This window comes from Thermincola ferriacetica (assembly GCF_001263415.1).
Taxonomy (GTDB): domain Bacteria; phylum Bacillota; class Thermincolia; order Thermincolales; family Thermincolaceae; genus Thermincola; species Thermincola ferriacetica.
In genome coordinates, this window is the sequence record NZ_LGTE01000007.1 from 57,672 (window position 1) to 115,342 (window position 57,671).

Here is a 57,671-nt window from a genome sequence, read left to right on the forward strand (position 1 = left end):
GGTGTACTGTGCTATTTTGTCCCCGGTATAGGGCTGGCCGTCGTAATTAAGCAGTTTCCCTGTATACGCATCAATATTTACCGGTTTACCGGGTTTGAGAGCATATACAAGTTTGATGTCCGGCTTTCTGTTTTCAATAGGCGTGGGCCACAGTTTTTCTCTATTCTCCGGTGAGTAAACAGAAATGTACTGCAGTTGAAGGCCGACGCTGTTGAACAGGAGCTCATGGGCCTTTTCGGCAGAAAGTACATCTTCACCAACGGAAAGTTCTTTTTTATACCAGTTAAAGCTGTAATTGATCACTTCTCCCGTGGTGACATCTACCGTCACGTTAAAACCGTTTCCGATAAAAAATGCCTCCTGTACCTTCCTGGTGAAGGAAAAATCATACTGCCTCGGCGGTTCACTTCCACTTACCGGCTCAACAAAAGGTTCACCCCAGGTAGTCCGTTCAACTCCTTTCGCCTTTGCCGGCTGCATGGACTTAATGAAATCTTCCGCAATTTTAAGCGCCTGTTCTCCGGTGTACCTCACAGGCTTATCTGTCTCAGGTGAAAACTTATAAAACTGGGTTATATCACCGGTTTTAGCATCAACAGAAACACTGATGCCCGTGTATTGTCCGGCTCCATTGGCCTCTCTACCAAAATCCATAGTCCATATGTATTCTTCTCTATTCTGCCAATCATTGTACAGGCTGATGTGATTCAGCTTGAACGAACCATCAATCTGTAAAAGCCTTCTTGCCGTCTCCTCGGCTTTACTCTGGTCCATCAGGTTGGCAGCATTTTTCACAGCTTCCTGTTCCTGAGGGGTAAGGGATACAGGTTTCCCCTCCGCGTAGCTGGCCATCCCTCCGACCATTTTTTCTTTTTCCATGCCCCGATAATAGTTAAAGTAGTTATTCCCCATTATCAAGCCGCCTGTTTTGGCGTCAATAAACCGGTCGTTATATACAGTGGTATACACCAGGTAAGGTTTTCTTTCCCCGGGGCCAAAAGTTAACTTATAAACCAATTTCAAACCCAGCCTGTTGGCAAACTCCTCCTGGGCTTTTTGTAAAGGTATAACGTCCCCGGCATCCGGGAACGCCAAATCGTCATGCCAGTTACAATAGTAATTCTGTATTTCCCCCGTCATGCCGTCCACTTGAATATTTATATTATCTTCGGGAAAAGGCACGCCGTTTTCCACCCTCTGGTACAAAAACCGGTAACTTCCTTCGTTAATGTTCATGGGCTCATTATTATCCACATATATGACCTTGTTCCCCGCAAAAGGAGCCACCTTGCGGATAAAGTCACCGGCAATCCGCAAAGCATTGCTCTTACTGATCTTGGGCAGTTTTTGCCTGTTTCTTCCCATGAAAGGCTTAAAGGAATAGTAATTGGTAATTTTTCCGTTGGAATCAATAGTTACGTTGACCTCGCCCAACCTGTTTTTACTGTCGCTCCAGTGCAGGTTAAACACAGTCCTGTCATTTTGCTTGTTAATGTTGTAATTGAAGGTATCATATCCCTTGGCAATATTAAAAACAGATTTGGCAGTACTGATTGCCTGTTCCAGTTCCTTGTCGTAGGCCGCTTCCGCCTGCAGAGGAAACAATAAGGTCACCAACATTACAAGCATCATACTAAACGCTAAACTCCTTTTCATCACAATCCCCCTTTCAAATTCTTCCCTAATTTATGACGTAATTAACGGAAAAATGTTCCACTATAAATTATATTTTTTACTGCGTAAATCCTCTTCGGTCCGGAAATTTGACCCGGGTGTAACCATTTACCCTTACGCATCATAGTTTAGATTAGTTAAAAAACTTAGGGGCAGCTAAAAATTAAAACCTGAATACTGCCTGCAAGCCCAAAGGGGGTGTAAAATTATTGTCGTCCGGGCAAGCAAACGTAGAAACGGCGGTTACACATGACCTGACTTCCCGTTCAGGTCAACTGACAGAACATACCACGCCTCATGAGTCTTATCAAATTATCAACCGCATTAAACAACTGCTTAAGTTCCTGGGACCGGCTTTTGTCGTCAGTGTTGCTTATATCGACCCGGGAAACTTTGCCACTAATATAAGCGGTGGCTCCAAATTTAATTACAACCTTTTATGGGTCATCCTTTGGAGCAACCTTATGGCTATCTTCCTGCAAACCATCTCGGCAAAATTAGGGATCGCTACAGGAAAAAACCTTCCTGCAATGTGTGCCCGGGTATTTTCCAGGAAAACTAACTGGTTTCTCTGGGTAGTTGCAGAATTGGCGGCGATGGCCACCGATTTAGCGGAATTCCTGGGTGGAGCTTTGGGATTATTTCTGTTACTTAAAATACCTCTCGTGTATGCGGGCATGCTGACCGGTGTATTTACCTTTATTATCACAAGTCTTGAAAAATACGGCCAGCGGGTAATTGAAGCTGTTATTGCAAGCCTTGTAGCAGTTATCTGCACTGCTTACGGCATAGAACTTTTTTTGGCCAAACCTAATTGGCCGGCCGTAGGAGTACATATGATTTTGCCTTCACTGCCGAACAGTGAGGCAGTGCTGGTAGCCACAGGTATGCTGGGCGCAACGGTAATGCCGCATGTTATTTATCTCCATTCCCAACTGGTCCAGTGCCGCAGAACCCCCGATACTGACGAGCAAAAGCTTGAGCACTTCAGATTGGAATGCACCGACATCATGCTGGCCATGAATATCGTTTTTCTTGTGAATGCGGCTATGGTGGTAGTCTCTGCCGCCGTTTTTCATACCAAGGGCATACAAGTGGTCACGATTCAGCAAGCTCACCGGTCACTGGCGCCATTGCTTGGGTCGTTATCCGCGGGAGCTTTTGGCATTGCCCTGTTGGCGTCAGGCCTTTCATCATCGGCAGTAGGAACTCTGGCCGGCCAGACTATTATGAACGGCTTTGTCGGGCTGCGTATACCACTGTTTATTCGCCGGTTTATAACTATGTTCCCGGCCATGGTTATTATCGGACTGGGTATTAACCCCATGAAAGCGCTGGTGATCAGTCAGGTTATATTAAGCTTTGCCTTACCGGCCGCAATCATACCCCTCATGTTGATGACAAGTCGCCGGGATATTATGGGCGCTTTGGTCAATAAACCGCTGACCAATATTGTCGGGTGGATTATAACGGCCATAATTGTAGTCCTTAACGTCATCCTGCTTTACCTTACTTTCTCCGGCAACATATAAAAAAAAGCTCCTTCCTGTTAAAGGAGCTTTTTGGGATGACTGCTATTTTCCACTCCACTGCATATAATGGTAAAAACCTTTTATTCTTTAAGTAGGTGGTTTAGTTGGACAACGAGTTTTATACCTTCCGGGAGTATATGAAACAGGCAGACTCCCAATTAACGGCTTCCATGGAAGACTACCTGGAGATGATCTGCCGACTGTCCCGGGACAAAGGATATACACGGGTTAACGCCTTGGCAACGGCCCTTAACGTCCAGCCCCCTTCCGCTACCAAGATGGTACAAAAACTGGCCGACATAGGACTGATAAATTACGAAAAATACGGTATCATTACCCCTACCAAACAAGGGCAGCAAATCGGCAATACGTTATTGGAACGCCACAAGACGATAGAAAATTTTCTAAGGCTGCTGGGCCTAAAAAAGGGCGTCCTTGAAGAAACCGAAAAGATTGAACACACTGTTAGCTCACAGACATTGGAACACCTGGCTACTTTTGTTAACTTTCTAAAAACCAGGCCGGAAATAATAGAAAATTACAATACATTCCAAAAACGCCTAAAAATAAACAAAGAAAATGAATAACAGCAAATTATCACTTTTTCACGCTCTGGCCCAGATAAGCTTTCTTAATCTCGTCATTGGCCAGCAGTTCTTTACCCGTTCCTTGCATGGTTATTCGTCCCGTCTCAATAACATATCCGACGTCTGCAATATGCAGGGCCGCGTTGGCATTTTGTTCAATTAACAAAATGGTAACTCCCTGCCTGTGAATTTCCCTGATTATGTTAAAGATGTCTTTAACCACCAGAGGCGCAAGCCCTAAGGACGGTTCGTCCATCATCAGGACCTTGGGCCGGGACATAAGGGCCCGCCCCACAGCTAACATTTGCTGTTCCCCACCGGACAAAGTGCCGGCTGACTGCCACAGTCGTTCCTTAAGCCTGGGGAACAGACTATATATCCAATCCAGGTCTTTTTCAATTTCCCTGTGATCTTTTCTTGAGTAAGCGCCCAACTTTAAGTTTTCCAAAACAGACAGGTTCGGAAATACCCGCCGTCCTTCCGGCACCAACGTTATGCCGTAATTAACCATTTCATAGGGTTTCTTAGCAAGAAGGTCTACTCCGTTATAGGTAATAGTTCCGCTCTTCGGTTTTACATGCCCTATTATAGTCCTGAGCAGCGTGCTTTTTCCGGCGCCATTAGCCCCTACCAGGGTAACAATTCTGCCTTCCTCAACCTCCAGGGTGACTCCTTTTAATGCTTCAATTCCACCGTACGCAACAACCAGGTTCTCTATTTTAAGCATTCTCAGCCACCCCCAGGTATGCTTCTATAACTTTCCGGTTATTCTGAATTTCACTTGGCGCCCCCTCAGCTATGGTAACACCATAATCTAAAACGTAAATGCGGTCCGAAATTCCCATCACTACTTCCATGTGATGCTCAATCATAAATATGGTTAAGCCAAATTCCTTCTGAATTTCCCTGATGAAATGGGTTAAATCCTCAGTTTCCCTTGGGTTCATACCGGCCGCCGGTTCATCCAACAAAAGTATCTCCGGATCAGTGGCCAGAGCCCGCGCTATCTCCAGCTTTCTTTGCATGCCGTAAGGAAGGGAACTGGCTTTTTCATTTTGCACATTTACAAGTCCGGTCTTTTCCAGTAAGGCAATAGATTTTTTCCGCATTTCTTTCTCTTCCCGTCTATACCGCGGAAATCTAAAAACAGCCTCTAGAAAGTTCGACCTGATATGCAGGTGATTGGCTATAAGGACATTATCCATTACACTCAGATCTTTAAAAAGTCTTATGTTCTGAAAAGTCCGGGCAATGCCCAATTTTGTTATCTGGTCGGGCCGCATACCTGTAATGTTTTCATCTTTAAAAAATATTGCGCCCTGCGTGGGTTTATAGACACCCGTAATCATGTTGAAGGCAGTTGTTTTTCCGGCGCCGTTGGGGCCAATGAGAGCAACTATTTCACCCTGGTTCAGGCACAGGTTGAAATCATTCACGGCCGTCAAACCGCCAAACTGCATAGTCGCATGTTCTGTCCGCAGCACTTCCATCTAATTGCTCCCTCCCCCGGCCGCCGGTTTCTTTTGCAGCCTGTCGAAAAGTTTATCCCAGGTAAACTCATTGGTGCCCATAATTCCCTGCCGGAAGAACAACACTACGACCATTAACAGGGCTGAAAAAACTACCATCCGTAGACCAGGAATTCCCGGGACGTAAAGGCTGCCTATAGTAATCGATTCATCGAGAAACCGCAAAGCTTCACCGGCAATGGTAATAATAAAAGCGGAAATTATGCTACCGGTTATACTGCCCATACCTCCAAGAATGATAATCAGGAGTATGTTAAAGGTGAGAAAAAACCTGAACATCAGCGGGTCAACCGTTCCCAGCAAATTGCCTAACAAACCGCCGCCAATGCCGGCAAAGAAAGCTCCTATGGTAAAAGATAAAACTTTATGCCTGAAGATGTTAATACCCATACTTTCCGCGGCAATTTCATCTTCTCTGATGGCTTTCAACGCTCTTCCGAAACTGCTGTTAATCAGGGAGCCGATAAGGATAACGGTGATAACGGCAATACCGAAACTCCACCAAAGGTTAGTGGTTACCGGAATGCCTTTTAAGCCCAACGCACCGTTAGTGAGGCTTTGGGTATTGGTAAATATAACCCTGATTATTTCAGCAAATCCAAGCGTAGCTATAGCCAAATAATCCCCTTTCAGCCTCAGCGCCGGAGCGCCAATTAAAAAACCGACCAGTGCCGATAAAACGCCGGCAATTAAAAGCGCCGGTAAAAACGGCAAGGTAATGGAATCCAAAGGCTTAATTAAAGGCGCCATAAAAAAATTCTGCGCTTTTACCAATGGCGGCATAGTCAAAAGGGCAGTAGTATATGCACCCACAGCCATGAAGCCGGCGTGACCCAGAGAAAACAAGCCGGTAAACCCGTTAACCAAGTTCATGCTCAGGGCAAGAATGACATAAATGGCACAGAGATTCAGGATACGAACTTTATAGGAGTCGAGGTAAGCATCAGCAAAATAAACAAAGACAAATAACAATATTAACGATACAAGGGTCAATATCAAATCCCGCTTTTTCAAAGTTCTACACCTTCTCCGCTATTTTTTCGCCCAGAATACCGGTAGGCCTGAACAGAAGTATTAGAATAAGCAAAACAAAGGCAAAGGCATCCCTGTACCCGGTAAGTTCGGGAAGAAAAGCTACCAGCATGATTTCACCAATTCCTAATACAAAGCCGCCTATCACAGCTCCCTTTATGTCCCCTATGCCCCCTATAACCGCTGCAATAAAGGCCTTTAGGCCGGGCATTACTCCTAAAAGGGGAATAATTTGGGGAAACTTCAACCCCCACATGATACCGCCGACAGCAGCCAACATGGAACCAATACAGAAAGTAAGAGATATTACCTTGTTCACGTTGACCCCCATAATGGCTGCGGTCTCATAATCCTTTGCCACAGCCCTCATGGCCATACCGGCTTTAGTGTTGTGAACCAAATACAGAAGAGCAATCAAGAGCCCAATGGTGACAACAGGGATAACAAAAGTCAGGTTTTGTATTGAAATGCTTCCTATGTGGACAACATCAGTAAGAACCCGGGGAGTTGGAAAAGCCTTTGGCCTGCCGCCAAAAATCACCACGGCCAGGTTCTCAAGCAAGAAGGAGGCACCGATAGCCGATATAAGTATTGATATCTTAGGGGCATCCCGCAGGGGCCTGTATGCCCCTGCCTCCAGCATCATACCCAGAATCCCTGTCAGGACAATGGCCAGGAGGAACGAAAGGTACCAGGGAAGAGTAAATACGGCAATTCCGTAAAAGGCAAAATAAGTCCCCATCATAAAAATATCGCCATGGGCAAAATTTATTAGCCTTAAGATACCGTAAACCATTGTATAACCAATTGCTACCAGAGCATATAAACTGCCAAGGGAAATTCCGTTGGCCAGGTGCTGCAAGAATGTGCCCAAGCTCATTTAATAACCACCTCAAAGTATTCATTAAGAACAAAGGTCTTTATCAAAGCCACAAGGAAACTTTTGTTGATATATTCCCTGAACATTAAGATACGCTTCCCAACGAAGCGTATCATTTTTTGCTTTATTTAATTTGCTCCAACAACATTGAGGTAAGTAAATTTACCGCCTTTGACTTCTTTGATAACCGCATCCTTAATTGCGTTCCTGTTTTCGTCCAGGGTGATTACTCCTGCAGCGCCAGGGAAATCTTTTGTCTTGGCCAGTTCATCCCTGATCTTTACAGGATCAGGTGACCCTGCCTTCTTAATAGCATCTAGAATCAGGATGTAAGCATCGTAACCCAGGGCGGCAGCAGCAGACGGTTCTTTATCCCCATATTCTTTTTTGTATTCGGCCAGGAATTTTTCAGATTCCTTGGTAATTGGTTTTTCGGAAGTGAAGAAGGTTGAGAAGGTAGCGCCTTCTACCGCTTCCTTACCAATATCAATAAACTCTGGAGTTTCCCAGGTATCGCCACCGATAAACGGAGCTTTGATACCCAATTGTCTGGCCTGCTTGATAATCAGGGCAGACTCGGTAAAGTTACCGGGCGCAAAAATTACATCGGGGTTCTTTGCCTTGATATTGGTCAGTTGAGCGGTAAAATCCTGGTCCCCTGTGTTATAATTGGACACAGCAACAATGGCATTTTCGTCACCGGTCAGTTCCTTGAAGGCATCTGTGAAAAATTTAGCCAGGCCCACGGAGTAATCGTTGGAAACCTCCTGAATGATGGCCACTTTTTTGGCCTTTAGCTTATTATAAGCATAGTTAGCCATAACTTTACCCTGGAACGGGTCGATAAAACAAACCCGGAAGTAATAGTCATTACCCTGCGTAACCAGCGGGTTGGTAGCAGTAGCAGCCACAGCGGGAACCTGAGCATTCTTTACTACGTCCCCGGCAGCCATACTTAACGAACTTCCCCAACTACCGATGATTGCTGATACTTTTTCATTTTCCACCAACCTGGAAGCAGCGCTGGCAGACTCTACTTTGTCCGACTTGTTGTCTACAATTACCAGTTCCACTTTTTTGCCCAAGACAGTGGGATACAGCTTGTTAGCCAGTTTGATACCCTCTACCTCTAACGCTCCGCCGGCAGCATTAGCCCCGGTCATCGGTTCCAGAACACCGATTTTGATAACACTAGAATCATTGGAGCCATTCCCACTGCTAGCCTTATTGCCGCTGCAACCGGTAAAAACGAAAGAAACCAATAGGATTAAAGATAATACGGTCGCAAGTTTTTTCTTCAACTTTTGCTTCCCCCTTATTGTGATTTGTTGGTAAAATGTTGGTTCACCCCACTGTATATGTATAATCTAAGTATATTTTAGGCTGCGCGGGCTTGTCAACAAAAATCTGCCCTACATCGACGTTTTTCGACTTTTTACCTTATTGTTAAGTTTTGGACACTATAGCCACGCTATTGCTTGCGCCTATGCGGTTGGCCCCGGCTTTGACCATGGCTGCGGCATCTTCGTAAGTTTTTATCCCGCCGGAAGCTTTTACTCCCAACTCCGGACCCACTATTTCCCGCATCAGCCTGACATGCTCAACCGTTGCGCCTCCAGCACCAAAACCTGTGGATGTTTTTACAAAATCCAGACCTGTCAGACGGGCCAGTTGACAAACCCGGATAATCTGCTCATTAGTCAAGTAACAGGTTTCCAGGATAACTTTAATAACGATTTGCCCTTCATGCCTGGAACGTAGCTCCACAAACCGTTCCATTTCCTCCCTTACCGAAGTGTATCTTCCATTCAAAACATCACTGATATTTAAAACATAATCAAGCTCATTGGCGCCAAGACCTACCGCCTTTTCAGCCTCATATATTTTTGTTTCGGTCGTGTTGGCTCCCAACGGGAAACCAATTACTGTACATGCTTTTATCCCACTGCCCCGCAAAAGCTCACTGACCATAGGGAGATAACACGGGTTTACACATACAGAAGCAAAACCAAATTTTTTAGCTTCGTCGCAAACCTGCCTCACCCGGTCATCAGTAATATTTGGTTTTAATATGGTATGGTCAATCATTTTAGCCAGATCAATTTGCATGGCCCAAATCTCCCTTCATTTTTGAATTTATGCATAAGGCTTAAAAACATTTTACCACAGAGGGCGCAGAGAGCACAGAGGGACCACAGAGGGAAAAGCAAACAGGCAAACTAAGGGCGCAAGTCCAGATATAATATAAAGTCCAAATTACCGCTAGGCGATAAGGCCCGGAACGATTGAAACAACGCAGACAGTCATATCAATCGTTCCGGGCCTGAGCCGTTAACCGGTAATTTGGACTTAATTTAGCCTACCTTTAATCTGTTATCCAGAATACCCATGATTTCTTTTTCAATAACGGAACCAAATTCAGGGTGATTTAACCCCAGTTGGATGTTGGCCCGGACAAAGCCGGCAATATTGCCAACATCATACCGGTTCCCGAAAAATTTATAGGCATACAATTCATCTTTTTCTAACAGCATTCTCAAGGCATCGGTCAACTGTATCTCACCGCCGGCCCCCGGTTCGACTTTATCAAGGCATGCAAAAACCTCTGGCTCAATTATGTACCGCCCTACAATAGCCAGGTTTGACGGTGCTTTGTTTACAGCCGGCTTTTCCACCAGGTCCCTAATGACAAAGACATTGGCCGTCAGGCGTACCGGTTTGATAATACCGTAATTTTTTACTTCTTCACGGGGAACTTCCATTACTGCAACGGTTGTGCCGGGCCGCCTTTCATACATATCAACCATCTGCTTCAAACAGGGCACCTTGGTATCAATTAAATCATCGGGTAGCAGGACGGCAAAGGGTTCGCGTCCCACAAATTCCCTGGCTAAAGACACCGCATGGCCCAGACCCTTTGGTTCCTTCTGCCGGGTATAATAAATATTTACCAGGCCAGCGGGGTGCCGGACTTTCTGTAGCAATTCGTTTTTCCCCTTAATTTCCAGGAAGGTTTCCAATTCCAAATTGCGGTCAAAATAATCCGCAATACAATCTTTATTCCGTCCCGTTATAATCAGGATATCGGTTATGCCAGCCGCAACGGCTTCTTCAACAACGTAATGAATAGCCGGTTTATCCACAATGGGCAGCATTTCTTTCGGGATGGCCTTGGAAGCCGGAAGGCACCTGGTACCCCACCCCCCTGCAGGAATAACCGCTTTCCGGATCTTTTTCATTCTATCCATCAGCTCCTTTCCCACAAAGAATTTAAACTGCCAAAAATAACACAGAAAGTTATTTATGATAACTCATTCAACACGACAAGCCAATCATACAGGTATACAGGAGTAATAAAGTTCTGGCGTACATGTTCCTTTCCCTGCCTGCCCAGCCGCATAGACAAATTACAGTCCTGCAGCAGTCTTTTCAGGCAGACCACAAGCTCGTCAGTGTCAGCGGCCAAAAGACCGGTCTGTTCATGAATGACCTGTTTCCGGATACCCCCTACAGGGGTAGCAACCACCGGCCTGGCTTTCCACAGAGCTTCGGTCACTGTAAGACCAAAACCTTCCCGTAAAGAATTCTGGACAACAACATCTGCCCTCCTCTGCAGAACATTGATTTCCAGGTGGCTGTCCGGCGGCAGGTTTAATATTTTAACCCTTGGGTGCCAGCCTGCCTTTTGTACCAATTCTTCAAGTACTTCCTGTCCCTCAGGGTCGTCATCAGCAGCGCCCCCGGCCAATATCAGACTGCAGGGGAATTCCTTTTCAACCCTCAGATATGCTTCAACCCAAATGGATTCTTCAACCGGTCAAACCGGGATACCTGCAAAATGACCCGTTCGTCTGCGGAAATGCCCAGTTTTTTCAATATTTGCTGCTGTTCTTCCCCACTGACTTCCCGGTTTTTGTCGCTCAAAGGATTAATGGCAGGCGGCAGAAAAAACTGTTTGTTTCCAAGGTCTTTACCGTACTCAGGCAAGTGATAAATAGCCGCATCGCATTGCCCGGCGTAAGCTTTTAAAAAATCCCACAACCGCGGGTCCACATCGACCGGATCAATGTGACAGTACCACAACCATTTCCCTCTGTGACCAAGCCTGCGCTCAACCAACCCTAAAGGCTGCTGGTCGTGGAATTTATATGCTGCACAACTGCACCTTTCAGCCGTGCTGCCAATGTATTAATCTTATCCAACAGTTCCGCATCGGTAAATGGTGCATAATCCTTTAAAGAAACCACTTTTAACACCTCGCTGCGATTATTTGCATGAACCTGAGTACATCCTGCGATCCCCGCAACCATTGTTCGGCAGCAGTAAATTTCTTTTCTCCGGCAACCAATATTCCTAAACCGTTGTTCCTGACAGCTTTAAATGCATCCTCGTCAGTAGTGTCATCCCCAAGGTACACAGGGTAGAAGTCAGGGTAAAGGTTCATCAGGCAACTTACCGCCTCCCCTTTATTGACTGCTTTTGGCCTGACCTCTATTACCTTTTTACCGGCCAGAAATTCCAGTTCCTTTTCATTAACCAACGGCCTGACCGCCGCCACAAAGTCTCCAACTACCTTTAAGGCTATTGCCGGGTCGGCCAGTCGATAATGCAAAGCTACGGCTGTTTTTTTCCTTTCTGCCAAAAAACCTTGTTTGCCCGCGGTAAAACTTAATAACCGGCTATAAATCTCATCTAAAACCCGGTCCAGTTCCGTATCATCGAAGGTTTTTATTTTTTCATCGCCTGGTCCCACTATTTCCGCTCCGTGGCAACCGGCCAAATAAATCCCGGCAACAGGCAGCATCATGTTCAACTCTTCCAAATCCCGACCGCTAATAATCGCAACTTTTACCCTTGATTTTTGGACCAATCGTTTTAGTACCTTCAACAGACCCGGTCCGGGCAGCGCAATTTCCGGCCTTTCTCTGATGGGTACCAAAGTACCGTCGTAATCCGTCATAAGTAATAACTTAGGATGAGATAAAACCAGAGCTGCCAAAAACTCCGGTGTCCCTTCCCGCCAAGCCGATAACTGATTCATGCCGCAACACCTCCGGAACCTTATCCGACGGGGAAACATATCGGCTCTGCAAAACATCGCCCAACCAATTTAACCGTAACTGTTCCCACCACCAATCAATATCCTGGTTCCTGACAATATTGTTTAGGGCCTTTAACCTCCGTTTTTTCTCGGCATCGGGCATCTCCAGCCCGGCTATTATTTGCTCTGCTGTTTCCCGCGGGCTGAAGGGGTTCGCCTGTAGGGCCTCCTTCAACTGTTGGGCCGCCCCGGCGAAAGGGCTTAACAGCAGCACACCCGTATTATTCGCATTGGTTACAACATATTCTTTAGCTACCAGGTTAAGGCCATCTTTAACCGGTGTAACCAGGGCCATGTCCGCCGCCAGATAATGGGCAACCAACTCTTCTTTGCTCAAAGATTTAAAAAGATACCTGACCGGCACATGATAATTTTCGGTAAAATCACCGTTAATCCGGCCCACGGTTTCTTCTATTTTCCGTCTCAGTTCCTGGTAGGCGTATGTATCGGTTCTGCTGGGTACAGCAATCTGGACAAAGGTTAGTTTATCCCGATATTGGGGATAATTTTTATAAAGCCAGGCCAGGGCCTGCAGCCGCTCCAGGATGCCCTTAGTATAATCCAGACGGTCAACGCCGACCAGCATGTAGTCCCCGCCAACCGACCGCCTGATTTGGGCAGCCCTTTGCATTACTTCCGCCGAACCCGCCAGACTTTCAAATTCCCGCCAGTTGATACCGATAGGCAAAGCAACTACTTTTGTCCTTTTCCTTTCGCGGTAAATTGTTCCCGATACATAATCGACTTTTGCTCCGGCAATTTCTTCGGCGGCCTGGAGGAAGTTCTGCGCGTAATTTTGGGTATGAAAACCGACTAATTCAGCATCCAGCATATCGCTGATGTATTCCTTCGCCCAGGGCATAACAGCAAATATCTCCGCAGGTGGAAAAGGAATATGCCAAAATAGGGATATTCTGGCCCGGGTCCGGAACCGGCGGATATAACTCGGGACCTTGGCCAGGTGGTAATCATGAATCCATATAAAATCCTGGGGCTTGGTGGTCTTTAAAATAACCCGGGCATATTTTTCGTTGACCTGGCAATATGCTTGCCAGTATTGTTCTTCAAACACCGATTTTTCAATAAAGTTATGGCACAAGGGCCACAAACAACTGTTGGCAAATCCGTTATAATACAAATCCACTTCCCGGGGTGCCAGCATTACTTCCTGAAACACATATTTTGGATCACCTTCAGGCAGCGGGCAGGAAATACCTGTTTCGTCGCCCTCATTGCCGAACCTGCCGCCCCAGGCTACCCAGACGCCGCCTTCCCTGGCCACAACAGGTTCCAAAGCGGAGACCAGACCACTGACCGAAGGTATGCCTTTAACTCCCTGGGAAGTTTCCCTAAAGGTACAGGCTCCCCGATTAGAGACAACCACCAGTTGCCCATTGAATTTCACAGCAAGAGGTTTTATAAAACCCATTTCTTCACCTCCTACTCAAAAACTACCTTCACATCTCCCTTCGTGCCAAGAACACTACAGTATGTCTTATCCTGCCTTTTTGTAAATTCCAATGCCGCATTACCGTCTCCCGCCCTGATATTTTCCATGCGGAGAGTCTGTAAGAAGCCCGGCAGTTGTGGATTGCGCACGTATATATAGTTGCCGCGACATTCTATACCCAACAGGGCCCGCAGCAGTAGAAATATACTACCGATTGACCACGCCTGTGGATCGCAGGCGATGGGGTATTTAACCGGGCTAAGGTTCTTTTCGCGGGTAAACCCGCAGAAAAGTTCAGGCAGCCGCATGTGGTCAAAATACTGAGCCGCTTCAAAAAGGGTTTCTACCAGGCGCAACAGCGGCGCCACCTCTCCGGCTAATTTCATTCCCAAACCAATAATGGCATTATCATGGGGCCAAATAGATCCGTTGTGGTAACTCATCGGGTTGTAAGCGGTTTCCTGATTGCTCATAGTACGGATGCCCCAGCCGGAAAAAAGGTCCGGACCCATCAACCTGCTCACAACCAGGCGGGCTTTGTCCGCTGGCAATATTCCCGTAAAAAGGCATTGGCCGGGATTAGAAACTATTGTTTCCACAGTCCTTTTTTGACCGTCAAGAGCATAAGCCAAAAATCCTTTACTCTCTAACCAGAAGTCACGCAAAAAATTACTTCTCAATGCCCTGGCTTTGTCTTTCAATTCCCGCGCCTTTGCCTGATTTCCCGTCAGTTCATATAATTCAGCCGCATCTTGCAATGCTTTATAGTAATACCCCTGCACCTCTACCAGGGCTATGGGGCCGTCGGGTATCTCCCCTTGGGGGTCAATGACGCCATCCCAGGAATCCTTCCATCCCTGATTGACAAGACCTTTGTCCGACCTGCACCGGTATTCTATATAGCCATCGCCGTCCAGATCACCAAACTTCTCACACCACTCCAGCGCTTTAGCCAATGACCCGGACATTTTAACGAAAAATTCTGTATCCCCGGCCCATTTAACATACTCTGCCAGTAAAATGATAAACCACAGGGTAGAATCAACGGAACCGTAATAAGGGGTATGGGGTACCTCTCCTGCCCGGGCCATTTCCCCAAAGCGCATTTCGTGCATAATCTTGCCCGGTTGCTCATCTCTCCAACTGTTCACCTCTTGCCCCTGGAACCTGGCCATAAAGCAGAGTGTTTCTCTGGCTAATACAGGATTCACCAGCAGGGTTTGCCAGCCGGTAATCAGCGCATCCCGGCCGAAAGGCGCAGCATACCAGGGAATACCCGCCTCAAGAACAGTTCCTTCCGGATATTTGGCGCTTAAAGCCCGCAGGTCTGTAATGGCTACCCGCAGCATATGGTCAAACCTTTCATTGTCTGACATGACCTTAATACATTCATCTTTCCAGGTCCGGTATGCATCGGCCAGGTATTCGGCAGCCCTGGCAAAACCCAAATCACTCTGGGTTGTTAAACCTGCAGCGCTGGAGCCTATGATCGGTGTAACTTTCAAATAAATGTAATATTTTTTCTTCGGCTCCAGGACGAGGTGGTAACTGACATGAACAAGGTTATTTTCCCCGGTTATAACCGTGGGTTGAGGAGAAAAACTTATTCTTGTCGTACGCCGTAGATTGTCCTGACCAAGATAGCCAATTAAAACACTTTTTTTGAAAATTACCGGTTTGGCGATAATGCCCCTGGAAGAACGGGGCATTCCCCTCACTTCGAAAATATCCGCAAAATCGGCGCCCAGTTTAAACTGCAGCGTCAGCTCCACCGGGTATTGATTAAAGTTTATTACCCGCAGACGCTGGTAGAACCCGTCTTTAACCAGCCGCAAAAGCCGGATATGAATAGTCTGCAAGGGGACGACCCGGCCACAACTGGTAAATTCTTTATTGGTCATCTCTACCTGGGCAAAATGGCTGTCCCTTAAAGTCCTTGATAAAAAAACAGGTTTTGTCCCGTTGACCGTTAATTCGAGACAATTTAAAAATCGGGTGTCCGCATAATAAAACCCTAATCCCCCCATGTCCCGGAAGGGTATTTCTCCACCGGGCAAGGTATTTATAAACATGCGGCCTTCCTTCAGAACTTCCACACTACCCCGGATATCACCCGGCACTATCCTGAATTCATCTTGCACATTATTAATCTGCATCGACAAATTGTCTCCCTACGCAGTTCTAGTATTTTTGACAGATTCACCTGTATATGTCCGGACCGCCTTTTTGTAAATTTCTAAAGTAGCTCTGGTCATAATCTCTTTAGTCCAGCGTTCCTCGACCATCCTCCTGCCCTGCTTGCCCATCTGCCGGCACAAGCCGGGGTTGCGGAGAAGTTCACAGCACCTGTCCGCCAGTTCCTTTGCATTGGCCATTTCTACCACAAAGCCGTTAACCCGGCTTTGGATTACCTCGGGCATTCCCCCTGCCCGGCTAACAACAATTGGTTTTTCACTGGCCATACTTTCGAGCATCACCAGGCCAAAAGGTTCTTCAAAACAGGATGGATAAACACAAAACTCGGCCGCCTTATAGACCAGGGGCATGTCATCCCAGGCAAAGAACCTGATGAAAACATTGTTACCAAGACCAAGTTCTTCTACTTGATTCATTATTTTCTGCACATGTCTTTGCTGGTGTGCTCCCCAGTCCACGGTTTTTCCGGTTCCCGCCAATACAAGCAATACATTGGGGAATTCTTTTCTTATAATATTCAGGGCTTCTACGCTTATATGGCACCCCTTATCCAGACTCATCCGCGCCGGGTGAAAAATTACCCGCCGTCCTTCAAACTCGGGATAGATCTCTTTTATTTTCTCCAGGTCTTCTTCTGTAACCGGCTTAAACCTTGCTAAATCTATACCATGATGAACAGTTGTAATTTTACTGCTGTCGTAACCCACGCGAGTCAACTCACGTTTTATGTAGTCGCTTACCGCAATAACGGTATCCCAGTAATGGGCTCTTTTATTCATTTCCTGCCAGGTTTTGTCTTCGTCAGCCCAGACGTTATGCGCTGTCAAAACCAGAGGTATGCCCCGTTCCTGCTTTATTTCATAGAGGATATCGGCGTGTTCGGGGCTAAAATAGTGCATGTTGTGAGCATGAATAATATCAGGTTGAACCCGGTCAATAAACCCCTCTATTTCCTGCCTGATCTCGTGTCTTTGCCTGCTTATTTTTTCCGGCGACAAACTATTAAGGTCCATTAAAGGAGTTCTTTTTATGTACATTCCCTCGTACCATTCTTCATCCTTGCCCCCTGGGACCGAGCCGGTCAATAAACAGACCTGGCAGCTGCTGTTTATCAACGCCGGTCCCAACATGGCCAAATGGCTTTCAACCCCGCCTATGATGGGCGGAAAGGCCCAGTGCAGTTGAGCAATACGCATTAAAACCCCTCCTTATATGAAAACATAATGGCCTAAAAAAGAAAAACGGGAGACATTGTCTCCCGTTAAAAAAGTCATCTGCTGAAGTTTTTGCAAAAGTACCCAAAATAATTTCCTGCTCAGAAATTAATTTAGGGAGACTTTTCCAAAACACGCAAAGTACTTTTTTATCATGGCCAATTTATTCTTTATTTATTTATTGCCCTGTACTTGCCTTCTGTTATTTCACTGAACCGGTGATATCTCTGCCGTATTTATCCTCCAACTGGATAATTAATTTAACTCCCGGTAAGTTAACACCCTTTTCTTCCACCAAGAATTTGATTCTTTTAATTATATCAATATCATCAGATGAATAAAGCCTCGTGTTACCCTGTGTTCTGCTTGGCTTAATGAGACCGGCTTCTTCCCACTGCCTTAACGTTCTCATGTTGACACCGGCGAGGTGAGCCGCAATACTGATCTGGTATACCCCTTCGTTCGAAGAAACGTGAGCAACCAATTAGCACACCTCCTTTATGTCGCGTATATTTTCTGTCAATTCAAAATTATATTATATAACATATATTATGTCAATATTATTACACAATCACGGCATTTTTTATTACCTTAATTATGCAATATTTATTATATAGTTTAGACATATTATATGCATTAATGCATGTAGATTTTTAGGTAAATAAATTCATAATTTTGCAGAAAAAAGAACAAATTAATTAAAAAATATAAAAAAAGGAGGCTACTTTATGCTGCTGAACCTGTTTAAAGCAATCAACAACATGCAGCCCAAAGTCAGGGAACTTGACCCGACCACCACGCAAAGAATAAAAGAAGGCGCCTATCTTACCAAAATAATCAGTGAAACTGAGGTTGCTGCCCGCAAATGTGAATTTTATGCAGGAAATTGCTCTGATCAGCAAATAGCGCAATTTTTCCAGGATGAAGCAGATATGTTATACAAAGCAAAACACACCCTGCAAAAATATTATGAAAGTATGACCGAGGAGTGATTGAACCATGAATTTTTCCGATATGGATATGCTGCAGGATTACGAAAAGGATACCAGAATGGCAGTGCTAGCTTATTCTTTAATGGAAACGGAGATAATGGATTCCACCTTACGCAAACTGATACACCAAGCCGCGGAATCCGCTGCCAAATCGCAGGAAAAAGCGGCTCATCTGATCATGGCCAGAGGTGATCGCCCATAGTGGAAAAAACAGCTAAATTACCGGAAGAACCAAAAGGCCAGCGGGGTTCCACCAAACCGGTAATTTGGCTGTTTATAATTTAACTGATACGGCAGTGGGTCTTTCTTTTCATTTCGTATAACCTTTTATCTACAATAGATATAATTTTGTTGATATGATTTTGGCTGCGGCAGCGGGTTGTTATGGCACCCCAGGATACGGAAATTTTGATATGGCGCCTACCATAAACAAAGGTATGTTGGGCCACCGCCTGTTCAATTCTTGCCGCGATTCTTTTTGTTTCTTCCTCATCAGCTCCAGGCAGAATAATGGCAAACTCATCGCCGCCGTTACGGAAGACAATATCATTGTTGCGAACATTTCTTTTAAAAAGAGAGGCAATTTCCTTTAATATGTAATCTCCGGCAAGATGACCATAAGTATCATTCACTTGTTTAAAACAATTCAGGTCAAGCATTATCAATGAAAGAGGCTTGTCCGCCTGGTCTTTAACGAGGCATTCCAATTCGCTCCTGAAAAAGCGGTAATTATAAGCGCCTGTTAAAGGATCTAAAATCGCTGCTTCCTCCAAACTCCTAATCAAACTTGCTTTCTCTACCGCCAAACCCAGATGATTGCCCAGCATCATTAAAAATTCTCCATCACGGTAAGTATACTGGCTTGGATACTGGCTGTATACCAACAATACCCCTATGACCCGTTCCCTTACCAATATAGGCACCGAAATCAGGGATTTGGGACCGAAATGCTGCTGCATTTTTTTAGTAACCCTGGAGTCCTGCTCGGCATTGGTTACTATAATTATTTGCTTTGTTTTAAATGTTAATCCGCTGATACCCTTGGTCTCATCTACTCCGACAGGAAAAGGTTTTTTATCACAATGTATTGCTGTCTCCAATTTAAATTTTTCCCCGTCCTGCTTTGTCAAAAGGATATGACAGCCGTCAGAACCCATAATCTCCTGAATCTTCTCCGCGCCGTAACGCAGCAGCCGCCTTATGTCATGGTTGGAGTAGAGCAGTAACGCAAATTCATGTAAGTAAAACAATTTAGGGTCAGACTTAATTTCCTTTCCGTCATTCGAAGGCGCTAATGTGAACATTGTAGACATCTCCATTAAAAAGAAATTTCCGTAAAAAGGTCTTTCACTTGACTTTTAGTTTAGTATAACAAGAACAAATAACTCTGAATCAGTTTTTGCTTCAAAAGGAAATTTTTTTGTTTTAAATTCACCTAAACCATAACTAAGCCAAATTACCCCAGGCGGGTATAAATTGCTCTGCTCTTCTTCCCTAAAGATTGTTTTTAAAATGGCGTAAATATCGGCAAATAATTGGTGTAATACTATAAGAGCATAGATTTAAATCTGAGTGGGGATTTTAAATGGAACAATGCCAATTACAAACCAATTTACGGAAAGATCTCCGGAAAAAATTAGAGGAAATCCGGCAGCGGGTAGAAGAGGTTATGAAAATAATGAATGGACAGCAGGGCTGTATGCTTTGTGAAATAAAGAGTATTAGGGAGGCAGCCGGTAAACTGGAAGGCCTGATTTCTTATTACCACTTTCAGTCATCGTTAATGCCCTACGTGGAAGAACTGGACGAGATAGCCAAAGCCGTGGCCTCCTTATCTGAGAAGGGCCACGGAGCATTAATAGTAGTGGAAAAAAATGACATGCTCGATTCCCTGATCGGTACCTGCAGCATGACCGGAATTCTCATCGGGGCCAAGATTTCCGCACCCCTGCTGCAGTCAATTTTCTATCCCGGCAACCCTTTACACGACGGCGCGGTAATCATTAGAAAAGGGCAGATTGTTGCGGCGGGATGTGTCCTGCCGTTATCTGCCCAAAAATATACCAGTGAAAGGCATAAAATTGGAACCCGCCACCGTGCTGCTCTGGGCCTCAGCGAGCGAACCGATGCCCTGGTAATAGTTGTTTCCGAAGAAACGGGGCAAATTTCCTTTGCCAAAGACGGCGTTCTTCATCCGATTGATGTTCAATTGTGTACCAAATTACAGCAATCGGAAGTAAACCATGCTGATTCAAAGCAAGGTTAATAAACTCGTCCATCAGCGGTTTTATTTTCCGTTCCTCTTCCCATGGCCTCGCCGGTCTCTTTTTTCTCTATTTTTTCATTACCCACCAACAGGCTCATCACTATTCCCGCAAGGGCTATACCCATAGCCACCAGGAAAACCGTATGGAGAGATTGGGCCAACGCAGTTTTAAGAGTTGGGAGCAAAACCTGCTGCAGTTGCCCGGGAATTCTTTGCAGGGTCTCCGGACTCAACAATACATTAAATAAGCCCTGAGGATTAGACCGGGCCCTGGCCAATATGCTTCCCACAGGTCCCGCCTGTAATCCCGGAATGCTCCGAATTATAGGAAAGAAATCTTTTTGGAGCAGAGCGATGGATCGGTTATTCATAACAACTCCCAATATTGTCACCCCAAGGGTACCGCCAATGCTGCGGAAAAACTGGCTTGAAGAAGTAACTACACCACGCTGCTCCGGTGGAAAGGCATTTTGTACCGCAATGGTCAGAGTCGGCATAATCAGGCCAATCCCAACACCCAGCACAACAATATATGAAATTGCCACCAGTTGAGTTGTGTGCACTGTCATCGTGCTTAGCAGGTAAAAAGCAGCAGCCATGAAACACATCCCGGCGACAAACATGGAACGAAAAGGTACTTTAGTTATCAGTTGCCCGCCCAGAATACTGGTCAACATCATGGAGAACATCATGGGAATCATTGTGTTACCGGAACTTGTGGCGCTAACCCCGATTACCCCCTGCAGGAACAACGGCAGGAACATAATCGACCCGAACATTCCTAACCCCATTAAAAAGCCAATAATATTGGTTACCGTAAAAACCCTGTTTCTGAACAAATCCAAACTCAGAATAGGTTCTTCCGCTTTTCTTTCCACCCGTATAAAGGCCAGCAAAAACACAAAGGAGATACCGAACAAACCGATAATCTGCCATGAACCCCAGGGAAAGTCTTTTCCGCCAAGGCTTAAAGCCAGTAGAAGACTGACAACACCTATTACAAGGGTTGCTGCCCCCGCGTAATCGATAACCACATTGTCTTTCAGGCGTTTTTCGCCAACCAGTCCAATAAATATAGTAATGGCGGCAAGTATACCCACGGGCAGGTTGATGTAAAATACCCACTGCCAGGAACTGTTATCAACTATCCAGCCGCCGATTGTCGGCCCCACTATAGATGAAAGCCCAAATATAGCTCCCATGACACCCTGCCATTTGCCACGCTTGTCAGGCGGGAAGACGTCCCCGACAATAGTCATGGCCATGGGCATCATAATACCCCCGCCGATACCCTGCAGTCCCCGGAAAATTATAAGCTGGGTCATGTTCTGGCTGGTTCCGCATAGGGCGGAACCCAGCATAAATATGGAGAGCCCGGAAACATACACCCACCGGCGGCCAAACAGGTCAGCCAGCTTGCCGGCAATGGGCACAATAGTTGTAGAACTTAACATATATGCGGTAGTCACCCAGGTCATAATGCTCAAGCCGCCCAATTCACCGATAATCCTGGGCATAGCCGTTCCGACAATGGTTTGGTCCAGGGAAGAAAAAAACATACCCAAAAACAATCCGATAAGTAAAATCTTGCGTTTAGAATTATTCTGCATTTCGTTCTCGCCTTTCTTTAAAATAAGTTAGCGCCAAAGACAGAAGCCTGATCAGTTCCTTGCTGTCCTGCTCGCCCAAAAAACCGACCAGGCCTTTTAAATCCTCAAGAAATTTCGCGTTCATATCTTCGATAAACTGTTTTGCCCTGGCTGTCGGTTTCACCAAAACAACCCGCCTATCGGTGGGGTCCGCCAGGCGCTCCACATATCCACCATCCTCCAAAGCATTAATCATGTGCGTAACACCGGCCGGAGTAATCTGCATCCGTGCACTTAGATCAGATACCTTGAGCCCTTCGGAATCAGCGCCCGGGCACTGTGTCAGAGTAACCAGTAACATGAACTCACTTGGCCTGATTCCATGCGAAGAACCAGGCGGGCGGCCCAGCCGCTTAAATTGGGCAATGGTACGGGCCAATTCCTGGGCGAGATAGTTTTTTTCATCCATTATATTTTTTGCCACCTCATTTTTTACTAACTAAATGTTTTATATACTAAATTATTTATTAAATAAAATAAAATGTCAACTGTTAAAATATGCATTATGGTTTTGGGCAACGTAAAACCGGGCAGTTTTATTGAAGCGGCATGGTAATAATGACTTTGGTTCCCTTACCAACGGCACTTTCCACATCAATGGCACCATTATGCTTTTCTATGATCCATTTAGCTATGGATAATCCTAAACCGGCGCCTCCGCTTTCCCTGGTTCTTGATTTGTCACATTTATAAAAACGGTCAAATATATAAGGTAAATCCTCTTCTGGAATACCTATACCGTTATCTTCTATAACAAGTTTTACTCTTTTATCTTTTAAATAACTATTGACACTGATTGTTCCGTTAGGCGGGGTAAATTTAAGGCTGTTGTCCAAAAATATTCTCAAGGCCTGTTTAATAAGACCCCTGTCGGCAATAACATTGACAACTTCATTGGTAGCACAGGTAATTGTGTGTTCGGTATCAATTAATCTGGTTTCCTTAAGCACTTCTTCCACCAATTCGTTTAAAAAGAAAGATGTCTTGACAACGTTTTGCGTATTTTTATCAGCCCGGGCCAAAAACAGTAGTTTTTCCACCAAGTCCTTCATATTATCCGCTTCATTTTTGATGGCGCTTATAGATTCTTCCAGTACTGCTTTATCGTCTTTGCCCCAACGGTTTAACAGGTTTGCATAGCCTTGTATAACTGAAATAGGGGTCCGCAATTCATGGGAAGCGTCAGAAACAAACCGGTTTTGCTGCTCATAAGAAGCCTGAATCCTGTCCAGCATTTCATTAAAGGTTTCGGCCAGTTCCTTAAGTTCGTCATGGGAGTTTACCACATTTAGGCGGGTGTCCAGGTCCTGGGCAGAAATAGATCTGGCGGTGTTTATCATATTATCAATAGGCCTTAGCATTCTTCGAAGGGTCCTTGACCCTACGATTACTGTCAACAGGATAGCCAACATAAAACTCGCCAATATACAAGCCAGTAGTATGGTCATATAAAATACTTCCCTGGCTATAGAGCGCGAAACCTGAAGAAAATAGGGGTTACCCCCTATTTTAACCTCTTTGTTTAAGCTGATTTGATCAAAGTTAACCGTTATTCCGGAAAGATCCCTGGCTTCATTAAAAGTCACATTATCAGGGTCCTGCTCAGTGGTATAAATAACATCCCGTTGACTGTTAAAAATAGTAATACTTACGCCTTCAACATCAGCGTACCGTTTAATCTGTTCTTCAGGTATATCCAGGTTATCATTAATAGAAGCCTTTGTGAACCTGGCGCTTTTATCAAGGGAGCTCTTGGACTCGTGAAAAAGAAATCCGGTAAATGCAGAGACAATTATTAAACTGAAAACGAAAAGTACTGTAGAAAATATTAAGGTGTAGATAGTAGCAGTTTTAAATGTAATAGAGAACTTCAGCCGTTTTCCAATACCCTTAAAAATTTTGCCTAACAAGTAAAAACCAAAGGTGGTAGTTATTTTCAGGCTGTGGACAACTAGGGAGGTTATTAATTTAATGAGCTTTCCAAAGCGTCTTCTATTATTCATCTTTAATTATATAACCTACTCCCCTTACAGTATGGATAAGCTTAGTATTAAACCTGTCATCTATTTTGCTTCGTAAGTACCTTATATACACATCCACCACATTGGTATCACCGTAATAATCGTAACCCCATACCGTTTCCAGAATTTTATCCCTTGTGAGGACCATATTTTTATTTTGAACCAGATAACATAACAGGTCGTATTCTTTTTTCGTAAGGTCCACCGGTTCTTTATTAAAACACACTGAATGCTGTTCCAGGTTTACTTTTAAGTCTCCCGCGGTAATTATATCTCTTTTGTGATTGGCCGGTTTCCTTCTTTTAAGGACCGCCCTGATCCGGGCCAGCAACTCTTCAATAGCAAAAGGTTTGGTCATATAGTCATCGGCGCCGATGTCAAGCCCCATGACCTTATCCGTTACCTCGTCCTTAGCAGTGAGCATTATGACCGGCGTTTCGGAAACCTGCCGTAAACGTCTCAACACCTCCATACCATTGAGAGAGGGAAGCATTACATCCAGAATTATTAAATCAAATTTACCCCCAGTAGCTCTTTCCAGGCCGCTTCTGCCGTCATTCTCCTGTTCAACCATATACCCCTCGTATTTCAGTTCCAATTCCAGAAAACGGGCTATCTTTACTTCGTCCTCAATTATTAATATTTTTTCACCGGCCATGTCCTTCAGTAACTCCTTTAAATCAAGGTAACTTCCTTGTTCAATTATATTTTACATTGCAAAGGGTCAGGTAGCAATGTAAATTAAAATGAGAGCAAAACAACATCTTGCCCTCATTGATAGACAACATATTCAGATTTAATTAATAACCCTTTTAAAAAACTATTTTTCTGTTCCTATTGTAAATTAACTGTTAATGGTTTCAGCCACCTGATTACCCACATTGGTTACGGCTTTTGAAATTTTGTCAATGGTCTTATTGATGCTCGCATCTTCTCCATCAGGTTTAATAAACTTAATCTTGTGATTAGTGACTAATGCGCCTGCAACGCCGAGAACCGCAATAGGCGGCGCAATCACCGTGGTCAAAACAACAGCGTTCACAGGCAGGTCAACCACTGTTTTTTCGGCTTTTTTAACCACAAACTTAGTTTCATTGCCCTTTTTAATGAGTTTACCCGTTGCCTTCAAAAGCTTTTTCGCCGCAGTCCAGTATTTGGATTCGCTTTCCACTGTCTCTACCTTATAAGCCTTTACCTTGTTTTCTTTTTCGAGAGCAATCAGAGCCTCCACAATATCGTTATTGCATTTTTCCAATGCTTCCTTGGCCTCTGCATAGCTAATATTGGCCCTTTCTTTTAACATATCGATTTGTTCCAGACTGACTGACATTTTTTATCCCCTCCAAAAATAAATCATTTACTACGGTTTAAGTATAGATGCGAACAATTATAGAAGGTTTAGAGGAAGATTAAAATTTGATTAGAAAATACCCGGAAGGAAATGGCGAGCCTTTTTCAGGCCAGGAGCATTCTATCGTTTTCAATTTTAGCTCCGCTCGCTTCTTCAAACATCCCCAATAAGTGTTCAATGGTGATATTAGCCCGTTTTTCACCCTTAATGTCAAGAATAACACGTCCCTCATGCATCATTATGGTTCTGTTACCTACACTTAAAGCATGATGTAAATTATGGGTAATCATGAGGGTCGTCAAACGTGGGTTATCGGCAACACGGCAAGTTAAATCCAAAACCTTTTCAGCTGTTTTGGGATCCAAAGCGGCAGTATGTTCATCCAGCAGGAGTAACTTGGGATTCTGTAAAGTAGCCATTAGTAGGGTAAGCGCCTGTCTTTGGCCCCCGGAAAGAAGACTGACCCGAGTCGTTAACCTGTCTTCTAAACCTAACCCCAGTTTCCTTAATTCTTCGCGAAAGAAAGTGCGTTCTTTATAAGAAATGGCTTTGCGCAAACGCAGCCTACTGCCTCTTCGAAGGGCCATAACCATATTTTCTTCGATATTCATTGATCCGGCTGTCCCAAGCATAGGGTCCTGAAAAACACGGCTTATGAATTGGGCCCTTTTATATTGGGGAAGGTTTGTTATGTTTTTGTCTTCAATATAGATTTCTCCACTGTCTATCTCAAAATTACCGGCCACAGCGTTAAGCAGAGTAGATTTACCGGCGCCATTACTTCCAATCACAGTCACAAAGTCCCCGGGGGAAAGTTCCAGATTGACCTGATTCAGCGCTATCTTTTCATTAACTGTACCCTTATTGAATACCTTGGTCACATTATGAATGGTTATCACGGTGCTCCTCCTTTCCGCGGAGACCATAAGCCATTAGCCAAAAACTTGTTCTTCATGCTAGGTGTAACCAGAGCAACTATTACAATAAAAGCTGTTATCAGTTTAAGGTCAGTGGGGGCTAAACCCAACTGCAGAACAATCGCTATTATAATTCTGTAAATAACGCCACCACACACAACAGCAACAATTGTACGGCCCACCGAAGATGTTCCTATCAGTACTTCACCAATAATAACGGAAGCCAGGCCGGCAATAATTATCCCTATCCCCATACTGGCATCCGCAAATTGTTGATACTGGGCCACATAGCTGCCCGCAAAAGCAACCAGGCCATTCGACAAGGCAAGTCCGATAATTTTCATCAGGTCTGTGTTTACTCCCTGACTCTTAATCATCAATTCATTATCACCGGTAGCTCTCAGGGCCAGGCCAAACTCGGTGAGGAGAAAACGGTAAATGATCAAACCGATTATAATAAGGGTTACCAAACATAAAATCAGTGTTGAATAGTTTTCAACATATGGTATTTTTGCAAAATCGGTAATAATGGTTCTGGTGCCGAGGAGAGAAATATTGGGCTGACCCATAACCCTTAAGTTTACAGAGTACAGCGCAGTCATGGTAAGGATACCTGATAATAGTGGAGTAATGTTAAATTTAGTATGCAGCACCCCGGTAAATATTCCGGCCAGACATCCCCCGAAAAAAGCAATAATAACCGATAACCAGGGGTTATACCCACGAAATATTAAAGTAGCTGCAATGGCAGCCCCTAAAGTGAAGCTGCCATCAACAGATAAATCAGCATAATTAAGAACGCGAAAAGTCAAGTAAACCCCGACAACCATAATCGCATACATTAAGCCCAGTTCCAGGGTACCTGACACAACCTGCCAGGACATAAAAACACCTCATTTACATTATACTACTTAATTACCTTTGCGGCTTTGCCGAGCACCTCTTCGGGAATTGTCACCCCAATTTTATCCGCATTTTTTTTGTTGATAACAATGCTGAATTCCTTCTGGCTTTCCACAGGCATATCTTGCGGTTTTTCTCCGTTAATTATTCTTATGGCCATTTCACCGGTCTGTTCGCCAAGCTTTTTGTAGTCAATACCTATTGTCGCCAAAGCACCTTTTTCCACAACACTACTTTCTCCTGAAATTATCGGTATTTTGTTCTGATCAGCAACCTGAACCACCGAATTCGCGGCAGAAACAACCATATTGTCAGTCGGTACATAGATAGCCTGTACCTTACCAACCAAGGACTGTGTCGCCTGCATAACTTCTGCTGTACTTGTCACTGTAGCCTCAGTAACTTCAAGTCCCAAACCGGAAGCAAGCTCTTTAACCTTTTTCACCTGGGTCTGTGAGTTTTGTTCTCCGGCATTGTAAATTACTCCAATATTCTTTGCTCCGGGCACAAGTTGTTTAAGTAATTCAAGCTGTTCTTTGATCGGGTTCATGTCGGTAGTGCCGGTAACGTTAGTACCCGGTTTTTGCAAACTGTTTACAAGCTTAGCGCCCACGGGGTCAGTCACGGCGGTAATCAAAATTGGAATGTCCTTGGTAGCGCCAGCCACCGCCTGAGCTGAAGGAGTAGCAATGGCCAAAATTAAATCAGGTTTTTCCGAAGCCAGTTTTTGAGCGATAGGCTGTAAATTATTCGCGTCGCCCTGAGCATTTTGGTAGTTGACAACCAGATTCTTTCCTTCCTCATAACCGTTTTTCTTAAGGGTCTCCAAAAAGCCTTCCCTGGCAGCATCCAGCGCGGGATGTTCTACAATCTGGATAATCCCCACTTGAAGAGCCTTGCCACTGCCCTTGTCCTTTGTGGCGGCAGGTTGATTGCTGCCACAACCAACAAGTCCAGCCAAAAGCAACAAAACCATACTCAGAGTAATTAATTTCTTCACCTTTTATTCCCTCCGATTCTTTACTATAGAAAAGCTCAGCCTGCCAAAACACAGGTTCCGCTTTTTCCCGGGAACACTGCATATGTAGGTATGGTTTATATAATACATACTCATAAAACTAAAAAACACTCTTGTAGAGTGCCCCAACCTTCCCTACAGTGCTACCGTCCTACGCATTTTTTATTTTCATTTTAAAATTAATTAGCTTAACTGTCAATATTAACGTTTTCTGTGGATTTGAATCAACCTCTGATGAAACAACAAACCCTGGTCTTATTTCATTAGAACCAGGGATTACTGTCACATTTGGTGGAGGTGAGGGGAGTCGAACCCCTGTCCGGAAGAGAACCCACACAAGCTTCTCCGAGCGCAGCCTGGTGATTTAATTTCGCTCCCCAGGCGCCCACCGGCAGGCTCCTGTGAAACTATCTCGATAAATCTCGCCTAACTCCTCCGAGAATTGGAGTTAAGCCAGCTCTGTAGGTTGACCCCTAATCCCTCACCCAGAGCACAGAGGGTTAGAGGTTAGCTGCATTAGGCAGCTAAAGCGTAATTTTCTTCTGCGTTTAATTTTAAGTCCACCGTATTACGGGCTGATGGAACCCCGGCTCGCTACTTGTGCCTATTCATCCCCCGTCGAAACCATTACACCCCCAAGGTTTAATTAATTGACAATTGACAATTGAAAATTGACAATTAATTAATAAAATCGCCTAAAGCAAATTCCCCGCTACTTCTAATGTCAACAATTTGTTTTACAAAAAAATTGTCTCCATAATTGTCAATTGTCAATTCTTAATCATCAATTATCTTTTGTATCAATTGTCTTTTCTTACTTGTTTTGACTATGGAGCTAAGAATTTTGTTTATCTCTCTACAATCATTTAAAATTGTCAAGCCTTCGGTTTCAGAAAGATAGTCAGTTCTTATAAGCAATTCTATCCAGTATTCGCATTCATTTGCTTCTTTTAATGCTATATTCATTTTTGAAATAAAATCTTTTCTACTTTGAGCATTCACAGCTTCCTTAACATTTGCTCCTATGCTTGTTCCCGACCTCAATAACTGTTTCGCTAAAACGTATTCCTTCTTTGAGCTGCACAAATATTGATATAGCTTCACAATACTAACAGCAAACTCAAAGCTTTTCACCATTATTATATTCTCAACCACAAATGAATCTCCACTTCTTTTATAATTGTCAATTATAAAAACTAAATGCCAAACAATTTGTTGCAAACAAATTGTTTCTATAATTGTCAATTGTCCATTGTCAATTGTCAATTAATATTTCTGCCTCTCCCGGAAGGCTTTTTCAATCTCGCGTTTAGCATCGCGAGCGGCCATGTCATCGCGTTTGTCGTAGAGCTTCTTGCCCCTTGCCAGGGCCAAGGCCATTTTTGCCCTGCCGTTTTTAAAGTAAATTTTCAGCGGCACCAGAGTAAGCCCTTTCTGTTTGGTGGCGCCAATAAGTTTGTTGATCTCATGCCTGTGTAAAAGAAGCTTCCGCACCCTGGTAGGTTCGTGGTTAAAACGGTTGCCCTGTTCATAGAGACTTATATGCATATTATGCACAAAAACCTCGCCGTTTCTAACCAGGGCAAAGCTGTCCTTGAGATTGGCCTTACCGGCCCGCAGGGACTTCACTTCCGTGCCCTTTAATTCAATGCCGGCCTCATATATCTCTTCAATATGGTAATCATGCCGGGCTTTGCGGTTCTCTATCTCTTTTACACCAGCCATGAGAATCACCTGTTCAAATAATAACCCCTTTAAGAGACGTATAAACATTATAGCACATTAAAGCCCCCTGTCAAGGGGCAGCCAATCGCGAACATGCGTTTGCAAATGTGCAAAAACATGGTATAATGTTCCAAGGTACAACCAAATAGGCGCAGGGTGGGCGGTCATTACCCCTACGAAAGGGGGTGATGATTATGCGAGTATTCGAAGCATTAACCTTGATGATATCTTTCGCAACATTAGTTGTTTCTATAATCGCTGCTTCACAACGAAAAAAGTAGCCTGCCCTGACAAGTAAGCTACTTTTTTCATGCTTACACTATGACCGCCCACTTCGGCGGTGGTTGTACCAACCGGGTGTCCCCACACCCGGTTCTGATCATTTTATCAAGTATCTACTCTCTATTATACACAAAAAAAGCAAAAAGGCAAGGAAGTACCCATCACCCACTCATAAATCATAAGCTAATAAATATTTTCCAATGATGACTGACCACTGGCCACTACCCATTATATTTCTCCTGGTCCTCTTTCCTAATTTGCGCCCGGCGGATTTTGCCGCTTATGGTCTTGGGCAGTTCTTCAACAAATTCTATTATTCGGGGGTATTTATACGGTGCAGTTACTTTTTTTACATGCTCCTGCAGCTCTTTCTTCAGTTCATCGGACGGTTCGCACCCTTTGGCCAGGACCACCGTAGCTTTGACGACGATGCCGCGGATACTGTCAGGCGCGCCCGTCACGGCACATTCCACAACTGCGGGGTGCTCAATCAGGGCACTTTCCACCTCAAAGGGACTGATGCGGTAGCCAGATGCCTTAATAACGTCGTCGTTTCTCCCCACAAACCAGAAATACCCGTCCTCATCCTTATAGACCACGTCGCCGGTATGGTACATATTGTGGCGCCAGGCTTTGGCATTGGCTTCTTCATCTCCGTAATAACCCTTGAAAAGGCCAACGGGCCTGCCGGAATCACACTTTATAACAAGCTCTCCTTCCACACCGGCGGGGCAGGAATTGCCTTCTTCATCCACTATATCAATGTCATAGGCCGGGTTAGGCTTACCCATAGACCCGGGGCGGGTCTCAAACCATTCAAAATTAGCCACCAAAACAGTGGTTTCTGACTGGCCGAAACCATCGAAAATCCTGAGCCCCGTTTCTCTGTAAAAACGTTCATAAACCTCCGGATTCAGTGGTTCGCCGGCCGTGGAACAGTGTTTTATTGATGTAAGGTCGTAGTTTTTTAGGTTTTCCTGGAGCAAGAACCGGTAAACGGTCGGCGGGGCACAAAAAGTGGTCAGCCGGTACTTTTCCATCTTCTCCAGCAGGGTTTTGGGCACAAACTTGTTCATATCATAAACAAACTGAACTGCCCCGCAAATCCACTGTCCGTACATCTTACCCCAGCCAAACTTGGCCCAGCCGGAATCAGCCACGGTCAGGTGGAGGCCACCGTCTTCTACCCGCTGCCAGTATTTGGCCGTTACAATATGCCCCAGCGGATAGGTAAACGTATGGGCTGCCATTTTCGGCAGACTGGTTGTCCCTGACGTGAAGTATATTATCATAAGGTCGTCATTTTGTGTGTCATTTTCCCCCGTGGGCCTTTCCCATTTCTCGGAAGCCCGCGCAACCTCTTCCTCGAAATTAAGCCATCCTTCCCGGCGGCCATCTACCAATACCAGTTTCTCCAGTGTCGGTGACTGTTCCATGGCTCCTTCTACATGCTCAATTATATCCCGTTGATTGTAGGCCACAATCATTTTTATGTTGGCAGCATTGTTACGGTAAGCAATGTCCTTGGCAGTAAGCTGGAATGTGGCCGGAATGTAAACCGCTCCAATCTTGGCCAGAGCCAGAGCGCAAAAATAAAATTCATAACGGCGGCGCAGAATAAACATGACTTTATCGCCTTTTTCAATACCCTCCGAAGCAAAAAAATTGGCCGTCTTATCAGACCAGTATTTTAAATCCGCAAAAGTAAAGAAACGTTCATTGCCCTTATCATCACACCACACCAGCGCCATTTGCGAAGGTTCGGTTTTCGCGTATTCATCAATTATGTCGTAGGCAAAATTAAAATTCTCCGGTACATTGATTTTAAAATTTGCGCAAAAATCTTCGTATGACGAAAACTCCTTCTGGCTCACATATTTTTCAAGCAGTGACATATTAACTCTCTCCCACTAATTCATCATATTGTAAAATAAAATCCGGTTAAACTTTTTTATAGTATTATCACAGTCAAAAACTTGGCCGGTTTGCCGTCAAGCGCAACCATTTTATGCGGTTTGGCCGGATTGAAATACAAAGCGTCACCCGGATTTAACTCATATTCTTTATCTCCGATAATAACCTTCATCTTCCCTTCCAAACAATAATTAAACTCTTGCCCCTGATGTATTACAAGCTCCGGGTTGTTTTTCGGGTCCAATGTCACAAGGAGGGGCTCAATTTTTCTGTTGGCATATTTATAGGCCAGGTCTTCAAATTCATACTCATCCAGCCGTTCAACACTCAGCCCTTCTCCTTTCTTGACATAGCAAACTTCATGGAGTTTAGGCGAAACACCCGTAAGGATATCAGTTAAATCTACCCCATGTATGTTGGCAATTTCATAAATGATACTTATAGGGATATCGTCTTCCCCATTTTCGTACCTGATATAACTGTCTTTGGAAATACTCAACCATGCAGCCATTTGTTCCTCGGAAAAGCCGGCTAACAGCCTTAACCCTTTGATTCTGTTGGCAACATCTTTCACTTTGTCACGCATTACTCTCCACTCCCTTGCATTTATATTTTGTTTCTAAAAATTGGGCCCTCCGCCGTCCACCAATTCAAAATCCACCTGCCGCTCATCAGGGTTAACCCGTTCAACCCTGACCCTGACCTGATCGCCGATCCGGTATATCTTGCGGGTATGTTGCCCCACCAATCGGTAATTTTCCTCATCGTACTCATAGAAATCGTCCGTCAGGGTGGTTATATGTACCAACCCTTCCACCAGGTTATCCAGTTCTACGAACAGGCCGAAAGAAGTGACACTGGAAATAATACCCTCAAAAACCTGCCCCACCTTATCCAGCATGAATTCTACCTTTTTCAGGTCCGCACTTTCCCGCTCCGCTTCCATGGCGGCCCGTTCCCGTTCAGAAGACTGAACAGCGGCAGCAGGCACAAACTTCTTCAACCGGTCCAGTTCCTTTTGAGGTAAACTGCCACTTTTGAGAATACTTTTAATAATCCGGTGAATCACCAAATCCGGGTACCGGCGGATAGGCGAAGTGAAATGGCAGTAATACTTTGCCGCCAATCCGAAATGGCCCAGGTTCTCTTCGCTGTAACGGGCCTGTTTCATAGTTCTGAGCATTACCGTATTGATGACCCTTTCCTCCGGCCGGCCTTTTACCTGTTCAACAATTTTTTGTAAGGCCCTGGGGTGAATTTTATTAATGCCTTTTAGACCGTAACCGAAGGTAGCCAGAAATTTTTGAAGCTGCACCAGCTTTTCTTCTGCCGGCTCCTCGTGAACCCTGTACACAAAAGGGATTTCCATCCAAAACATGGCCTCGGCCACAGTTTCATTGGCCACCAGCATAAATTCCTCGATAATCCGGTCAGCTATAGACCTTTCCGCCTTCTTTATTTCCAACGGTCTCCCACGGTCGTCAAGGATGACTTTGGCTTCAGGAATATCAAAGTCTATAGCCCCTCTTTTCAACCGGCGCGCCCGCAATATCCGGCAAAGACGCTCCATGTTCTGAAGCATTTGCACCAGGTAATGGTACCGCCTTAATAATTCTTCATCTTTATCGACAAGCATCCTTTTCACATCGGTATAAGTCATCCGTTCGTTGGAATTAATAACGGATTCATAAATTTGATGTCTTCTCACATTTCCTTCTTCATCTATATCCATCATAACAGACAAGGCCAGCCGGTCTACCCGGGGATTCAGGCTGCAGATACCGTTGGAAAGCTTTGGGGGCAGCATGGGTATTACCCTGTCCACCAGGTACACACTGGTAGCTCTCTTGTAAGCCTCCTTATCCAGAGGGGTGCGCAAAGGAACATAATGTCCCACATCAGCAATATGCACTCCCAGTCTGAACAATCCGTCAGGTAGCATTTCCAGGCTGACGGCATCATCAAGGTCTTTGGCATCTTCACCGTCAATAGTTACCATCAGCAGGTTCCGCAAATCTTCCCGGCCCTGCATGTCTTCAGGCCGTACTTCATCGGGTATATCTTTTAATTGCCGCTCCACATCGGGTGGAAACTCCCTGGGCAGTTTATGTTTCCAGATTATTGATTCCATGTCTATGCCCGGCGCGCCCTTGCGGCCTATGATCTGTACAACTTCCCCTTCCGGGTTCATCCTATACTGCGGCCATTGGGTTACGCGAATAACCACTTTGTCGCCTGAACGGGCCCCGTGTTCATTGCCCCTGGCAATGAAAAAATCCTGGCTGATCCGTGTTTCATCGGGAATAACAAAACCAAAGTGCTTCGAACTGGAATATGTCCCCACCACAAGGGTATTGGCCCGTTCCAGTATCCGGATAACCTCACCTTCCCGGCGAACCCCTAAATCGCCTTTACTTGTAATACGGGCGATAACCCGATCGTTATGCATGGCCCCGTTTAAATTGGCCGGACTTACAAAAACATCCTCTTCTCCGGCACGGTCAGGGATGATAAAAGCGAACCCATTCGGATGCCCCTGTATCCGCCCAACCACCAGATTAAGTTTCTCCGGCACCCCGTAACGTAGTTTACGGGTTTGCACGATCTTACCCTGTTTTTCCAGTTCCGCCAACTTTTCAAAAAACTCAGGATTGGGCTCAAGGTTTAAAGCTTTGAGCAGTTCTTCTGCCGTTAGAGGCTTATAAGCAGCCCTCCGCATATGGCTTAATATTAATTCCTCCAGGTCTGTTTCAATTCTATCCAACATATTTCACCCACCTTAATTATACCTGGTATATATGTTACTAATGTCAAATACCCTTATTCTGAAAATAACAGAAAGGGTAGACTAACTCTAATCTACCCTAAAAGCGCCAAAGCCAAACCTTATAACCCCAGCTCATCCCTTATTGCAAGCATGGCCTCCAGAGCCAGTCCGAAAAATTCCTCTAAAGTAAGGCCCAGTTCTGAGCAACTGGCTATCTGCTCCCGATTGGCTCCCCGGGCAAAAGATTTTTCATTAAACCTATTGATCAGGAATGGCACATCAATAGCATCCAGTTTCTTCTCGGGCTTGATTAGCGCTCCGGCTACGATGAGACCCGTTACAGGGTCGGTGGCATAAAGTGCTTTGTCCAGCAAAGTGTTCCGAGGTAAGCCATGGGCGTCATTATGCACCTTCACGGAATAAACCACATCTTCCGGCAGTCCCATTTGCTCAAGTATCTCCGCGCCAACTAGGCTGTGGCGTACAGGATCGTCCTTGGTTTGGTCGTAGTCAATATCATGCAACAGGCCCGCCAGCCCCCATTTTTCCTCATCCTGGCCGAAATGTCTGGCCAGCCTTTGCATAACTGCCTCACAAGCGTACATATGCTTCAGCAAATTATTATTTTTTACATGTTTTTTTAATTCAGTCAAAGCTTCTTCCCTGGTCATTGCCTCCACTCCTTGATAACATTCTAAACCACTATACCAGTTCCCGCTTAAGGATTTTTCCGGTGCTGTTTTTGGGTAAAGCATCTCTGAATTCAACAACTTTAGGCAATTTATAATTAGCCAACCGCTCCTGGCAGTATTTTATCAGCTCCCTTTCAGTGGCTGTCTCCCCCTCTTTTAAGACAACAAAGGCCTTGACAATTTCACCCCGTAAATCGTCAGCCACACCGACCACGGCAGCCTCAGCCACTTTCGGGTTAGTATAAAGGACCTCTTCAATTTCCCGGGGGTAAACGTTTAAACCGCCTACAATTACCAGGTCCTTTTTCCGGTCCATGATAAATATATAGCCTTCCTCATCCATATAGCCAATGTCCCCGCTATGCATCCAGCCGTCTTTTAAAGCTTCGGCCGTGGCTTCCGGCCTGTTCCAGTAACCCTTCATTACGTTGGGTCCCTTAAAACACAGTTCGCCCGGTGTATTCCTGGGCACTTCGTTCCCCTTTTCGTCAACAATTTTAACCTCCACGCCAGGTATAGGGACACCTATCGAGCCGGGTTTCCGTTCTCCGTAGTAAGGGTTGGTAGTACAGACCGGTGAACATTCGGACAGGCCATATCCTTCAAAGATTTGAATACCAAATTTCTCTTTAAACTTCCTGCTCAACTCTACCGGACATGCCGCCCCACCGGAATATGCCAGCCGCAAATGGGCGAAATCCGCCGGGTTTACGTTTGGCACCTGCAGCAGTACACTATACATCGTCGGTACCCCGGCAAAAATTGTTGCTTTTTCCTCCACTATGGTTCTCAAGCTGGTTTGCGGAGAAAAGCTCTCTAATATTATCACCAGCCCGCCGTACGTTAACGGAAGCAGTACACAGGCTGTCCAGGCAAAGGAATGAAACATAGGCAGCACACAGACCGTTGAATCGGGATAACCGGAAGCAGTAGCCTCCTTGGTCGCTGCCGCATTAGCAAGCATATTATGATGGGTAATCATAGCTCCTTTGGGGTTTCCCGTCGTACCTGACGTATACAGAAGCACAGCCACGTCATCGGAGGAAACGGCATAATCCAGGTCTAGGCTGCCACTTTCATTCTTCAGCATTGATTGCATGGAAACCGTTCCCACAGCGGAATAATCCTGCTCCAGATCCTGCACCACTATATACTTCAGGGACACGATCTGCGGCTGCGCCAGCGTAACAAGCGGCATAAACAATGGTGCGGTAATAAGGGCAGAGACCCCGGCATCGTTTAGTTGGTAGATTAACTCTTCTGCTTTAAACATCACGTTAACAGGCACAACTATCGCGCCCAGTTTAACAATGGCAAAATAACTGATTACAAAATATGAACTGTTCAGCATCAGTAACCCAACGCGGTCTCCTTTGCCGATGCCCAGCCTTTTCAAACCATTGGCGACCTTGTTGGCCTGCTCGTCAAGTTCCTTGTATGGCCAGGTCCTGCCTTTGAACTTCAAGGCCGGTCGGTCGGCAAATTCCTTTGCGCCGGCGGTTATCATTTCACCAAGGGTCATCGTCTACCCCTCCCAAAATTTTTTTCACATGGTTATATTATAGCATTTCTTGTCTAACTTGTCCTGCAATTAAAGTCCCTATAGCAAAGAAAGTGGCATTGACGGCCACTTTCCCAGGGACTATTTCTTCAAAATCTCTCTTGAACTATTCCTTCAATGCCCTCTTTAAGATTTTGAGCAATGAAGGCTTTAACCGCTTCCCCTCGCAGGGCATCGGCCACTCCGACAACAGCAGCTTCCGCCACTTTGGGATGGGAATAGATGACCTCTTCAATTTCCCGGGGGTAAACGTTTAAACCCCCGACAATAATGAGGTCCTTTTTCCGGTCCACGATGAAAAGGTAACCTTCTTCATCCATGTACGCAACATCACCTGTGTGCAGCCAACCGTTTTTCAGCTCTTTCCTGATCTGTTTAACCAAAGGAAGAAAAACCGGCGCCACAATCATGGCGAAAGCCTGGGAATCATTTATCAGGTATTTGACTTCTTCCCCTTTAAAAGCTACATTAATGGGCACCACAATATCGCCCAGGCGAGCTACAGCAAAATAACCGATTACAAAATAAGGGCTGTCCAGCATCAGTAAACCTACCCGGTCACCCTTTCGAATACCCAGTTTTCTCAGCCCATTGGCCACCTGGTTAATCTGCTCGTCCAATTCCCGGTAAGTCCATTGCCAGTCTTTGTAGATAAGAGCCGTTTTATCCGGAAATCTATCTTTCGCTCTGCTGATAACCTCTCCCAAAAGCACTGCTTTACCTCCTATTTCTTTCATCAATAATCCTCTGACCGTATGTGAACTCTATTCCTTCCGCTTGCTTATAATTTCTTTCAATTTCTCCGTTTTCCACATTAATGCAAGTATTATAACATGGCAAAATAAAGAAGTCCACAAATAGAAAAATGCCGGCAAAATCCGGCATATGTAATACATACACATTTATTTAATTATGCTCAATGCTAAAGAAGTAATCAAAAATCCTATCGCAAAAGCAGTGGATAATTTGCTCAAAAATTCATCCATCCCTTTTTTCTTACCGAAAATAGCATCAGCTCCACCGGCAATAGCACCCGATAAACCGGCGCTTTTTCCCGACTGCAATAATACAGTTACAATTACACCCAAGGCCAATAAAATATGAACGATAATTACTGCGATTTTCAAAACCTTCACCTCCCGAAGCTTAACATATAGATTTTAACAGATAATTTACTTTCTGTAAAGATACCCACCTGACATTCGGTTTACGTACTGCTCCAGTTTCTATTTTGCCCCCTCTTCTTTTAAAACGTGTGATTTTCTTGGTCTTCAGGGGTGTAAATATAATCCATGGATTGGCCGTTGCCGAAAAGACTAAACACTAATTTTTCGGAATCCCAGAATCTTGTGTGTACCGAATCAGCCACGGAGTTTTCAAATAGTCCAGCCACCATCGTTTTGGAATAGTCCTCCAAGCAATATACGAAAACATAACTCTTATAAGGTGTGTCATTATCGGAAAACAGGTCCAGAGCGGCATATTCACCTTGGGGATCAATTATAATTTGTTCAATGCCAATATTCTTTTTGTTGTTTATCCCGGTGATTTTATCTACCAGTTTAAATTTTTTATCTTTTAAATTATAACTTAGCAGTTGCACTGCAGCATACTGACCCTTGTCCTGCAAAACCTGCATGGTAAATAATAAAGTGTCCTTTGCCTGGTTATAGGCCATTGGCCCAAACCTGTAACGGCCTTGGGGTACAAATTCATGGGGTATATCACTGGCCCTGAATAAAACCTCGCTCTTTTCATCTCTGCTCATTTTAACTTCCCCGGGGTGGTCCATAGCCATAATATCTATGCTTTTCAGTTCTTTAATACCGTCAATAATAAACCCATTGTCCCCGGGTATCAAATAAAACCTTGCTTGAACAATACTGTAATAGGGGTTGGCAGTATATGCCCAATATATCTCTGCGTCAACGTATTCCTTGCCCTTTTCTTTGCCGCCAGATATTATCTTATAACCTACCTGGTGAGGATTGGATATGGTTAAGAACGGTGGAGGATTCTTCATGATACTTTTGGCATAATCATCATCCCTTACAATTAACGCCTGAACAAACCTCTTCACCGTATCTTCCGCTGTCATTTTCTCAGTGGTAAAATCAATTTTCATCAGTTTTAATCCGGCTCCGGACTCAAGGTTAGCATTTTTCAGAGCATAAAGACTTTTCGAATCACTGCTCCAAACTGGAGCATAGTAACTATACATTCCGCTTACAGTCAGGCTCCGGATAGTATCGGAGGGTTTTAGACTATCTAGCCACCGTTCTTCAACATCCCGGTTAGGGAAGTTTGCCGTGACCCTCCTTTTTGTGTGCATTCCTCCCGTATCGGCAATCCATATATTCTCGATGCTCCGGTTAATTTCAGCATTGTTGTTTAACCTTTGGACTTTTTTCTCAGCCTTGACATAAGCCACATAATTGCCGTCAGGGGAAACAGAAGGAAACCGGCCTTCATCGATAACTCTCTCTGAACCGTCCTGCAAGTCCTTCAATATTACTTTGTTCTTCTTTTCTATAACAATACGGCTGCTGTCTTTTACCCAGGACGCATGTGCGCCTTCAGTGAGTTTTCTGGATTTATGCGTTTCCAAATCTAACTCATATATTCCGGATTCCTGAACGGTAAACCCGTGTGAATCGGGTCCGTGCCAAGCCAAAACCTTTTTTGTATAAATCACCCGTCGGCCGTCAGGGGACCAGGAAGGCTCCTCGTAGAAAACAGTCATCTGATCACCTTTAAGCAACATTTCCTTTTTTTTACTGACTAAGTCGTAAATCATTACATTCCCGTCAGATAAAAGAATTTTTTTCCCATCGGGTGAAACTCTGATAAACCCTGTTTTATTATCAATAACCCGGTGAAAGCCTTTTTTGTTATAGGCAAATATCCCCTTCTCCGCCAGAGCGAGATAAACAGTTCCCCGGTATTCCGTTAGTCCTATTATAGACCCCCGGCCCATCTCAACAAAAGATATTTGGTTTAAAATTTTTAATGATGCGGCATTGGCCTGTTCCATAATGTTTTCCGGTGAGGTCATATAAACGAAAAAGGCGATGCAGGCAGCCGCAACGGCCGCAACAAAAGGCAACCTTTTTAGCCAAGAAAACCTCTGTTTATTGACGAAGGAGCCACGCAGCCGCCGCTTTAGGGTTTCGTTAACGGGCAATTCTTTCTTCAGTTCCCGCAAGGCTTTGTCTAACCTCTGATCATCCATAAATTATCCCTCCATACAAACCTTAACTAACGCCTTTAATTTTTCTTTTACCCTCATAAATTTCAGTTTGACGGCGTTCTCTGTTTTGCCTGTCAATTGCCCGATTTCCCAATATTTTAACTCGGCAAAATACCTCAGGTTAATCAATTCCAGCTCCTCTTTTGTCAGGGCACCAAGAGACTTTTTCAGGCAGTTAACTTCATCTTGCTTTTCCAGTTCTTCTTCAAAACAGTAAAGATAGGTATACCGTTCCATATCCTCGCCCACTGTGATGTCTTTCTTCTTACGGTAGTGGTCAATCACTGTGTTACGTGCAATGGTGAATAACCAGGCTTTGTGGCTTCCCGTGACGGAAGGGAACTTTTCGAAAGCCTTCAGGAACACTGCGCTTACCAAATCATCGGTATCCCATTGATTACCTGTTTTGAAATAAATATACCTGTAGACATCGTCAAAATACAAGTCGTAAAAACTTAGAAAATCCATGGCTCCCGGGAAGCCTCCTTTCACCTGTTAAGACGAATATGTCTGCCAAAGGTTTCAGATTTTTTCAAGTGACCATTGTCCAATAGTGGTCCGTAGTCAGAAAAACATAAAAAAACACGGCAATGCCCCAATACACATTTTAAAAACCGGTACAATTCAATTGTACTAAATGTATGTGTATCAGGGGATGCCGCGATTTTAATTTTTTTACTGTTCACTGACCACTACTATTTTATTCATGCCTTAATGCCTCGATTGGGTCTAATCTGGCTGCCTTGCTGGCCGGATAAAGCCCAAAGAAAATGCCTACCGCGCTTGAGAAAATAAAGGCAATGGCAATAGTTCCCCAGGACACCAGGGGCGGCCATTTAGCAAACCGGGCAATCATATATGCCCCACCAACACCAATCGCGGCGCCGAATACTCCTCCAATCAGACAGATGACCACGGCTTCAATGAGGAACTGTACCATGATATCTTTACGCCGGGCGCCCAGAGCTTTCCTGATGCCAATTTCTCTGGTCCGTTCGGTAACAGAAACCAGCATGATGTTCATAACCCCTATCCCCCCCACAAAGAGAGAAATGCCCGCTATGGCCCCTACAATCAGGGTCATGATGCCGGTTACTTTGTTTATCATCTGCATCTCCTGTTCCATGGTCATAGTCCTATACCGGTCTTTGTTATTATGGCGCCGTTCCAGAATTTTTACCGCCTGCTGCATAGACTCCTCCAACCGGTCCCGGGAAGCAGCCTGAGCTTCAAAGCCCATTAAAGCCTTTTCGTTAAAAAGGTTCTGCCAGGTGGAAGCGGGAATAAAAGCTGTCTTCAAGCCACCAAGCCCGGCCAGCACACTTTCTGCAGATTTGGAAACCCCAATTACGGTAAAAGGTTTACTTTTCACAAGGACCTTTTTCCCTATAGGGTTCTCCCGGCCAAAAATCTCATCAGCCAACTTCTCTTCAATTACTATGACGGCCCTGTTGCTCTTGGCATCGTGATTGGAGAAAAAGGTTCCGGCCACAAGTTCGATATTGCGCATGAACTTGAAATCTCCGGTTACCCCCTGAACACTGGCCATTTTTTTCCCTTTCGTTCCCTTAACCTGGGCCGCTCCGCTCTGCATGGTAGACATGCCTTTTATGCCCGGCACCAGTTTCTTGATTAAATCGATGTCATCCAGGGAAAAATCCCTGGGTGTGGCCGGGTCGTCATCTGAAAAATCGATATATATAGCAAAAAGGTTGGAACCGACCTTGGATATTTCACTCATCAGCAAGGCCTGACCCCCGCGGCCAATGGCCACTACTGCGATAACTGCCGCAATGCCTATGACAATACCGAGCATGGTTAGAGAAGACCGGAGTTTGTTAGTCCAAAGCCCTTCGAGAGCAATTTTAACAGCTTCCAGTAAATTCAAAGGCCGTTCACCTCCGGCGGGCCCAACCTCCAGAGATATTTGACAGCGCTGATAGGGTCACTGATGGATTCATCTTTAATTATCCTGCCGTCCCGGAAATACAGGACCCTGTTCGTATGCTCGGCTATTTCCCGCTCGTGGGTAACTATAAGAATGGTAGCTCCTTCCCGGTTGAGTTCCTGGAAGATAGCCATAATTTCCTCACTGGACCGGGTATCCAGGTTGCCGGTCGGTTCATCGGCAAGAATAATGGCCGGTTTGTTAACCAAAGCCCGCGCTATGGCAACCCTTTGTTTCTGTCCACCGGAAAGTTCGTTGGGCCGGTGATGCCCCCTATCCTGCAGCCCAACCCTTTTTAATGCCCATTCGGCCCGTTCCTTTCTCTGCGCCGCCGGAACTCCGGCGTACAACATAGGCAGTTCCACGTTGCGAAAAGCCGTTAACCGGGGCAAAAGGTTAAAATTCTGAAAAACAAAACCTATCTTTCGGTTGCGGATGGCCGACAGCGCGCCGTCTTCCATCCCGGCTATTTCCTGCCCGTCGAGGAGGTAGGAGCCGCTGCTGGGCTTGTCAAGGCAGCCGAGAATATTCATCAACGTGGACTTCCCGGAACCCGAAGGTCCCATAATAGCTACAAATTCGCCGGGTTTAACTTCCATGGAAACATCCCGCAGCGCGTGTACGGAAATCTGCCCCGTCCGGTAAACTTTGTTTAACGCCTCTATTTTAATCATTGGTCTTCTCCTTTGCTGCCGAAGCCGTATTTTCCCGGACATCTACGACATCTTTATCCTTTAAGTTTTCCGGCGGGTTAACCACTATACTGTCTCCCGGACGCAAACCCTTTTTAACATGGAGGTAAAGCTCGTTCCCCACGCCTGTTTCCACCTTCCTCAGGCTTACGCGGTGATTATCATTGATGACGAAAACAAACCTGTTGTGCCCTTTTTCTATAATCGCTTCGTAAGGTATTACGGTTACTCCTTTCAGACTGGCCGTAGTTATATTCAGGTCAACACTGTAACCGGGTTTAAGTTTGCTGTCAAACTCGGTAATCTCTACCGTAATTTCCACATTGGTCTGTTCCGCCTGGTCTTTAAGTTTGGTAACGGCTACCGGGGACACCATGGCAACTTTACCTTTGTATACCGCCCCTTCCGCAGCGGCAGCTGTTATGGTCACCGGCTGTCCCACTCGCAGGTTGCCGCTGTCCGACTCACTTACTTCTGATTTTACTATTAACCGCTGCGGGTTGCCGATACTTATTAACGGAGCGCCGATTGCGGCATAGCTCCCTTCTTCCACGTCCACGGAAAGTACAATACCATCCATCCCGGCTCTGACACTGGCTTTGGCAATCAAATCTTCGGTCAGCTCAACAGCTACTTTGGCCTGCTGGACCTGGGCTTCCAACGCCGCCAATTCCGGACCGCTTTCCCCGGCCAAATCCATTTCCAGGCGTTTCTGGGCAGAACGGTATTCCGCCTCGGCCGTCACATAATTCAATTTGGCATTTTCCAGGCTTTCTTGGGAGACAGCGCCCGCCTGAAAAAGTTGGTTGGTCCGCTCAAAAGCGGCCCTGGCATTTTGAAAAGCTGTTTCTGCCTTTTTTAAATTGGCCCTGTCCTGTTCTATCACCTGGGACCTGGCGCCTGACCTGGCCTTGGCCAGGTTGGCTTCCTGAACCCGCAGGTTAGCCTGGTCCTGTTTCAGTTGCCGTTCCAACTGGGCAGTATCCAGTTGCATCAACAACTGGCCCGCTTTAACTCTGTCACCTGTTGACACGTATATCTTGGTCACAGTGGCGGCAACCTGGGCAGTATACTCCTGTTTATCCTGAACTTCTACCTTGCCACTGGCCAGGACTACCTGTTCCAGGTTTTTCTTTTTTACCTGAAAGGCTTCTACCGGAATTCCCTTTTCGCCGGAGTTTTTGTAAATATTTACCCCTATGATAAGCAAAACCAGTGCCGCCATGGCTGCACCGATAATAATTTTCTTTTTGCGTTCCAAAGTTATACCGCACCTCCGCCAAAATGAGCCGCTGCGCCCATAATTACCCCGTAAACCGCCAGGATAATGCCTAAAAATACTCCCGCCTTCCTGGTCGTTGTCCTGATAGCAACTGCTGCGCCCATGGCTAGCAGAATAATGCTCCAAATGATAAAGGGGTCAAAGACTGACAGGAAGCCAAACAAAAACCCGGTTTGGTTTTTAGGCAGGAAAAGGGCCAGGCTTGTGGTAACGTTTTTCATATTAGAAGCGGGTGTAAGCAGTACCAGTATTGTCTTGACGATACCGCCAAGCATATTGGGTACGGAAGCAATCACGGCAGCCGACATCAATTTCTTGAAAGTCCCGTCACCGGCGACAACCAGGTTCAAGAACTTCAACAAAAGGGCCAGGATAACCCACATAATCAGTGGCGAAACAAAGGCCAGAGCTGCCTGGGCGCCGGTAATTGCCGGCAGCATTTGTTTGGTCATGGCCAGTTGTTCCGGCGGCATGGGTTTTGGTGAATGTTCAAGTGTCCAAAGGGTAAATTCCCTCATTTTGGGAATAATAGGTAAGAACAAGAGCAGGTTAACCAACATCAGCAAAAAGCCCATGGGCCAGAAGGATGCCTGTTCTACAAATTCTTCTACGGCAGCCTTGGGGCTGACAATGGCGTCAATAAAAAACTTTAATAAACCCCGCTTTTCTTTTTGTTCCATCTCCATTTTTACCTCTCCCCTTCATAAAATTTTAATAACCCCGGAAATTCCGGCAATTTAAAATCAAGCGGACAATACCATACCTACTGCAATAAGACAAAAGATAAGAGACAGGAAAACACTGGTAATCCCCACCATGTAGGCCGACATCTTATTGTTCCTGGCTACAGTCAAACCGATGCCCAGCAGCAGGGCATTTGTTACTGCGCCAATACCAAAAGGGACCCAAATTTCAGTTGGCGAACCGTAACGGTCCACTTCCCCTGCCAGGTTATAGTGCATAGGCACCCGTTCCGGCAGGCCGGGAATTTTCATGGCCAGGAAAATACCTGTTCCCGCCAGGATCAGGAGGGACAGAAATACCATGCTGAGAAAAAACCTATCCTTCCAGGGTGAAACCCGTTTCCTTCCTTCCCCGTCTTCCATTGTTTCCCGCTTCTGCGCCAGATCGGGTAAGAGGCGGTTCAGGTCATCCAGGAACTCATCAGGGTTTTCGGGAGTTATCCCTATGGTTTCCCATTTGGTTTGCAGGAGGATAATGTCACCCCAGAGCCGGGTAGCATAAAGGTTGGCTGAGCCTTTACCCCGCGGGTCTGTAAAGGTACCCCAGTGAAACCCTGGCCAACTGGCGCCGGCCACTTTCATACTGCTGGTACCAACAACCTTTCTGACTTCCCTGATGCTTTGCAAAGGTATCCGTTTCTGATTAAAAGCCCATCTTATGACCAGGTCCTCTCCCTCAATTCTGTACTCCAGGTTTTTGGCCGCCCAGGTAAAATACCCCATCATACCAACCACCAGGATTCCCGTCAGGCCCATGACAGCCGTAAAGGTCCATCCAGGTCCCCTTGTCTGGCTGATTATAACCGTGGGCACGGCCAATATCATAATCGAAAATATCAGCAGGCCAACCCCCCAGATAAAACCTTTTCCTTGTGCCGGTTTATAAACTTTCATTATATTTGCATCTCCTTTTTTCAATTTTATTAATCCTCCCGATTGTGTAAGCTAAAAATCACGTTTTTTAAACCGGTTTCTGCCCAGCATATAAAAAGCTGCCGTAATTATAATCAACACTATCAGCGGGATAAGGGGAAACCCTTTTCCTAATGCTATATCAGAGCCGGCCATGTGGTAATATATAGAGTAATAATGCAATTTTGAGAAAAACCCCGGCACAAAAAGACCCATGGCAATAATTCCCGTAACCATGGCAGATTTTAAGGTCCGGTCAAAAACGGTCGAAAAATAAACGGCTATTGAATAGATAACTGCCATTCCGGCCAGAGCCATAATGATATTTTGCACCATTTCCACGACAGGAATTTTATGTCCGGTGGCAACTACACTAATATATAACACTACAGTTGATGCCAACACCACCAAAGCTAACGCAGCAAAATTTACAATAAATTTGACGGTAAAAACATCCTCCCTGCGTATAGGTCTGGCCAGGAGGAACTGGATAGTTTTTCGCGATACTTCCGATGAAATTATGCCGGCCCCAAATATGATGGCCATTACACTTCCGAACTGGTAGAGGTTCTTGCCAAACCATTGGGACCAAATATAAAGCCTGCTTAACAACGTCATGACCGAGGACGAAGGCTTCGCCGGAAGTAGGGTAAACCAGGTTCAGCAGCATTTTTATGGTTGTCATTTTCCCAGCCCCGTTTAAACCCAGAAATCCATAAACACTTCCTTTGGCCACTTCCAGATCAAGGGCGTTTACAGCCAATTTATCTTCAAACATCTTTGTAAGGCCTCTGGTTTCTATAGCCAGTTCCATTGTCATTTTTTACCACCCCCATTCCTTCAGGGTTTCTTCAAAAAGCTCCCTGAGCTCCGCTTCGGTAAACCCCAGGTGATAAGCCTCCACTAATGCTTTACCAAGAACTGATTTTACCAGTTTTACACGCTCTGCGTACTCAATCTTTATTTCCTTTTCAGAAACAAAGGTTCCCACTCCACGGACCGTTTTTATCACACCGTCCCTTTCCAATTCCAGGTAAGCCCGGGAAACCGTATTGGGATTGACCGTAAGCTGAACAGCCAGGTCCCTTACCGAAGGCAATTGGTCACCCGGCTTGAAAAACCCTGTTGCCACCGCTCTTTTTATCTGTTCCCTGATTTGTATGTAAATCGGCGGTCCCCCGGACGGGTCAATATGCAGCCACATACTATTCTCCTCCTACTCCCTCTGTCACGGTGTATATTGCCCATAAACGGAGAATTGTATTATTGTACTGGTGTACTAATTGACTAATACACTATTATTGTATTCCACCTGCCCGAAAAATGCAATGATTTTGACTTTACTAAAACTCTTTATTCATGTACAGCTTAACCGAGACAGCCAGAGAAATCATAACCAGTGCCACTACGGCCCCTGTACTGAGCGTCATCCACAGGTACGTATTCTGCAGCAGGTCTGTTATATACCCAACTACTTGAGAGTCATCTTTCGCTTTAACCACGCCCACTAAAAAACCCGTCAGAAAGAAGATGAGCATGAACAAAACCGCATTGATCTTTCTGGCAAAGTTATAGCCGAACTTAAAATACAGCGGGTAGTACAGCGATATCAGAAGGCCAACGCTCATGAAAGTCGAAACCATGTCAAAGCCGTTAATAAACCTGAAAGACAGGGCCAGCCCGGCGCCTTCTACCGCTGTTTTAAAAATAGCCCCCGTGACACCTGTCAAAAGGATGCCAATAACTGTAAAAACCAGCGCTGCCAGGTATTTGGCCGCTACAATTTTTTTCCTGTCTATCGGCAGGCTGTTTATCAGTATTTCAGACCGGTTTTTGTCATCGGCATGATTAGCATTCATGATAAATAGGTAGGCTATGGCCAGAGAACCCATAATATATGCAGCCTGCCGCATAGTATGAAATGCTACAAAAACAAAAGCGCTGTAAAACACTGCCAACAAAAAAGTTTTTTTCTGCACACAAAAGTCTTTTTTAATCAGGTTTAGCATACCTATCCTCCCTTACTGTATAAACCATAATATCCTCCAGCGACGGCCGTTCAATTACGACGCTATCCCCAAATAATCGCCGGGCCCTGGCGGCATCCCCTGTCAAGGCTTCAAACCCGAAACCTGTATCACGGATGCCGATTAGCAATTGACCGGTGGCATGGTCCAAAACCTCCCGCCCCCCCTTGACAATACCATAGCAGTCCAATATGTCATCCTTGGGGCCTGTCAATACCAACTCACCCTTGTTGATGAAGGTTATATAATCAGCCACTTTATCCAGATCGGTGGTGATATGGGTGGAAAAAAGAACCCCTTTGGATTCATCCTGCATCAGGTCCCTTAAAATATCCAGGATCTCATTCCTGAACACCGGATCCAGCCCGGAGGTAGGCTCATCCATAATAATCAGGTCAGCATGATGGGAGAGAGCTACTGCCAGGGCAAACTTCATCTTCATTCCCCTGGAAAGGTCTTTGATTTTCTTTTGGGGCGGCAGGTCAAAATCCCTTAAGTATTTGTTGAAGGCATGATCATCCCATTGCCTGTAAAAAGGTGCGATTATTCCCTTCATTTCATGGATGCTTAATTCTTCGTAAAAATAACTATCATCATAGACAAAACCAATTTTTTCTTTGATGGCTATCTCATCTTTAATGTTATCCATACCAAAGACCTTTATCTCTCCGCCATCCCTTTTCACCAGGTTCATAATCAGTTTAATCACGGTAGTCTTCCCGGCGCCATTTGGTCCGATAAACCCCATAATGTAGCCCTTTTCCAGAGTAAAACTGATGTTCTTCAGGGCAAAACCGTTGTATTCCTTACGCAGGTTTTTTACTTCCAGAATGTTTTCCACTACTCTCCCTCCTCGCCAGGCATTTCTTACTCTTTATCCTCGTATAACAACTGCAGCATTTCCTGCAATTCTTTCAGGCTGATATTGAGGATTTTACTTTCGGCCACTGCCTCGGCCAGCTTATCTTCCACCACTTTCAGCCGTCTCTCCCGCAGCAGTTCTTGATTCTGCCCGGCTACAAAAGAACCCTTGCCGGTAACGGTCTCGATAAAACCTTCCCGCTCCAGTTCTTCATAAGCTCTCTTGGTAGTGATCACACTAATCTGCAGTTGTTTGGCCAGATTCCTGATAGACGGCAGCATTTCACCGGGCGCCAGTTCACCCCGGATAATGCTGTTCTTGATCTGCCTGATTATTTGCTCATAGATAGGTTCCTGAGACGAATTTGAAATGATAATCTTCATAACATTCCCCTAGTGTATATAGTTTTTATATTGTATATATACAGTGTATACAGTTAGTTTGCTTTTGTCAAGCTGCGCAAACCAAATTCTTCCCAAAATATTGAAGGCTGCCTCAATTTTGAGGCAGCCCTCTTAAAACAGCAATTTATTTAATTATGCTCTGGAACACATAGAACTTTGCAACGATAGGCGCAATAATCAGGGAAATGGTACCCATAACCTTGATCAGCGGATTCATGGCAGGACCTGCCGTATCCTTGAAGGGGTCACCTACGGTATCACCTACAACGGCAGCCTTGTGGGCATCAGAACCTTTGCCGCCCAGTTTACCTGTTTCAATGTATTTCTTGGCGTTGTCCCAGGCGCCGCCGGAGTTAGCCATGAAGAGGGCCAGAAGTACACCGGAAGCGGTGCCGCCGGCCAAGGTAGCGCCCAATGCCAGGGGTCCAAGCAGGAAACCAACAACAACAGGGGTTCCGATAGCCACAATACCGGGAGCGATCATCTCGCGGATAGCAGCCCTGGTACTGATGTCAACACACTTGGCATAATCGGGCTTTGCTTTGCCTTCCATCAGGCCGGGAATTTCCCTGAACTGACGGCGAACTTCAGCAATCATATCGAAAGCGGCACGACCAACAGCTTCCATAGCAAAAGATGCTACCAGGAAGGGAACAGTTGCGCCGATGAAAAGACCGATAATAACGATCGGGTTCAGAATGTTGATTTCCTCCAAACCTGCAGATTCACTAAAGGCAGTGAAAAGGGCCAATGCAGTCAGAGCAGCAGATCCGATAGCAAAACCTTTGGCCACTGCAGCTGTAGTGTTACCGACAGCGTCCAGCTTGTCGGTGTTCTTACGCACTTCCGGACCAAGCTCAGCCATTTCGGCAATACCGCCGGCGTTATCAGCAACCGGGCCGAAGGAATCGATAGCAACAACCATACCGGCAGTGGAAAGCATACCCATAGCAGCCATGGCGATACCGTAGATACCGAGACCGGCACCTGCGGATTCAGCCGCAATATAAGAAGCATAGATGGCAATTACAATAACGAGAATCGGATAAACAGTACTCTTCAGACCGACTGCCAAACCTTTAATAATATTGGTAGCAGGACCGGTTTCCGAGGCTTCGGCAATTTCCTGAGCAGGTCTCTTATGATATGAAGTATAAAGCTCGGTTATGTAACCAACTGCTACGTTAGTAACCAAGCCGGCAACAATACCTACAAAAATACCAATGGCCTTATCGGCAAATAACCACTGGGCCAGGAAGAATCCGGCGACAGCCGTAATAATGTTTGTGCCGTACAGACCTTTGTTCAGAGCGGCCTGCGGGTTGCCGTCCTCACCGCTCATACGGACAAAACTTGTACTGATTATAGAAGCAACGATGCCGATAGCGCCGATCAGTAACGGGAAAAGAACTCCGTTTATCCCAAGCACGCTGCCACCGATAACCATGGCAGCAATGGAAGTAGCGGCATAGGACTCAAACAGGTCAGCGCCCATACCGGCAGTGTCACCAACGTTATCACCCACGTTGTCGGCAATAACTGCCGGGTTCCTCGGGTCGTCTTCAGGAATACCTGCTTCTACCTTACCAACCAGGTCAGCGCCTACGTCAGCAGCCTTGGTATAGATACCGCCGCCAACCCGAGCAAAGAGAGCAACGGCGCTGGCGCCAAAAGCAAAACTGTTAATGACTGCAGGAACTTTAAAGATAATATAAAGTGCGGATACACAACCCAATCCAAGACCGGCTACGGACAGACCCATAACAGCGCCGCCTTTGAAGGCAATAGTAAGAGCTTTTTGCAGTCCGGAACGGGCAGCGTTGGTTGTACGGGCGTTGGACTTGGTGGTACTGACCATACCCATGTAACCTGCAATGGCGGAGGCTACTGCACCAACCAGGAAGGATATAGGAAGCGCAAGTTTTCCGGAAAGACCCTGAACTTTCTCAGCTGCAGTTGGGTCTCCATGAGTAAACAATTCTACAGGAACAAAAAATAAAGCCACAAAAATAACGATTACAATCGGAGCAAGCGTCTTGTACTGACGATTCAGGTAGGCCATGGCCCCTTCAAAAATAGCTTCGGATAATTCCTTCATTCTGGGGGTACCCATGTCCTCCTTGAGGACGCTGCTCAGGAACAGTAATGCCACGATAACGGACAATATACCTGCTCCCAGAGAAACATAAGCCAATGTCATAGTCTGCTCCATTAACCCTCTCACTCTCCTCTTTAATTTTTTTAATATTCGGGATTTTAATAAACCCCTTTGGTAACGAACCTAAAAACTCCCCCATGCTTATAAACAAAGGTTTCCGGTATATCCAGAAACTGTTTTTAAGTTCATATCACCTCCGTTAACCAGGATAATCCATGATGCACAATTATAGCATAGTATGGACGAAATTACAACTGCATTTGTTGTAATATAATGAAGATTAAAAAAACTTAGCAAATGTCCCTTGTCCCTATTACTTTATAATAGAGACAAGGGAATTATTCCTTATTTTTTCAGATTATAAAAAGCTTTCATACCCTTGTACTGAGCAATTTCAGCTAACTCTTCCTCAATTCTCAGCAGTTGGTTGTATTTGGCTACCCTGTCGGTACGGGATGGGGCGCCTGTTTTAATCTGGCCGGCATTGGTGGCCACAGCGATATCAGCTATCGTGGTATCTTCTGTTTCTCCCGAACGATGGGAGACTACAGCCGTATAGCCGGCCCGCTTGGCCATTTCAATAGCATCGAAGGTTTCCGTCAACGTACCAATCTGGTTAACCTTAATCAGGATAGCGTTGGCAGTAGCATTGTCGATGCCCTTTTTCAGTCGCTCCGTATTGGTTACAAAGAGGTCGTCACCAACCAACTGAATCTTCTTGCCCAAACGGGCGGTTAGTTTCTGCCAGCCTTCCCAGTCATCCTCAGACAATCCGTCCTCGATGGAAATAATGGGGTACTTGCCGACCAGTTCTTCATAGAAATCAATCATCTCGTCAGAGGACCTGGCTTTGCCTTCCCCTTCCAGCACGTATTTACCTTCTTTATAAAGCTCCGTAGCGGCAACATCTAATGCCAGCATAATATCTTGTCCTGGCTTGTACCCGGCTTTGTTTATGGCTTCAATAATTACCGCCAAGGCTTCCTCGTTGGACTTCAAATTTGGGGCAAAACCGCCTTCATCACCGACAGCAGTGTTAAGCCCTTTGCCTTTTAGCACAGCTTTCAGGTTGTGGAAAACCTCAGCACACATCCTGAGGGCCTCGGCAAAACTTTGCGCCCCAACAGGCATAACCATAAATTCCTGGATATCCACATTGTTATCAGCATGTTTACCACCGTTTAGGATGTTCATCATCGGTACGGGCAGCTCTTTGGCATTAAATCCGCCCAGGTACTGATACAGCGGCAAACCAAGAAATTCCGCGCTGGCCTTTGCCACAGCCATGGAAACGCCTAAAATTGCGTTGGCTCCCAGCTTGCCCTTGTTGGGTGTGCCATCAAGCCCAATGAGCATTTGGTCGATACCCACCTGATCCAGGGCATTAAATCCGATGATTTCCGGCGCAATGATGTCGTTTACATTCTTAACGGCATTTTGCACCCCTTTACCCAAATACCTGTCTTTGTCCCCGTCCCGCAGCTCTACCGCTTCATGGGCACCAGTGGAAGCGCCGGAAGGAACGGCAGCCCTGCCAAGAGTACCGTCTTCCAGAATAACGTCCACCTCGATGGTGGGATTCCCCCTGGAATCCAGTATTTCGCGGGCTACAACATCTGCTATAATTGTCATTTTCGGGACCCCCTCAAAATTTTTATTTTTCTATGTCCTTTTCCTTGGCTATCAAGCACTGCCCGGTCATTTCAGGCGGCTTTTCCAAACCAAGGATGTAGAGCATGGTAGGAGCAATATCCTCTAACCTGCCAGGCAGCAGCCTGACGTTCTTCATTTCCTTACTTACCAAAATCAAAGGCACCCGGTGGACGGTATGAGCTGTTTGCGGCTGGCCGGTAGCCGGGTCGACCATTTGGTCGGCATTGCCGTGGTCGGCCGTTAATAATACCGTTCCGCCCTTGGTCATTACGGCCTGTACAACCCGTCCTATACATTCATCCACCGCTTCTATGGCCTTAACAGCCGCTTCCATTACCCCGGTATGTCCTACCATATCAGGGTTGGCGTAGTTTAATATTATTACATCAAATTTATCCTTTTCAATTTCCTTGACGACGGCATCGGTTACTTCGTATGCGCTCATCTCCGGCTTAAGGTCATAAGTAGCAACCTTGGGTGAAGGAATTAGAATGCGCTCTTCACCTTCATTGGGAGTCTCCACACCGCCGTTAAAGAAAAAGGTAACATGCGCATATTTTTCTGTTTCAGCTATTCTCAACTGCTTTAATCCGTGCTTGCTAATGTATTCACCAAAGGTATTCACCAGCACCTGCGGTTTAAAAGCCACAGGGGCGTTAATCGTCTTATCATACTGAGTCATGCATACATAGTAAACCTTGGGCGGGTTAGGCCCCCGGTTAAATCCGTCAAAATTTTCATCAACAAAAGCCCGGGTTATTTCCCTGGCCCGGTCGGGCCTGAAGTTATAAAATATTACCGCATCGCCTGTTTTTACCCTGGCTACAGGGTCCCCGTTTTTGTCAATGATAACAGTCGGTATGACAAACTCATCTGTATCCCCTTTTTCATAGGACTGGGCCACCGCGCCTGAAGCCAGGGTAGATTTAAGGCCTTCCCCGTAGACCATGGCATTATATGCCTTTTGTACCCGCTCCCATCTCTTGTCCCGGTCCATGGCATAGTATCGGCCCATTACAGTGGCAATGGCCCCGATTCCCAGCTCGTCAAATTTTGCTTCCAGTGCATCAATGTATTCCCTGGCATTAGCAGGGGGTACATCACGGCCATCGAGAAATGCGTGGACAAAAACCTTTCGCAGGTTATTCCTCTTAGCCATGTCCAGCAAAGCATACAGATGAGATATATGACTATGTACGCCACCATCAGACAAAAGCCCCATCAGGTGCAGCGCCGAACCGTTTTGTTTGGTATGGTTGACTGCCTTCAGCAATTCTTCATTATCGAAAAATGAACCATCTTTTATGGCTTTGGTAATGCGCGTAAATTCCTGGTAAACAATCCTACCGGCCCCTATATTCAGGTGGCCAACCTCGGAATTGCCCATCTGTCCTTCCGGCAGGCCAACATCTTCTCCGGATGCCCCCAACTGGGTTTTGGGATATTCAGCCAGCAATGCATCCCAATTAGGCTTTTTGGCTTTGGCTATGGCATCCCCTTCGGATGCGTCGCCGATTCCCCAGCCATCTAAAATTGTCAGTACAACGGGCCTGTTTCTTACGGTCAAGCTATCTACCTCCATTTAAACCGGACAATCCTGGCAAAACTTTCTGCGTCAAGACTGGCTCCTCCGACTAAAGCCCCGTCAATATCCGGTTGTTTCATTAAGCCGGCAATGTTTTCAGGTTTGACGCTACCGCCATAAAGGATTCTGACCTGCTGAGCTGTATCTGCCTCGTAAAGTTCGGCTATGACTTTTCTGATATAAGCGACTACCTTCTGCGCGTCCTCATCTGATGCCGTTTTCCCCGTTCCAATAGCCCAAACGGGTTCATAAGCAATAACCAACTGGGAGACCTGACCGGCAGGAATCCCAGCTAAAGCTCCTTCCGTTTGTGTTCTGACAACCTGTTCAGTTAATCCGGCTTCCCTTTGCTCAAGCTTTTCGCCCACACATAGGATAGGGATCAGGGCATGTTCAAAAGCTGATTTTATCTTTTTGTTAATGGTCTCGTCAGTCTCCCCAAAATACTCCCGCCGTTCGGAGTGACCCAGTATGACATATTTGCAGCCAACATTTTTAATCATTACCGGAGATACTTCTCCCGTATAGGCGCCTTCTTTGGCCCAGAACATATTCTGCGCTCCTGTCACAATTTGAGAATCATTCAGCACTTCATTTACTGCATCGAGGGCGGTGAAGGGCGGGCATACAACTATCTCCACGCCCTCCACATCCTGAACTTTTTTGCTTAGCTCACTGACAAGCGCTATAGCCTCTTCAACGGTTTTAAACATCTTCCAGTTACCGGCAATAATCGGAACTCTCATATCTACACCTCATAAATTTCGGAACTCAACCGAAAAGCTATTTTACCGCCACCGGTTTTTTTTCCAGCGCCTTAATTCCCGGAAGTTCCTTTCCTTCCAGGAACTCCAAAGATGCTCCGCCGCCGGTAGAAACATGAGATATCCTGTCTGTTAACCCTAACTTACGGATAGCCTGAACGGATTGTCCTCCGCCGACTATTGTAAGGGCATCAGCTTCTGCAACAGCATGAGCAATATAGTTAGTGCCTTTGGCAAAATCATCTATTTCAAACACGCCCATGGGACCGTTCCAGATAATTGTCTTCGCCCTGGCTATTTCGCGGCCGTATAACTCGGCAGTTTTTGGTCCGATATCTACGGCGGCCCAACCATCAGGCACCTTATCAACAGGCACCAGTTGGTGGCGTGCGTTCTTTTCTATTTTGTCCGCCATCATCAGGTCAACAGGCAGCATGAACTTGACACCTGCGGCCCTGGCTTTATCCATTGTATTCTTTGCCACATCAAGCTTATCTTCTTCTACCAGCGAATTTCCCATGCTATAGCCCATGGCCCTGAAGAAGGTATTGGCCATGCCGCCACCGATAAGAATAGTATCAACTTTGCCGATCAGGTTTTCCAATACCAGAATTTTATCGGAAACCTTGGAACCCCCTATAATAGCTAGCAGTGGGCGTTCGGGCGATTCCAGCGCTTTTGACATGTAATTGATTTCTTTTTCCATCAAAAACCCGGCGGCGCCAGGCAGGTACTCGGTAATTCCGGCCGTAGAGGCATGAGCCCTGTGGGCGGTACCAAAGGCATCATTCACATAAACGTCGGCCAGTTGGGCCAGTTGTCTGGCAAAAGAGGGATCGTTCTTCGTCTCTTCTTCGTGGAAGCGGACGTTTTCCAGCATAACAATATCTCCAGGCTGCATCCCTTCCACGGCTTTCAGCGCTTTTTCCCCGATGCAGTCTTCGGCCAGCTTGACCGGACGGTTCAGGAGTTGCATAAGTCTTTCTGCCACAGGTTTCAAACTGAATTCCGGCTTAAACTGTCCTTTGGGCCTCCCCAGGTGAGATGCAATGATTACTTTGGCTCCCTGTTCAAGGAGATAATTGATTGTGGGTAATGAAGCTCTGATTTTCGTATCATCAGACACATTATTCTGTTCATCCAACGGCGTATTAAAGTCTACCCTTAAAAAAACCCGTTTGCCCCGGACGTCGATGTCCTTTACAGAGCTAACTTCCATTGATTTACTGCCACCTTCCTTAGTTATTCTATAGTTTAGATTCCTTTGCTGTCCATGTACTTAATCAAATCAATTATCCTGCAGGAATAACCCCACTCATTGTCATACCAGGAAACGATTTTGGCCAGATTGCCCTCAATTACCATAGTGGATAACCCGTCTATTATCGAAGAGTGCGGGTTGCCGTTAAAGTCTTTGGATACCAGCGGTTCATCGGTATAAGCCATTATTCCCTTGAGCTCATTTTCTGCAGCTGCTTTAAGGGCAGCATTTATTTCTTCTGCAGTGGTGGATTTCTCCAGTTGTGCCACCAAATCAACCACGGAAACGTTAGGAGTAGGTACCCGCATAGCAAATCCGTTAAGTTTTCCTTTCAGTTCCGGAAGTACTAACGCAACAGCTTTAGCCGCTCCGGTGGTAGTGGGAATAATGGACATGCCTGCGGCTCTGGCCCTTCTCAGGTCTTTATGGGGCAGGTCCAGAATGTTCTGGTCATTGGTATAGGCGTGGACCGTGGTCATTAAACCTTTGACAATGCCAAACTTCTCGTGGATTACCTTGGCCAATGGAGCCAGGCAGTTCGTAGTACAGGATGCGTTGGATATGACATGATGGTTTGCAGGGTCATATTTCTCATGGTTAACACCCATGACTATGGTAATATCTTCTTCTTTGGCAGGAGCCGAAATGATAACTTTTTTGGCGCCGGCTTCCAGGTGTTTGGCAGCTTCCGCCCGATTCCTGAAACGACCGGTAGACTCGACGACAACTTGTGCCCCCAACTCTTTCCATGGCAGGGCAGCCGGGTCCTTTTCAGAAGTTACCCGAACGGATTTCCCATTCACAACTATAGCATCATCGGCCGCCTGCACATCGGCATTGAAAATACCATGGACCGAATCATATTTTAATAAGTGGG

General features: G+C 45.6%; 57 protein-coding genes, 1 other RNA gene and 3 pseudogenes (2 of these 61 cut by a window edge). 6 read left to right on the forward strand and 55 right to left on the reverse strand.

The window, feature by feature from the left end; translation table 11 throughout:
- Positions 1-1,656 carry the 5' portion of an S-layer homology domain-containing protein gene (locus Tfer_RS06430; RefSeq protein ID WP_052217393.1) on the reverse strand. The gene continues 498 nt to the left of window position 1, outside the view, so only the first 1,656 of its 2,154 coding nucleotides appear in the window; it begins with the start codon at positions 1,654-1,656; the stop codon falls past the left edge of the window.
- A 227-nt stretch (positions 1,657-1,883) separates the two neighbouring features.
- Between Tfer_RS06430 and Tfer_RS06435 the strand changes: the two genes are divergently transcribed.
- Together Tfer_RS06435 and Tfer_RS06440 are read left to right on the forward strand one after the other, a co-directional pair.
- Entirely contained in the window at positions 1,884-3,206 is a 1,323-nt protein-coding gene (locus Tfer_RS06435; RefSeq protein WP_052217394.1) for an Nramp family divalent metal transporter, read from the forward strand.
- Between the two features lie 104 nt (positions 3,207-3,310).
- Positions 3,311-3,793 (forward strand): metal-dependent transcriptional regulator, encoded by a 483-nt coding sequence (locus tag Tfer_RS06440; RefSeq protein WP_052217395.1) that lies wholly within the window; start codon positions 3,311-3,313, stop codon positions 3,791-3,793.
- Positions 3,794-3,803: 10 nt separating this feature from the next.
- Here Tfer_RS06440 and Tfer_RS06445 read toward each other — a convergent pair whose 3' ends face one another.
- The 15 genes from Tfer_RS06445 to Tfer_RS06510 form a co-directional block, all read right to left on the reverse strand.
- On the reverse strand, positions 3,804-4,520 hold the full coding sequence (locus tag Tfer_RS06445; RefSeq protein ID WP_052217396.1) for an ABC transporter ATP-binding protein: 717 nt from the start codon (positions 4,518-4,520) through the stop codon (positions 3,804-3,806).
- Entirely contained in the window at positions 4,513-5,283 is a 771-nt protein-coding gene (locus Tfer_RS06450; protein WP_052217397.1) for an ABC transporter ATP-binding protein, read from the reverse strand. The genes Tfer_RS06445 and Tfer_RS06450 overlap by 8 nt, the downstream gene beginning before the upstream one ends.
- Complete coding sequence (locus tag Tfer_RS06455; RefSeq protein WP_052217398.1) at positions 5,284-6,336, reverse strand: branched-chain amino acid ABC transporter permease; 1,053 nt, start codon at positions 6,334-6,336, stop codon at positions 5,284-5,286.
- A gap of 4 nt (positions 6,337-6,340) precedes the next feature.
- A complete protein-coding gene (locus Tfer_RS06460) occupies positions 6,341-7,234 on the reverse strand; it encodes a branched-chain amino acid ABC transporter permease (RefSeq protein ID WP_013121494.1) in 894 nt (297 codons plus the stop codon).
- Positions 7,235-7,362: 128 nt separating this feature from the next.
- Positions 7,363-8,535: an ABC transporter substrate-binding protein gene (locus Tfer_RS06465; RefSeq protein ID WP_052217399.1), complete on the reverse strand. Its 1,173-nt coding sequence runs from the start codon at positions 8,533-8,535 to the stop codon at positions 7,363-7,365.
- 145 nt (positions 8,536-8,680) lie between these two features.
- Positions 8,681-9,343 carry a deoxyribose-phosphate aldolase gene (gene deoC / locus Tfer_RS06470; RefSeq protein WP_200901014.1) on the reverse strand — a complete coding sequence of 221 codons (663 nt, stop codon included), beginning with the start codon at positions 9,341-9,343 and terminating at the stop codon, positions 8,681-8,683.
- A 245-nt stretch (positions 9,344-9,588) separates the two neighbouring features.
- Complete coding sequence (gene galU, locus Tfer_RS06475; RefSeq protein WP_052217400.1) at positions 9,589-10,473, reverse strand: UTP--glucose-1-phosphate uridylyltransferase GalU; 885 nt, start codon at positions 10,471-10,473, stop codon at positions 9,589-9,591.
- A 62-nt stretch (positions 10,474-10,535) separates the two neighbouring features.
- The gene (locus tag Tfer_RS06480) at positions 10,536-10,982 is read right to left on the reverse strand and encodes a glycosyltransferase (RefSeq protein ID WP_052217401.1); all 447 of its coding nucleotides are present in this window, start codon (positions 10,980-10,982) and stop codon (positions 10,536-10,538) included.
- A gap of 32 nt (positions 10,983-11,014) precedes the next feature.
- Positions 11,015-11,353, reverse strand: a complete 339-nt coding sequence (locus Tfer_RS06485; RefSeq protein WP_152908993.1) for a glycosyltransferase family protein — start codon at positions 11,351-11,353, stop codon at positions 11,015-11,017.
- A gap of 2 nt (positions 11,354-11,355) precedes the next feature.
- Positions 11,356-11,481, reverse strand: coding sequence for a hypothetical protein (locus tag Tfer_RS17110; protein ID WP_282432059.1), 126 nt, complete (start codon positions 11,479-11,481; stop codon positions 11,356-11,358).
- Positions 11,482-11,483: 2 nt separating this feature from the next.
- Positions 11,484-12,275 (reverse strand): trehalose-phosphatase, encoded by a 792-nt coding sequence (gene otsB, locus Tfer_RS06490; RefSeq protein WP_052217403.1) that lies wholly within the window; start codon positions 12,273-12,275, stop codon positions 11,484-11,486.
- A complete protein-coding gene (locus Tfer_RS06495; RefSeq protein WP_052217404.1) occupies positions 12,205-13,764 on the reverse strand; it encodes an alpha,alpha-trehalose-phosphate synthase (UDP-forming) in 1,560 nt (519 codons plus the stop codon). The genes otsB and Tfer_RS06495 overlap by 71 nt, the downstream gene beginning before the upstream one ends.
- A gap of 11 nt (positions 13,765-13,775) precedes the next feature.
- Positions 13,776-15,941 carry an amylo-alpha-1,6-glucosidase gene (locus Tfer_RS06500; RefSeq protein WP_052217407.1) on the reverse strand — a complete coding sequence of 722 codons (2,166 nt, stop codon included), beginning with the start codon at positions 15,939-15,941 and terminating at the stop codon, positions 13,776-13,778.
- A gap of 15 nt (positions 15,942-15,956) precedes the next feature.
- Positions 15,957-17,177, reverse strand: a complete 1,221-nt coding sequence (locus Tfer_RS06505; RefSeq protein ID WP_052217409.1) for a glycosyltransferase family 4 protein — start codon at positions 17,175-17,177, stop codon at positions 15,957-15,959.
- A 220-nt stretch (positions 17,178-17,397) separates the two neighbouring features.
- Positions 17,398-17,679, reverse strand: coding sequence for a MerR family transcriptional regulator (locus Tfer_RS06510; protein WP_052217413.1), 282 nt, complete (start codon positions 17,677-17,679; stop codon positions 17,398-17,400).
- A 244-nt stretch (positions 17,680-17,923) separates the two neighbouring features.
- Here Tfer_RS06510 and Tfer_RS06515 point away from each other — a divergent pair, with 244 nt between their 5' ends.
- Together Tfer_RS06515 and Tfer_RS06520 are read left to right on the forward strand one after the other, a co-directional pair.
- Complete coding sequence (locus Tfer_RS06515) at positions 17,924-18,187, forward strand: hypothetical protein (protein ID WP_052217415.1); 264 nt, start codon at positions 17,924-17,926, stop codon at positions 18,185-18,187.
- Between the two features lie 7 nt (positions 18,188-18,194).
- The gene (locus Tfer_RS06520; RefSeq protein ID WP_013121505.1) at positions 18,195-18,389 is read left to right on the forward strand and encodes a hypothetical protein; all 195 of its coding nucleotides are present in this window, start codon (positions 18,195-18,197) and stop codon (positions 18,387-18,389) included.
- Between the two features lie 79 nt (positions 18,390-18,468).
- Here Tfer_RS06520 and Tfer_RS06525 read toward each other — a convergent pair whose 3' ends face one another.
- Positions 18,469-19,491 carry a sensor domain-containing diguanylate cyclase gene (locus Tfer_RS06525; RefSeq protein WP_052217417.1) on the reverse strand — a complete coding sequence of 341 codons (1,023 nt, stop codon included), beginning with the start codon at positions 19,489-19,491 and terminating at the stop codon, positions 18,469-18,471.
- A gap of 281 nt (positions 19,492-19,772) precedes the next feature.
- Here Tfer_RS06525 and cdaS point away from each other — a divergent pair, with 281 nt between their 5' ends.
- Positions 19,773-20,453, forward strand: coding sequence for a sporulation-specific diadenylate cyclase CdaS (cdaS, locus tag Tfer_RS06530; RefSeq protein ID WP_052217419.1), 681 nt, complete (start codon positions 19,773-19,775; stop codon positions 20,451-20,453).
- Here the strand turns inward: cdaS and Tfer_RS06535 are convergent.
- The 11 genes from Tfer_RS06535 to smpB form a co-directional block, all read right to left on the reverse strand.
- Positions 20,450-22,063 carry an MDR family MFS transporter gene (locus Tfer_RS06535; protein ID WP_052217422.1) on the reverse strand — a complete coding sequence of 538 codons (1,614 nt, stop codon included), beginning with the start codon at positions 22,061-22,063 and terminating at the stop codon, positions 20,450-20,452. The genes cdaS and Tfer_RS06535 overlap by 4 nt on opposite strands.
- Positions 22,053-22,511, reverse strand: a complete 459-nt coding sequence (locus Tfer_RS06540; protein ID WP_052217424.1) for a MarR family winged helix-turn-helix transcriptional regulator — start codon at positions 22,509-22,511, stop codon at positions 22,053-22,055. Before Tfer_RS06540 ends, Tfer_RS06535 begins: the two co-directional genes overlap by 11 nt.
- Before the next feature lie 127 nt (positions 22,512-22,638).
- Positions 22,639-24,105 (reverse strand): sensor histidine kinase, encoded by a 1,467-nt coding sequence (locus Tfer_RS16885; protein ID WP_052217426.1) that lies wholly within the window; start codon positions 24,103-24,105, stop codon positions 22,639-22,641.
- The gene (locus tag Tfer_RS06550; protein ID WP_052217428.1) at positions 24,098-24,781 is read right to left on the reverse strand and encodes a response regulator transcription factor; all 684 of its coding nucleotides are present in this window, start codon (positions 24,779-24,781) and stop codon (positions 24,098-24,100) included. Before Tfer_RS06550 ends, Tfer_RS16885 begins: the two co-directional genes overlap by 8 nt.
- Positions 24,782-24,967: 186 nt before the next feature.
- A complete protein-coding gene (locus Tfer_RS06555) occupies positions 24,968-25,453 on the reverse strand; it encodes a DUF4342 domain-containing protein (protein WP_052217429.1) in 486 nt (161 codons plus the stop codon).
- 125 nt (positions 25,454-25,578) lie between these two features.
- Complete coding sequence (locus Tfer_RS06560; RefSeq protein WP_427916555.1) at positions 25,579-26,400, reverse strand: ABC transporter ATP-binding protein; 822 nt, start codon at positions 26,398-26,400, stop codon at positions 25,579-25,581.
- Complete coding sequence (locus Tfer_RS06565) at positions 26,370-27,275, reverse strand: ABC transporter permease (protein WP_052217431.1); 906 nt, start codon at positions 27,273-27,275, stop codon at positions 26,370-26,372. Before Tfer_RS06565 ends, Tfer_RS06560 begins: the two co-directional genes overlap by 31 nt.
- Before the next feature lie 23 nt (positions 27,276-27,298).
- The gene (locus tag Tfer_RS06570; protein WP_200901015.1) at positions 27,299-28,294 is read right to left on the reverse strand and encodes an ABC transporter substrate-binding protein; all 996 of its coding nucleotides are present in this window, start codon (positions 28,292-28,294) and stop codon (positions 27,299-27,301) included.
- A 307-nt stretch (positions 28,295-28,601) separates the two neighbouring features.
- Positions 28,602-28,949: a transfer-messenger RNA gene (gene ssrA, locus Tfer_RS15955) on the reverse strand.
- Between the two features lie 140 nt (positions 28,950-29,089).
- Positions 29,090-29,449 (reverse strand): four helix bundle protein, encoded by a 360-nt coding sequence (locus tag Tfer_RS06575; protein WP_083436827.1) that lies wholly within the window; start codon positions 29,447-29,449, stop codon positions 29,090-29,092.
- Between the two features lie 129 nt (positions 29,450-29,578).
- Positions 29,579-30,037, reverse strand: a complete 459-nt coding sequence (gene smpB / locus Tfer_RS06580) for an SsrA-binding protein SmpB (RefSeq protein ID WP_052217512.1) — start codon at positions 30,035-30,037, stop codon at positions 29,579-29,581.
- 194 nt (positions 30,038-30,231) lie between these two features.
- Here smpB and Tfer_RS17285 point away from each other — a divergent pair, with 194 nt between their 5' ends.
- Entirely contained in the window at positions 30,232-30,318 is an 87-nt protein-coding gene (locus Tfer_RS17285; protein ID WP_427916556.1) for a putative holin-like toxin, read from the forward strand.
- A 222-nt stretch (positions 30,319-30,540) separates the two neighbouring features.
- Here the strand turns inward: Tfer_RS17285 and Tfer_RS06585 are convergent, their stop codons facing one another.
- From Tfer_RS06585 to gap, 27 genes and pseudogenes are all read right to left on the reverse strand, one after another.
- Positions 30,541-32,214 (reverse strand): AMP-binding protein, encoded by a 1,674-nt coding sequence (locus Tfer_RS06585; protein WP_052217433.1) that lies wholly within the window; start codon positions 32,212-32,214, stop codon positions 30,541-30,543.
- Between the two features lie 56 nt (positions 32,215-32,270).
- On the reverse strand, positions 32,271-32,819 hold the full coding sequence (locus Tfer_RS06590; RefSeq protein WP_052217436.1) for a helix-turn-helix domain-containing protein: 549 nt from the start codon (positions 32,817-32,819) through the stop codon (positions 32,271-32,273).
- Between the two features lie 33 nt (positions 32,820-32,852).
- Positions 32,853-35,000 (reverse strand): ribonuclease R, encoded by a 2,148-nt coding sequence (gene rnr / locus Tfer_RS06595; protein ID WP_052217438.1) that lies wholly within the window; start codon positions 34,998-35,000, stop codon positions 32,853-32,855.
- A 119-nt stretch (positions 35,001-35,119) separates the two neighbouring features.
- Positions 35,120-35,671 carry an HDIG domain-containing metalloprotein gene (locus tag Tfer_RS06600; RefSeq protein WP_052217441.1) on the reverse strand — a complete coding sequence of 184 codons (552 nt, stop codon included), beginning with the start codon at positions 35,669-35,671 and terminating at the stop codon, positions 35,120-35,122.
- A 31-nt stretch (positions 35,672-35,702) separates the two neighbouring features.
- A complete protein-coding gene (locus Tfer_RS06605; protein WP_052217444.1) occupies positions 35,703-37,214 on the reverse strand; it encodes a long-chain-fatty-acid--CoA ligase in 1,512 nt (503 codons plus the stop codon).
- Positions 37,215-37,369: 155 nt separating this feature from the next.
- Positions 37,370-37,612, reverse strand: a pseudogene (locus tag Tfer_RS16890) (AMP-binding enzyme); the annotation flags it as partial.
- Between the two features lie 36 nt (positions 37,613-37,648).
- Positions 37,649-37,990 (reverse strand): annotated as a pseudogene (locus Tfer_RS16895) (AMP-binding protein); the annotation flags it as partial.
- 165 nt (positions 37,991-38,155) lie between these two features.
- Positions 38,156-38,380, reverse strand: coding sequence for a preprotein translocase subunit SecG (gene secG / locus Tfer_RS06615; protein ID WP_052217448.1), 225 nt, complete (start codon positions 38,378-38,380; stop codon positions 38,156-38,158).
- Between the two features lie 119 nt (positions 38,381-38,499).
- On the reverse strand, positions 38,500-40,485 hold the full coding sequence (locus Tfer_RS06620) for a PD40 domain-containing protein (protein WP_052217450.1): 1,986 nt from the start codon (positions 40,483-40,485) through the stop codon (positions 38,500-38,502).
- 3 nt (positions 40,486-40,488) lie between these two features.
- Positions 40,489-40,971: an RNA polymerase sigma factor gene (locus Tfer_RS06625; protein WP_052217451.1), complete on the reverse strand. Its 483-nt coding sequence runs from the start codon at positions 40,969-40,971 to the stop codon at positions 40,489-40,491.
- 232 nt (positions 40,972-41,203) lie between these two features.
- Entirely contained in the window at positions 41,204-42,391 is a 1,188-nt protein-coding gene (locus tag Tfer_RS06630) for an ABC transporter permease (protein ID WP_052217453.1), read from the reverse strand.
- A complete protein-coding gene (locus Tfer_RS06635) occupies positions 42,388-43,125 on the reverse strand; it encodes an ABC transporter ATP-binding protein (protein ID WP_052217455.1) in 738 nt (245 codons plus the stop codon). The genes Tfer_RS06630 and Tfer_RS06635 overlap by 4 nt, the downstream gene beginning before the upstream one ends.
- On the reverse strand, positions 43,118-44,404 hold the full coding sequence (locus tag Tfer_RS06640; protein ID WP_052217457.1) for an efflux RND transporter periplasmic adaptor subunit: 1,287 nt from the start codon (positions 44,402-44,404) through the stop codon (positions 43,118-43,120). The genes Tfer_RS06635 and Tfer_RS06640 overlap by 8 nt, the downstream gene beginning before the upstream one ends.
- A 2-nt stretch (positions 44,405-44,406) precedes the next feature.
- A complete protein-coding gene (locus Tfer_RS06645; protein ID WP_052217459.1) occupies positions 44,407-45,111 on the reverse strand; it encodes a YIP1 family protein in 705 nt (234 codons plus the stop codon).
- Positions 45,112-45,168: 57 nt separating this feature from the next.
- The gene (locus Tfer_RS06650; protein WP_152908994.1) at positions 45,169-46,062 is read right to left on the reverse strand and encodes a PH domain-containing protein; all 894 of its coding nucleotides are present in this window, start codon (positions 46,060-46,062) and stop codon (positions 45,169-45,171) included.
- Positions 46,063-46,113: 51 nt separating this feature from the next.
- Positions 46,114-46,698 (reverse strand): ABC transporter permease, encoded by a 585-nt coding sequence (locus tag Tfer_RS15960; RefSeq protein WP_083436824.1) that lies wholly within the window; start codon positions 46,696-46,698, stop codon positions 46,114-46,116.
- A pseudogene (locus tag Tfer_RS16900) lies at positions 46,697-46,900 on the reverse strand (ATP-binding cassette domain-containing protein); the annotation flags it as partial. The pseudogene Tfer_RS16900 and the gene Tfer_RS15960, both read right to left, overlap by 2 nt.
- A gap of 3 nt (positions 46,901-46,903) precedes the next feature.
- Entirely contained in the window at positions 46,904-47,284 is a 381-nt protein-coding gene (locus Tfer_RS06665) for a GntR family transcriptional regulator (protein ID WP_052217467.1), read from the reverse strand.
- A 139-nt stretch (positions 47,285-47,423) separates the two neighbouring features.
- Positions 47,424-48,089, reverse strand: a complete 666-nt coding sequence (locus Tfer_RS06670) for an ABC-2 transporter permease (protein ID WP_052217469.1) — start codon at positions 48,087-48,089, stop codon at positions 47,424-47,426.
- The gene (locus tag Tfer_RS06675; protein ID WP_052217471.1) at positions 48,073-48,948 is read right to left on the reverse strand and encodes an ABC transporter ATP-binding protein; all 876 of its coding nucleotides are present in this window, start codon (positions 48,946-48,948) and stop codon (positions 48,073-48,075) included. The genes Tfer_RS06670 and Tfer_RS06675 overlap by 17 nt, the downstream gene beginning before the upstream one ends.
- 26 nt (positions 48,949-48,974) lie before the next feature.
- Positions 48,975-49,352 carry a GntR family transcriptional regulator gene (locus tag Tfer_RS06680; RefSeq protein WP_052217473.1) on the reverse strand — a complete coding sequence of 126 codons (378 nt, stop codon included), beginning with the start codon at positions 49,350-49,352 and terminating at the stop codon, positions 48,975-48,977.
- Positions 49,353-49,497: 145 nt separating this feature from the next.
- Positions 49,498-51,585, reverse strand: coding sequence for a sodium-translocating pyrophosphatase (locus tag Tfer_RS06685; RefSeq protein WP_198360481.1), 2,088 nt, complete (start codon positions 51,583-51,585; stop codon positions 49,498-49,500).
- A 291-nt stretch (positions 51,586-51,876) separates the two neighbouring features.
- Positions 51,877-53,163 carry a phosphopyruvate hydratase gene (gene eno / locus Tfer_RS06690; RefSeq protein ID WP_052217475.1) on the reverse strand — a complete coding sequence of 429 codons (1,287 nt, stop codon included), beginning with the start codon at positions 53,161-53,163 and terminating at the stop codon, positions 51,877-51,879.
- Between the two features lie 22 nt (positions 53,164-53,185).
- A complete protein-coding gene (gene gpmI / locus Tfer_RS06695) occupies positions 53,186-54,751 on the reverse strand; it encodes a 2,3-bisphosphoglycerate-independent phosphoglycerate mutase (RefSeq protein ID WP_242843558.1) in 1,566 nt (521 codons plus the stop codon).
- A 5-nt stretch (positions 54,752-54,756) separates the two neighbouring features.
- A complete protein-coding gene (gene tpiA, locus Tfer_RS06700) occupies positions 54,757-55,515 on the reverse strand; it encodes a triose-phosphate isomerase (RefSeq protein ID WP_013121534.1) in 759 nt (252 codons plus the stop codon).
- Between the two features lie 37 nt (positions 55,516-55,552).
- A complete protein-coding gene (locus Tfer_RS06705) occupies positions 55,553-56,752 on the reverse strand; it encodes a phosphoglycerate kinase (RefSeq protein ID WP_052217479.1) in 1,200 nt (399 codons plus the stop codon).
- A 35-nt stretch (positions 56,753-56,787) separates the two neighbouring features.
- On the reverse strand, positions 56,788-57,671 hold the 3' portion of the coding sequence (gap, locus tag Tfer_RS06710) for a type I glyceraldehyde-3-phosphate dehydrogenase (protein ID WP_052217482.1). 124 nt of this gene lie beyond the right edge of the window; only the last 884 of its 1,008 coding nucleotides appear in the window; the start codon falls outside the window, past its right edge; its stop codon occupies positions 56,788-56,790.

Coding starts and splice junctions, on each gene's coding strand:
- Tfer_RS06445 (WP_052217396.1), bottom strand. CDS start 4,520: ATGCTTAAAATAGAGAACCTGGTTGTTGCGTACGGTGGAATTGAAGCA.
- Tfer_RS06450 (WP_052217397.1), bottom strand. CDS start 5,283: ATGGAAGTGCTGCGGACAGAACATGCGACTATGCAGTTTGGCGGTTTG.
- Tfer_RS06460 (WP_013121494.1), bottom strand. CDS start 7,234: ATGAGCTTGGGCACATTCTTGCAGCACCTGGCCAACGGAATTTCCCTT.
- deoC (WP_200901014.1), bottom strand. CDS start 9,343: ATGCAAATTGATCTGGCTAAAATGATTGACCATACCATATTAAAACCA.
- galU (WP_052217400.1), bottom strand. CDS start 10,473: ATGAAAAAGATCCGGAAAGCGGTTATTCCTGCAGGGGGGTGGGGTACC.
- otsB (WP_052217403.1), bottom strand. CDS start 12,275: ATGAATCAGTTATCGGCTTGGCGGGAAGGGACACCGGAGTTTTTGGCA.
- Tfer_RS06495 (WP_052217404.1), bottom strand. CDS start 13,764: ATGGGTTTTATAAAACCTCTTGCTGTGAAATTCAATGGGCAACTGGTG.
- Tfer_RS06500 (WP_052217407.1), bottom strand. CDS start 15,941: ATGCAGATTAATAATGTGCAAGATGAATTCAGGATAGTGCCGGGTGAT.
- Tfer_RS06505 (WP_052217409.1), bottom strand. CDS start 17,177: ATGCGTATTGCTCAACTGCACTGGGCCTTTCCGCCCATCATAGGCGGG.
- Tfer_RS06515 (WP_052217415.1), top strand. CDS start 17,924: ATGCTGCTGAACCTGTTTAAAGCAATCAACAACATGCAGCCCAAAGTC.
- Tfer_RS06520 (WP_013121505.1), top strand. CDS start 18,195: ATGAATTTTTCCGATATGGATATGCTGCAGGATTACGAAAAGGATACC.
- Tfer_RS06525 (WP_052217417.1), bottom strand. CDS start 19,491: ATGTTCACATTAGCGCCTTCGAATGACGGAAAGGAAATTAAGTCTGAC.
- cdaS (WP_052217419.1), top strand. CDS start 19,773: ATGGAACAATGCCAATTACAAACCAATTTACGGAAAGATCTCCGGAAA.
- Tfer_RS06535 (WP_052217422.1), bottom strand. CDS start 22,063: ATGCAGAATAATTCTAAACGCAAGATTTTACTTATCGGATTGTTTTTG.
- Tfer_RS06540 (WP_052217424.1), bottom strand. CDS start 22,511: ATGGATGAAAAAAACTATCTCGCCCAGGAATTGGCCCGTACCATTGCC.
- Tfer_RS16885 (WP_052217426.1), bottom strand. CDS start 24,105: ATGAATAATAGAAGACGCTTTGGAAAGCTCATTAAATTAATAACCTCC.
- Tfer_RS06550 (WP_052217428.1), bottom strand. CDS start 24,781: ATGGCCGGTGAAAAAATATTAATAATTGAGGACGAAGTAAAGATAGCC.
- Tfer_RS06555 (WP_052217429.1), bottom strand. CDS start 25,453: ATGTCAGTCAGTCTGGAACAAATCGATATGTTAAAAGAAAGGGCCAAT.
- Tfer_RS06560 (WP_427916555.1), bottom strand. CDS start 26,400: ATGGTCTCCGCGGAAAGGAGGAGCACCGTGATAACCATTCATAATGTG.
- Tfer_RS06565 (WP_052217431.1), bottom strand. CDS start 27,275: ATGTCCTGGCAGGTTGTGTCAGGTACCCTGGAACTGGGCTTAATGTAT.
- Tfer_RS06575 (WP_083436827.1), bottom strand. CDS start 29,449: ATGGTGAAAAGCTTTGAGTTTGCTGTTAGTATTGTGAAGCTATATCAA.
- smpB (WP_052217512.1), bottom strand. CDS start 30,037: ATGGCTGGTGTAAAAGAGATAGAGAACCGCAAAGCCCGGCATGATTAC.
- Tfer_RS17285 (WP_427916556.1), top strand. CDS start 30,232: ATGCGAGTATTCGAAGCATTAACCTTGATGATATCTTTCGCAACATTA.
- Tfer_RS06585 (WP_052217433.1), bottom strand. CDS start 32,214: ATGTCACTGCTTGAAAAATATGTGAGCCAGAAGGAGTTTTCGTCATAC.
- Tfer_RS06590 (WP_052217436.1), bottom strand. CDS start 32,819: ATGCGTGACAAAGTGAAAGATGTTGCCAACAGAATCAAAGGGTTAAGG.
- rnr (WP_052217438.1), bottom strand. CDS start 35,000: ATGTTGGATAGAATTGAAACAGACCTGGAGGAATTAATATTAAGCCAT.
- Tfer_RS06600 (WP_052217441.1), bottom strand. CDS start 35,671: ATGACCAGGGAAGAAGCTTTGACTGAATTAAAAAAACATGTAAAAAAT.
- Tfer_RS06605 (WP_052217444.1), bottom strand. CDS start 37,214: ATGACCCTTGGTGAAATGATAACCGCCGGCGCAAAGGAATTTGCCGAC.
- Tfer_RS06620 (WP_052217450.1), bottom strand. CDS start 40,485: ATGGATGATCAGAGGTTAGACAAAGCCTTGCGGGAACTGAAGAAAGAA.
- Tfer_RS06625 (WP_052217451.1), bottom strand. CDS start 40,971: ATGGATTTTCTAAGTTTTTACGACTTGTATTTTGACGATGTCTACAGG.
- Tfer_RS06635 (WP_052217455.1), bottom strand. CDS start 43,125: ATGATTAAAATAGAGGCGTTAAACAAAGTTTACCGGACGGGGCAGATT.
- Tfer_RS06645 (WP_052217459.1), bottom strand. CDS start 45,111: ATGGAGATGGAACAAAAAGAAAAGCGGGGTTTATTAAAGTTTTTTATT.
- Tfer_RS06650 (WP_152908994.1), bottom strand. CDS start 46,062: ATGAAAGTTTATAAACCGGCACAAGGAAAAGGTTTTATCTGGGGGGTT.
- Tfer_RS15960 (WP_083436824.1), bottom strand. CDS start 46,698: ATGACGTTGTTAAGCAGGCTTTATATTTGGTCCCAATGGTTTGGCAAG.
- Tfer_RS06665 (WP_052217467.1), bottom strand. CDS start 47,284: ATGTGGCTGCATATTGACCCGTCCGGGGGACCGCCGATTTACATACAA.
- Tfer_RS06670 (WP_052217469.1), bottom strand. CDS start 48,089: ATGCTAAACCTGATTAAAAAAGACTTTTGTGTGCAGAAAAAAACTTTT.
- Tfer_RS06680 (WP_052217473.1), bottom strand. CDS start 49,352: ATGAAGATTATCATTTCAAATTCGTCTCAGGAACCTATCTATGAGCAA.
- Tfer_RS06685 (WP_198360481.1), bottom strand. CDS start 51,585: ATGGAGCAGACTATGACATTGGCTTATGTTTCTCTGGGAGCAGGTATA.
- eno (WP_052217475.1), bottom strand. CDS start 53,163: ATGACAATTATAGCAGATGTTGTAGCCCGCGAAATACTGGATTCCAGG.
- tpiA (WP_013121534.1), bottom strand. CDS start 55,515: ATGAGAGTTCCGATTATTGCCGGTAACTGGAAGATGTTTAAAACCGTT.
- Tfer_RS06705 (WP_052217479.1), bottom strand. CDS start 56,752: ATGGAAGTTAGCTCTGTAAAGGACATCGACGTCCGGGGCAAACGGGTT.